The following is a 56953-nucleotide window of genomic DNA, read 5'->3' as shown; positions in this document are numbered from 1 at the left end:
AGGCCTGGCTCTCTTCGAGCTTGAGGGCGCCCGAGGGCATGTCGAGCACGGTGCGACCGAGCGCGATGGCGCCAGAGGATACGACCAGCACATCCGTGCCGCGCGCCTTCAGCGCAGCGATGTCATCGGAGATGGCATCGAGCCACTCCTTGCGAATACCGGAGCCCCGATCGACCAGCAGAGCGGAGCCGATCTTGATGACGACACGCTTGACGCGGGAGAGCGAGCGGAGCCGGGTTCCCATCAGTCGTCGCCTTCTCCGTCCAGTCCGGCCTCGAGATTGCCGTCGTCATCGCGGTTGCGGCGGTTCTTCTCGCGCTTTTCCGGCAGGGGCCGATTGCCCTGGGCGGCGACAATGACGTCACGCAGGGCGCGCAAAGCGTCGGTCATGCCCTTGCTGGTGATAGCAGAGAGCAGAAGAGGTGTCTGGCCGCAGGCTTTCTTCAGCTCCGCTGCCTTCTTCTTCAGCTCCGTCTCATCGAGCACGTCGATCTGTGACAACGCCACGATTTCCGGCTTGTCTTCGAGGCCAGCACCATAGGCGTCGAGTTCGTGGCGTACGGTCTTGTACGCCTTGCCGACTTCTTCTTCCTGGGACGAAACGAGGTGCAGGAGTACGCGGGTGCGCTCTACATGGCCGAGGAAGCGATCGCCAATGCCCACACCTTCATGCGCGCCTTCGATCAGGCCCGGAATGTCGGCCAGAATGAATTCCCGCTCGTCGATGGTCGCGACGCCGAGGTTCGGATGCAGCGTGGTGAAGGGGTAGTTGGCAATCTTCGGCCGGGCGCGCGTCACGGATGCGAGGAAGGTCGATTTGCCGGCATTCGGCAGTCCGACGAGGCCGGCATCGGCGATCAGCTTCAGCCGCAGCCAGACTGTCATGTCCTCGCCTTCGAGGCCGGGATTGGCCCAGTCGGGCGCCTGGTTGGTCGCGGTCTTGAAATGCGCGTTGCCAAAGCCGCCATTGCCGCCCTTGGCAATGCGGAAACGCTGGCCCTCGACCGTCATGTCGACGATCAGGGTTTCGTTGTCTTCTTCGAAGATCTGTGTGCCGACGGGAACCTTGAGCGTCACATCGTCGCCATTGGCGCCGGTGCGGTTGCGGCCCATGCCGTGCGTGCCGGTCTTGGCCTTGAAATGTTGCTGGAAGCGGAAGTCGATGAGCGTGTTGAGGCCGTTGACCGCCTCCACCCAGACATCGCCGCCACGACCGCCGTCGCCGCCGTCAGGACCGCCGAATTCGATGAACTTTTCGCGCCGAAACGAGACAGCACCGGCGCCACCGTCGCCCGAGCGGATATATACCTTAGCTTCGTCGAGAAATTTCATCTTGCTGCCGTCAATTCTTCTGTCAGGTTCTGCGCGGAGATTGCGGCCATCGATATAGCCGCTTGAAGCGGAGGTCAAAGTTTATCGTGAAGTTCGTGAGCTACAACATCCAGTATGGCTTCGGCCAGGACGGGCGTTTCGACCCTGCACGCATCGCCGAGAGCATGCGCGAAGCAGACGTGATCGCGCTGCAGGAGGTCACCCGGGGCTATAGTCGGAATGGCTATGCGGATTTGGTCGAGACCTTTTCCGCGCTCTTTCCCGACTACTTCGCAGCCTTCGGTCCGGCCTGTGATGTGCTGGTCGATCACCAGATCGTCGATGGTCGCCTTCGCGAAAGGCGGTTCCAGTTCGGCAACATGGTTCTGTCGCGCTATCCGATCCGCGCCAGTCGCAACCTGCTCCTGCCGCGCAACCGGACCTTCGATAAGCTGAACCTCCAGCGCGGCGCGCTGGAAACGATTATCGACGCGCCGGGTGGGGCGCTGAGGGTCTATTCCGTCCATCTCGACCATGTCTCGCCCGACGAACGACTGGCCCAGATCGCGTTTCTCAAGGACCGCGCCTGTCGCTATCTGGACGAAGGCGGCGCCTTGACCGGTGCCGTCGAATTTGCGGTTTCGGATCCGCCGCTGCCGGCGGAATTCCTGATCATGGGCGATTTCAACATGCAGCCCGAAAGCCCCGAATACGTGGCCATGGTCGGTCGAAATGATGCGTATTACGGGCGCGCGCCGAGAGCCGGCTATCCGACGGATGCCGAGGCGCATCTGAAGTCTCGCCCGACGGACGGCTACAGCTGGATCAGCGAGGATCAATCGCGTCGCATGCATCTGGATTACTGCTTCGTCAGTGGAGGCCTCGTTCATCGTCTGAAGGCCTGTCGGGTGGACAATTCCGCTCGCGGCTCCGACCACTTTCCTGTCTGGATCGAACTTGCGGAGGGTTGAGCTCCGGGCGGTGAGCGCCCGGAGCATTGTCGGCTATGCTTTGCGCCGGCGCGATGCAAAGTCTGCTTGCGAGAGCCGTGACTCCACGAGCGGTGCCATGGCATTACGCGCCTTGGAGAAGACATCCCGCACGCCTGATATGCGAAAGCCCCGTGCTTCCAGCAGGCGGAGCGAGGCCGGGTTATCGGCAAAGGCGGCACCGTGGATCTCGGCCTGCGGCAAACGCTGGAAGAAGCGCTCGAGTGCTGCTTCGACTGCTTCGGTCATCAGGCCGCGGCCCCAGTAGAAGCGATTCAGCCAGTAGCCGATGTGCCAGAGGCCGTGCCGGAGCTCCAGGGAGGCCACGCCGACATGCACGCCGTCGAACGTGATGGCGAAATGCCAGTCGGGCTTCAACCCTGATGTCACCATGTTCAGCCAGTCGCGACCGTCCTCCCGATCATAGGGGGCCGGCACCCGCGTCAACATGCGGGCGACGCTGAAATCGCTGAGCGAGGCAGCGATCGCATCCGCGTCCTGCATCCGGTGAGGACGCAGGACGAGGCGTGCCGTTTCGATGACCTGGCAGGGGCCGGGCATTGCCGGCGTGATCGCCGGCCTTTCTGCTAGCATCGCGCTCATCGCATCTCTCCCCAGCTCTTCAGCGACAGCCAGGTCTTGCGGTCGAGCCTGTACCATTCGACGGGGACGGTGCCGCCCATGGCGAGGTTGCCGACCATGCCGGTGCCCTGGAACTGGAAGCCCGACTTCTGGATGACGCGGCGCGAGGCGATGTTGGTCACCCGGCAGCGCGCATCGATGCGAGACACCCATTCACGGGTGCGGAACGCCATATCGATCAGCGCATGGGCGGCTTCGGTGGCATAACCCCTGTTCCAGTAAGGCTCACCCAGCCAATATCCCAGCTCCAGGATCGTATCATCGACGGGGTTGGGCTCCATCGCGCAGCAACCGAGGAACTCGCCATTGTCCGCTTTCGTGATGGCATAGACGCACTTGCCGATCTCGCCGATATTCGTGCGTCGCACGAAGTCGGCCGCGTCTTTCGCCGTGTAGGGATGCGGCATGCGCGCCACCATGGTGGCGATGGCGGCGTTGTTGGCGAGATGGGCAAGGGCGTCGATGTCTTCGATGTGGGGTGCGCGCAGGACGAGCCTTTGCGACAATAAGACAGGGCAATCGCTCCTCGGCCGATCAGGCCTTGGTTGTTCTTCGGGTGACCGTGATTGGTCATCCCTCAACATCAGACTTTGCATGGTTCAGTCTCCTTCGTTGGACAAGAAAAAAGGGGAGATGGCGCCCCATCTCCCCTTTTTCTAAACTGAACCTGATGCGGTCAGCCGGGTCGATGAGACGCCGGCTGTTTTAGAGCGCTACCGGCTTATTCCGCTGCTTCGGCTTTCGGCATTACAGACACGAAGACTCGACCGTTCGACTTCGTACGGTAGTCCACATTGCCGGCCGTGAGTGCAAAGATGGTATGGTCCTTGCCCATGCCGACGTTCGCGCCCGGATGCCACTGGGTGCCGCGCTGACGCACGATGATGTTGCCCGGAATGACGACTTCGCCACCGAACTTCTTCACGCCGAGGCGCTTGGAATTGGAATCGCGACCGTTGCGCGAGGAACCGCCAGCTTTTTTGTGTGCCATGGGAGTTCTCCTTTAAACCTTGTTCTTAGACGCGCTTCAGGCAGCGACGATGTCGGTGATGCGCACCACGGTGTGGTGCTGACGATGGCCGCGCGAACGCTTGGAGTTCTGACGACGACGCTTCTTGAAGGCGATGACCTTCTTGCCGCGCATCTGCTCGACAACTTCGGCCGTGACCTTGGCGCCAGCCACGAAGGGCGCGCCGATGGTCGCTGTTTCGCCTTCGCCGACGATCAGGATCTCGGTGAATTCGATGGTTGCACCAGCGTCGGCTTCCAGCTTTTCGATGGTCAGCACGTCGTTGGCGTTTACGCGGTACTGCTTACCGCCGGTTTTGATGACTGCGAACATTGTTTATCCTTTCATGTTCGTTCCGGCTCTCCCCTTGCGAGGGGCCGTCTTTTTGCCAGTCGGAGGAGCGGAACCTTCGTTCCGCCAGTTCAACTTCGCGCATCGCGAAGGACATAAGGCGCAGTTCACCCACACGTTAAGTCGAGGGTCGCATACGTGAGGTGTCCGATTGAGTCAAGATGAAAGCGGGAGAAACTGCCGCATTCATCGCAGCATTGGGGTCGAGTTGCCGCAATGAGACACACTGCGCCATCGAGCGCCGATCGATGTGGATACAGAGGGGGGCTGAGCCGCGCTGCACTTCGGGCGCCGGATCGCACGCTATTACTTGCGGAACAGTCCCTGGATCAGGTTCACAAGTTCTGTGCCGGCAAGGTCGAGTTCCCCGCTGTTGTCGATGGTGACGACATGCAGATCCGGCGGCAGAGGCTCGGACGATCGTGCGAGACGGGCTTCGATGTCAGCGGCAGTCTCGCGTCCACGTGTGGCGAGTCGTTTGGCCAGGATCTCCGGACGCGCCGTGACGTTTACCACCACCAGCTGTGGAAATGCGGCGCGGAAGGCATCGAGCGCGGAGCGGGATCCGTTGGCGATGACGACATGGCCCGAGGCGAGATCGTCGTAGACGTCTGCGGGGATGCCATAGCCGAGGCCGTGGGCCTGCCAGCTCACCGCAAAGGCCCCGGACTTCGAGAGCTCTTCGAAAGCTTCCGGAGTCACAGCGTGATGGTCTTCGCCAACGGCGTCCTCAGCGCGGGTGATGACGCGGCGAACGAAGCGCAGGTTGTCTCTTCCGGCGAAGTGGTGCCGGGCGATATCCATCAGGCTGTCCTTGCCGACGCCACTCGGGCCGACGACGGCGATCAGCGTGCCGGTTGCCGCATTCTTCTCGCTCGCTACGCCTTTCGCCACTTGCATCATCAGGCCACCCGGCGTCCTTCTCGCCAGACGGCACGAATGACAGGAACGCCCTCATCTCGGCGGACACGCACGAGGTCTGCGCGCAGGCCGGTTTCGATGCGGCCCCGATCAGACAGGCTGACTGTGCGGGCCGGCGTCGCCGTCACCATGGCAACAGCCTGGGGCAGCGAAATGCCGTCGATCTCATCGGCCAGAACGAAGCTCGCATGCAGGAGGCTGAGCGGTACGTAATCCGAGGAAAGCACATCGAGTACGCCGCGCTTTGCGAGATCGCGGGCGGCGATGTTGCCGGAATGAGACTTGCCGCGCACCACGTTGGGAGCGCCCATGAGGACGCTCATGCCCGATTTATGTGAGGCTTCGGCCGCCTCGAAACTGGTCGGAAATTCCGCAAGCTTTACGCCATGCCCCTTGGCTTCCTCGACATGGGCGAGTGTTGCGTCGTCATGGCTGGCGACCGTGATCCCGCGCTCGGCGCAGGCCTTGGCGAGCGCATCGCGATGCACAGTCGAATAGCGCTCCGAAAGCGCGAGGCGGCTGTCGACGAAGCGGGCGAACTGCTCGTCGGTCAATCCGCGCTTGGTCTTATAGTAGAGCGTGTACTGCTCCATCGTCTGGAACTGACGCTGGCCCGGCGAATGATCCATGAGCGAGACGAGGCGCACATGGGGGTCCTTTTCGAAGTCGGCGAAGTGATCGAGCACGTTGTCGGAGGCGACCTCGCAGCGCAGGTGGATCAGGTGTTCGGCCCGGAGGCGATCATCGCGCTCGGCGGCCTGAATGGCGTCTGCCATGTCGCGCATCTCACCCTTGTCGAAACCGCCGTCTTCGTCGGAGCCCATGCGCAGGCAATCGAAGACGGTGGTGATGCCCGAGGTGACGATCTGGGCGTCGTGGGCCTGGATTGCGGAGGTCATGTGCCAGCGAACACCCGGACGGGGCGAGTAATGCGATTCCAGGTGGTCGGTATGCAGTTCGACGAGACCCGGGATCAGATAGTCGCCACCAAAGTCCTCGCCGATCGCGCTCCGACCTTCATCGATCGATGCGATCTTGCCGTCGCGAACGAGGACACTGCCGTCGACGATGCGGTCTTCGAGCACGATGCGGGCGTTGGAAAAGATCTGTTCGGACATGGGATCAGCCGTTCGGTTGGGCGCCTGTCAGCGGCAGCCGTGAATGGACAAGGAAAGGTGCGCCGCGCTCGGGCTCGACGAAAAGCGCAAGCCCGTCGATCCGGAGAGGGCGGCCGATGAAACCGGCGAAGCGGTCTTTGAGGATTTTGGCCATGGCCGGCGCCTGGGCGTCGGGGATGGGTCCTGTCAGCGTCATGTGAAAACGGAATTCATCAAAGACATAGGGATAACCCCAGCGCACGAGGTTGTCGCGCTGGCGTAGGGGAAGGCTGTCGGGCTTCCGCCGCTCGATATCAATCTCCGACAGTGGCGCGCGAAAGGGCTCGAAGGTTTGGACGACGCTGGCTGCGAACTCCTGCAGCGGCGGGTGCAGCCGTTCCGGAATTAGGGCGAAGAATGGTCCGAGCTGGCCGACGATCACGGAGGGGATCTCGAGCGGTGCCGTTTTCTCCGCAAAGGCGGCAATCGCGACCAGAAGATCGTCTTCGCTCATACCTTCCGCCAGCTGAAACGGGGCCTTGAGTGTCGCGTGAAAGCCGTATCGCCGGGGATCGGCAGTCAGTGCATCCAGCTCTTCCGTCTGGAAACCCTCTTCAGCCATTCTCGACTGCGCAGAGCCGGTGAAGGCATCGCGCCCCAGCCAAACCGCTGCCGTCCGGCTCAGCGGGTCGTCGACGGTTGGACAGAAATAGATGGCGTAACGCAAGGGTATGTCTTTCGTGTCAGGCGGTGGTGGAGCATGTCCCCCACCACGCAAATCAGTGGCGGCTCTTGCCCATCAGGCGCGAGCGCAGGCTATTGGAGATGGCGTCGAATAGGAACACCACAATCAGGATCAGCAGCACCATATAGGCGACATTTTCCCAGTCGGAATTGGTGCGCATGGCTTCCCAGAGCTTGAGGCCGATGCCGCCCGCGCCGACCGCGCCGATAATGGTCGCAGATCGTGTGTTCGACTCCCAGAAATAGAGGGCTTGAGAGGCAAAGACCGGCATCACCTGCGGCAGCACGCCGAAGCGCTGGACGGCCGCTGCCGGGGCACCGACCGATTTGACGCCCTCGCGCTGCTTGTCGTCGATGTTCTCCAGCGCTTCGGAATAGAGCTTGCCCAGCGTTCCCGTGTCGGTGACGAAGATCGCGGAGATGCCGGCCAGCGGTCCCGGTCCGAAGGCGCGCGTGAAGAACAGGGCCCAGATCAACATGTCGACGGACCGGACGAAGTCGAAGAAGCGCTTGGTGATCTGGTTGATCGGGCGATTGCGGGTGATGTTGCGTGCCGCGATGAAGGAGAGCGGAAAAGCCACCAGCATGGCAAGCAGCGTGCCCATGAAGGCCATGACGATGGTCTGCAGCAGCTTCGTCCAGACGTCGAGATGCTGCCAGGAGGCGTTGTAGAGGATGTTGTTCCAGGCAAGCGCCAGATTGCTCATCTTGGGGTCGATACGCTCTCCGGAAGAGATCGATTGCCAGACTTCGCCGGAAGAGAGGCCGAAGAAGGGCGAATTGGTATCGAAGACGAAGTTCTCCCAGCCGAAGAAGCGCTTGCGGACGCGGACGCGATCAGAGGACACGTCGATCCAACCGGCCGAGCCAAAATAGGCGATGACGCGACCGCCTTCGAGGCGCTGTTCCACCCAATCGGCACTCTCGCCCTCGATGGTCACGGTGTCTCTTGTCGGGTCCAACAGTAGCGTCACCATCTGTTCGCCGCGCACCAGCGTCACGCGATCTCCGACTATGTCGATACGGGCGCTGCCGGCAAGCGCGACCCGAGCTTCCGTGATCACCTCTTCGTTCACGACTGTCGGCCGGGCGGCGGTGGTGTCGGTGCCCGTCGTCCCTGGTTGTGCCTGAGGCGTCGGGGAGGTCATGAAACTGAAGGAGGAATTGGCGGTCGGAGCAGCTGGTGACGGAGCCGTTGTCGCCGAAGGTACCGGTGCCGAACGAGCGATCGTTTCGCGAGTCGTCGCGATCCAGTCGGGGTTCGGGTTGGGTCCGATCGGGTCAAAACGAGGATAGGTGACGGTGATGGCACCATCCCGGTCGATATCGAATTCGGGGCGGATCTCATAGGAGACCCAGTCGGCAAGATAGTTGCCGGCAATCCCCCAATTGGCCTGGGTAAGCGTCTTGCCGATGGCGAAGAACCACCAGCAGAAAACGAGATAGAGTGCGAGAAGTCCGATTGAAACCGGAATCCGATAGCGTTGCCAGAAACTGCGCTCCAGCACCTGCGGATAGCGTTCAGCCAGACGGTTCAGTTCGGCGGCGTTCATCATGGACATCGTAACCTCACGTGACCGACTGGAAGGCCTGCTCGCCGACGAGCTTGCGACGCAGCCATGCTGAGAACTGGTCGACGGCAATGACGGTCGACAGAAGGAGAAGAATGATCGCGAGCGTCTTGGCTTCGTGGCCCTGGCCGATCGAGAGGCGGAGCGCTTCGCCGATCCCGCCGCCACCGACTGCGCCGATGATCGTCGAGGCGCGCACATTGATTTCGAGGCGCAGGAGGAAGTAGCTCATGAAGTTCGGCATGACCTGGGGCGTGATTGCGAACCAGACGCGCTCGAACCAGTTTGCACCGACCGCCCTCAGGCCTTCGTCCGGGCGCATGTCGGCATTTTCGATGACCTCGAAGAACATTTTTCCGAGCGCGCCGATGGTGTGGACCGTGACGGCGATGATGGCAGGGATCGGGCCAAGTGACAGGATTGCGAGGAAGAAGCCGGCGATGACCACTTCCGGAAAGGCGCGCAGGATTTCCATGAAGCGACGCACTGGCCAACGGATCCATGTATTTGCCATGGTGTTCTTGGCGGCGAGAAAGGCGAGCGCATAGCCGAAGATCATCGCGATCACGGTGGACAGCAGCGCGATGTTCACCGTTTCCAGCATCTTGTGAAAGTATTCGGGGATGTAGAGGCTTTCGGTGATGTAGAACCGCCCCTCCGGGTAATTGTACTTCAGACTGCCATCATCATAGGGTGACGGCAGGTCGAAAAGGGCGCGCCAGATCTCCCATCCGTCACGAGGGGCGAGGTCACCGATAAAATCAAAGAGATAAGGCAGTCTGTCGAAGAACTTGCCGGCATTCGACTCGTTGGCGAACCACAGCGAACCGGTGACAGCCAGGATCAGAACCACGGCGCCGAGGCCAGTATAGATGCGCCGCTTTGCTGCGAGTTCCTGCCAATGGCGCTCTACGACCGCGCCGCGTTCGCTCAGTGTGGGCTGTGTCGCCGTCATGGCCATGACCACAATTCCTCTGGGGAAGGCTTCAAGGAAAGACCGCCGGCGGTGTCCCGACCGGCGGTCCCAATTGTACCGTCAGCGATCAGCCGCCGATGGTTGCCTTGCGGGCGTCGATGATCGGCTTGTAGAAGTCGACATTGACTTCGGTGTAGCCGGAGAAGTCGCCGCCCTGAACTGCCGAGAAGCAGGCCGGGTCGGTCTTCGGCAGATCGACCATGAACTGCTTGAACTTGGTCTTCATGTCATCGTTCATCGAGGTGCGGACGACGATCGGGCCGTTCGGGATCAGCGGGGACTTCCAGACTTCGACGAGGTCGTCCATGTTCAGGACGCCCTTGTCGACCATCTTGCGCAGGTTGCCGGAGGAGTAGCCGTCCTTGAAATCGCCGACGCCCGAGCCCCAGGTCGTGCCGACGTCGAAGGTGCCCTTGACGACTTCGAGAACGAGGTTCTCATGGCCACCGCCGAAGCCAGTGGAGGCGACAACCTGATCAACCGGTGCGCCGAGCGCTTCCGGCAGGGTGACGAGGGGCACGAGGTAGCCGGAGGTGGAGTCCGGATCGGCATAACCGAGCTTCTTGCCCTTGACGTCTTCGATCTTGGTGATGCCCGAATCCTTGCGGGCGACCATGATCGAGTAATAGCCGCTGGAGCCGTCGGTCTGGACGGTGGTCAGGATCGGCTCGACGGCGTCTTCCTTGGCGAGGTAGACCTTGGCGAAGGCCGAAGCGCCGAGTTCGGCGTAGTCGAGCGTGCCGCCGAGCAGGCCCTGGACGACGCCGTCATAATCGGCGGCCGGGAAGAGCGAGACCTTTTCGACGCCGAGAACCGACGGCAGCTTTTCGGTCATGCACTGGAAGTTACGCAGGCGGTCGGCTTCGTTTTCGCCGCCGAGGATGCCGATGCGGAATTCCTTGAGGTCTTCGGCATGGACGCCGGAAGCCAGAGCAACGAGTGCCGCCGTGGCGAGCAGGGTCTTCTTCAACATGAGTGCATCTCCTGTTTCGTAGGATGAGGAATGTCTTGCGGTATTGCCCTTATCGCAGGGCCAGCGATCTTCGTGGCTCAGGCCTCGGCGACTGCGAGAGGGCGGAGGCCAGCGGAGGGGATCTTGCGCTGTTCGTTGTCTTGATGCGCAATGTTGATGCTGGTCGAGGTCATGGTCTCGTCGATGCCGGCGCCATGCTGGTCGGCGCCGTAGATCTCATGCACAGCCTCGGCCGTCAGTTCTGCCGGCGTGCCGTCGAAAACGACACGGCCCCGCGCCATGCCGATGATGCGCTCGCAGTAATTGCGCGCGGTGTCGAGCGTGTGCAGGTTGGTGATGACTGTGATGCCTTCCCGTTCGTTGATGTCGCGCAGCGCATCCATGACGATCTTGGCGTTGAGCGGGTCGAGCGAAGCGATCGGCTCGTCGGCGAGGATCATCTTTGGCGACTGCATGAGCGCACGGGCAATTGCGACGCGCTGCTGCTGACCGCCGGACAGGGTGCCGGCTGCCTGCAGGGCGGTCTGCTCGATGCCGAGACGCTCCAATGCAGCGATTGCCATAAGACGCTCTTCGCGGGTGAAGACGTTGAGGATCGAAAGCGCGGTAGAGCGATGATTGAGGCGACCAAGAAGAACGTTGGTCAGCACATCGAGGCGCGGCACCAGGTTAAACTGCTGGAAGATCATGGCGCAGTCGCGCTGCCAGTTGCGCAAGGCGGCACCATGGAGATTGGAGATCTCGAGATCGCCGAAACGAATGCTGCCAGAGGTCGGATCGACGAGGCGATTGATCATGCGCAGCAGTGTCGACTTGCCGGCACCCGAGCGGCCGATCACGCCGACCATCTGGCCGGTGGGGATCTCCAGGGCCACTGAGTCCACAGCCTTGTTGGTCCCGAATTGTCGGGTGAGGTTGTCCAGCCTGAAGAGCATCGTCTTTCCTTCGCCGTCATTGATTGCGGTGCTGAGAATGCATTAACGCTGGTCCGTGAAGCCGGAATGTCAGATTTGTGTAGGATTTGTTAAACTGTGTAAGTCTCTGAAAAATTTGCGATTAGGCGTATTTTTCGAGGAAAGCTTCAGTGTCAATGTGACGAAAATCGTCGAGTGCGGCGAACAGCCGATCGTGATCCCAGTTCCACCAGGCGAGCGCCTGCATGCGTTCGGCAACTGACTTTGGAAATCGTTCACGGATGAGCCTGGCCGGGACTCCACCGACGATTGTGTAGGGGGCTACATCGCGTGACACGACGGCGCCTGCGCCGATCACCGCACCGTCGCCAACGGTCACGCCTGGCAAGACGGTCGCACCATGGCCGATCCAGACGTCGTGGCCGATTTCCACCCGGTTTCCACGGCGCCAGGCGAAGAAATCGTGGTCGTTCTCGGCGCCATCGAAATAGTCGGCAGCGCGATAGGTGAAGTGGTGCAGCGTTGGGCGCCAGGTGGGGTGGTTGGTTGCGTTGATGCGCACGGCAGCAGCGATGTTGGCGAACTTGCCGACCGTGGCGCACCAGATGGAGCCGTCCTGCATGATGTAGGAATAGTCGCCCATTTCCACTTCTTCGAGACGGCAACGATCGGCGACTTCCGTGTAGCGGCCGAGCGTCGAATTCACGACCTGAGCGGTCTCGTGGACAAGGGGTTCAATCCCGAGCTTCTTCGTCATGCGGCGGCCTTCCGGGGCGAAAACTGCATGACGTCGAGGATCCGGTCGGCAACCGCTTCGCGGACTTCCTCGTCGTGGAAGATGCCGAGCAGTGCGACGCCCGCTTCCTTCTTGGCACGGATCATCGAGACAACTACGGCGCGGTTCGTGGCATCGAGCGAAGCGGTGGGCTCGTCCAGCAACAGCACGGCATGATCGGTAATGAAGCCGCGTGCGATGTTGACGCGCTGCTGCTCACCGCCGGAGAAGGTTGAGGGGGGCAGCTGCCAGAGATCCCGAGGTAAGTTTAGCCGGCTCAGAAGTTCACTCGCGCGTTCGCGGGCTTCTTCGGCTGCCACACCGCGTGCAACAAGTGGTTCTGCGACGACATCGAGCGTCGAGACGCGGGGTACGGTTCGCAGGAACTGGCTGACATAACCGAGTGTGCCGCGCCGGACTTCGAGCACCGTACGCGGATCGGCGCTGGCGATATCGACGATGCGGCCGCCGTGATCGACCAGGATCTGTCCCTGGTCGACGGCATAGTTGCCGTAGAGCATCTTCAGGATCGAGCTTTTGCCGATACCCGAAGGGCCGCCGAGCACAACGCATTCCCCGGCTGCCACCGAGAAAGATACGTTGGAGATGACCGGCAGGACGAGCCCGCCGCGCAGATGCATGATGAAGCTTTTCGCGACTTCCGAAACGATGAGGGGCGTGGCCATGGATATCTCCGTCAGACCTGCAGGATCGAGGATACGAGCAGCTGCGTATAGGGTTCGCGGGGGTCGTCGAGGACGCGGTCGGTCAGGCCGTGTTCGATCACGTTGCCGTCTTTCATAACCATCATGCGGTGCGACAGAAGGCGCGCCACGGCGAGGTCATGGGTGACGACGATGGCGGAAAGCCCGAGATCGTTGACGAGGCCGCGGACGAGATCGAGCAAGCGCGCCTGAACCGAGACGTCGAGGCCGCCGGTCGGCTCATCCATGAAGACGAGGCGGGGGCCGGTCACGAGATTGCGGGCGATCTGCAGGCGCTGGCGCATGCCGCCGGAGAAGTCGCGCGGCTGGTCGTCCATGCGGTCGGTGGAGATTTCGACCCGCTCCAGCCATTCGCTCGCCGTCTGGCGGATCTTTCCATAATGCCGGTCACCGATCGCCATCAGACGTTCGCCGACATTTGCGCCGGCCGAGACCGTCATGCGCAGTCCGTCGGCCGGGTTCTGGTGCACGAAGCCCCAGTCGGTACGCATCAGGAAGCGACGCTCGGCTTCACCCATGTGGTAAAGCTCGCGGTATTGGCCGTCGCGCATGTGGTAATCGACGCTGCCGGTCGTCGGCATCAGCCGGGTCGACAGGCAGCTCAGAAGCGTCGTCTTGCCCGAGCCGCTTTCGCCGACGATGGCGAGCACTTCGCCCGGCCAGAGATCGAAGGAAACGTTCGAGCAGCCGATGCGGTTGCCGTAGAACTTGGAGAGGTTACGAACTTTCAGAAGCGGCTGGTCGCTCATTCGGCGGCCTCCTTGGCGAGCTTTGGGTTCTGGGCGAGCATTTCGCCGACATGGCCCTCGGCCTCGCGCGTCTCGCAGTGGTCGGTATCGGAGCAGACGAACATCCGGCCGCCCTTGTCGTCGAGCACGACCTCGTCGAGATAGACGTTGTGGGCGCCGCAGAGCGCGCAGGGCTTGTCGAAGGTCTGGATCTCGAAGGGGTGGTCCTCGAAGTCGAGGCTGACGACTTCAGTGAACGGCGGGACCGCATAGATGCGCTTTTCGCGACCGGCACCGAAAAGCTGGAGGGCCTCCGACATGTGCATCTTCGGATTGTCGAACTTCGGCGTCGGCGAGGGGTCCATGACGTAGCGGCCCTCGACCTTGACCGGGTAGGCATAGGTCGTTGCGATACGGCCGTGCCTGGCGATGTCCTCGTAGAGCTTCACATGCATGAGGCCGTATTCTTCCAGCGCATGCATCTTGCGCGTCTCGGTCTCGCGCGGCTCGAGGAAACGCAGGGGTTCGGGGATCGGCACCTGGTAGACCAGGACTTGACCCTCTTTCAGCTTTTCTTCCGGAATGCGGTGGCGGGTCTGGATGATCGTCGCGTCGCTCGTCTTTGTCGTCACCGCGACCTCAGCGACCTTCTGGAAGAAGGCGCGGATCGAGACGGCGTTGGTCGTGTCGTCGGCGCCCTGGTCGATGACCTTCAGCGTGTCGTCGCGTCCGATGATCGAAGCAGTGACCTGAACGCCGCCAGTGCCCCAGCCGTAGGGCATCGGCATTTCACGGCTGGCAAATGGCACCTGGTATCCGGGAATGGCGATCGCCTTCAGGATCGCGCGACGGATCATGCGTTTGGTCTGTTCGTCGAGATAGGCGAAATTGTAAGTGGCGAGTTCGGTTGCCAGCGCGGTCATTCTGCGGCCTCCTTCAGGTCGGTCTGTTCGGTGCGGCTCGCCTCGTGCTTGGCCCGCATCCGACGCACGAGATCCAGTTCGGCCTGGAAGTCGACGTAGTGCGGCAGCTTGAGATGCTCGACGAAGCCGGTCGCCTGCACGTTGTCGCAATGGGAGATGACGAATTCCTCGTCCTGGGCGGGTGCCACGACGTCCTCGCCGAATTCCTGGGTCCGCAGCGCCCGGTCGACGAGCGACATGGACATGGCCTTGCGTTCACTCTGGCCGAAGACGAGGCCATAGCCGCGGGTGAACTGCGGCGGAGCCTTGGCCGAACCCTTGAACTGGTTGACCATCTGGCATTCGGTGACGCGGATCTCGCCGAGCGAGACAGCAAAGCCGAGTTCCGGCACGTCGAATTCGATCTCCACGAGGCCCATGCGGATCTCGCCGACGAAGGGATGAGAGCGGCCATAACCGCGCTGAGTCGAATAGCCGAGCGCCAGTAGGAAACCTTCGTCGCCGCGGGCCAGTGCCTGCAGGCGCAGATCCCGGGGCATGGGAAATTCCATCGGCTCGCGGGTGATGTCGCCGGCAATGTGATCTTCCGGCATCTCGCCGTCCGGCTCGATCAGGCCTTCACCGTCGAGAATGTCGGATACACGCATGACATGGTCCAGACCTTCTTCGCGTTGGTCGCCCGTTTCCACGGCGTCGTCGGCGAGCAGCGAGGGGTCGAGCAGGCGGTGTGTGTAGTCGAAGGTGGGGCCGAGCAGCTGGCCACCGGGCAGGTCCTTGTAGGTTGCCGAGACACGGCGTTCGACGTGCATCTTCCCCGTCTCGATTGGGCGTGAGGTGCCGAAGCGCGGTAGCGTGGTGCGGTAGGCACGGAGCAGAAAAATCGCCTCGATCATGTCGCCGCGCGCCTGTTTGAGCGCGAGCGCGGCCAGAGCGCAGTCGTAAAGCGAGGCCTCGGCCATGACGCGATCAACGGCCAGGCCCAGCTGAGCGACGATCTGGTCGATGGTGACCGACGGCAGCGCCCGGTCTCCACGCCGGCGATCGGCGAGCAGTTTATGTGCATTGGCGATGGCCTTTTCGCCACCCTTGACGGCAACATACATGGCTCAGGCCTCCATCTCACGGATCTTGGTGGTGCGCGGAAGAGCGACGAAGCGGCGACCGGAGGTCATGATGACATCGACCCCGCGTGGGAAGATCCCGCGATTGTCGCTCCATTGCCGAAGGAAGGTCTCCGGCAGGCCCTTGGGTGTGATGGTGGCGGTGTCGCGAATGCCTGGGCCCGCCAGTTGCAGCGGCTGGCCGCCTTCGAGCGCCGGTACCTCGACCACCAGCGTCGTGGAGCGGTCCGGATATTCCTGGGTTCCCAATGCAAACTGTGTCAGCGAAGGCACCGGCGCCCCGACTTCGACAAAGGCAAACTTGGCTTCAGACTTGTCGCCGGTCATGCTCGCGCCTGTGTGGAAACCGATCCAGCCAGGCAGAGCGGATTTTGACAGGCCCGGCGTTAACCAGATCGGGGTGTCGTGGTCGCAAAGCGTCAGGAGCAACGCACCGGCCGCAATGCCAAGCGGTGCCGGCGGAGCGACCGGTACGTCGACCAGGCCAATGGTACCGGGTCGAGCCATGGCATCCATGACACTGCGGAATACTTGCTGCGCATGCGTCACGGCGTCCGGGAAGCCGCCTTCCAGGCTTTCTGTGTGTTCAAGCATCAGTCTTCTCCGCGGACCATGGTGAAGAAATCGACCTTCGTGGCCGCCGTTTCGGCTTCGAGTCGTTCGGCTTCCTGTGCAAGGCGTGCTTCGAGCGGCGCGAAGAGGGCGGGCTCCAGAGCCGCCCGGACCGATTCGTCTTGCGCCACGGCGTCGAGCACAGCCGAGAGACTCGCTGCCTTGCGATCGGTGCCGAGACGATAGCCATAGCCGATGCGCCCGTCGGCGAGCCGAATACTGGCTCGGCTCACGGTTGCTTCGCCGAGATTGAACGGAGCGCCGCCGCCGCCGATGCGACCTTTGACCATCACGAGTCCGGTTTCCGGACCGCGGAGCGGGGTGAAGGCTGGTGTGGGCTCGATCGTCGCAAGGGCATCTTGAAGTTCGGCAAGTGTTGCCCTGCCAAGCAGATCGACGATCCGCTTTCGATCGGTTTGTGCACCGGATTGAATTTCGTTGGCTGTGTGCATTGTCAGTCCTCTAAATGTCTAGTAATATAGACAACCATACAAGTTACTTTAGGAGTAACCGCTGGTCGTGACAAGCTTGTGACAGGGAGCCCAATTCCGGTGATGCAAAGACAGAAGGGCGTTGCCCTGTGGCGCCAGATTTCCGACAGGATTCGCGCCAATATTCTGGCAGGTCTTTATGACGGAACGGGTATGGTACCGGCGGAAACCGCGCTTGCGCAGGAGTTCGGGGTCAACCGGCACACGGTACGCGCGGCGCTTGCAGCCCTTCAGCAGGAGGGCATCGTGCGCGCTGCACAGGGGCGCGGCACGATGATTACCCAGCGCGACAAGTTCGATTTCCCGATCGGTCGGCGTACGCGCTTCACGGAAGGCATCGGCGAGCAGGCGCGTGACCTCAAGGCCATCCTTCTTTCGTCCTCGCGCGAAGTAGCCACCTCGGAACTGATCGGGCGTCTGCAATTGGCGCAGGGTGACGAGGTCTTGAGACTGGACGGTGTCCGAAAGGCGGATGGGCGGGCTGTCTCGCGCTCCACCATGTGGTTTCCGGCCGAGCGTTTCGCAGGGATCGACAAAGCCTTTGCCGAGACGGGTTCGATTACCCGTGCCCTGTCGGCCTGCGGTGTCGATGACTATCTCAGAGACGTGACGGAGATTTCAGCCGTTCATGCGGAGCCTGATGATGTCGCGCATCTGGAGCTGACGCCTGGGGCGATCGTGCTCGTCACGCGGGCTTTGAACACCGATGCACAAGGGCGCCCGATCCAGTTCGCGGTCACCCGCTTTCCGGCGGACCGCGTTCAGTTCACGATTCGAAACTGAGATGAGGCCGGCCGCTGGCCGACCTCATGACTACGGCATCAGACGGCCTGATAGGCCGCCAGCACCGCCGCGATCTGTTCAGGGCTCAGATTGTTGGACTGCGTGGTGCTTATCGCCTGGAGCTGGGCCGGCGTCATGTTTGATATCTGGCTCACGGTCAGGCCGGGAAGCGCTTGCTCGCTGATGGCTGCGATGTCTTCAGCCGAGAAGGTTCTGAAGTTGGTGGCGCCGAGGGCCGTCAACTGCGCCGAATTCAGACCGGCCACCTGTGCGGGCGTCAAGGCTTCCGCCTGGTCTGCCGAGAAGGCGCTCACCTGTGACACCGTCAAGCCACCGATTGCCTTGGGATCCATGGACGCGATCTGGGTGGTCGACATCCAGTTCAGCTTGTCGGTTCCGAGCGTGGCAAGCTGGATGGCGTTCATGGAGCCGACCTGTGCCGTCGTCAGTGCCCCGACCTGATCCTGGGTCATCGCCCGAAGCTGATGATAGGTGAGACCCGCGACCTGCCCCGTGGTCAGGGCGGCGATCTGTTCAGGCTGCAGGGTTGCAAAGACTGCCGGTGCCAGGCCGCCAATGGCGCCCGGCGACAATGCCGCGATGTCTGCAGAGGACAGAGTTTCGAGCGCGGTCGGGCTGAAGGCGGCCAGCTGGGTTGCACTCAGCGCGCCGAACTGAGCCGAGGTCATCGCGTCGAGCTGACTTGCGGTCAGCGTGGCGATCTGCGCAGTGCTCAGGCCGGGAATGGCCTTCGGGGAGATTGCCGCAATCTGCGTGGCCGATAGGGCCGAGATGGTTCCGGCCGAAAGAGACGCGAGCTGGGTTGCCGTCAGGGCACCAATCTGTGTTGCGGTCATGACGCCGAGTTGGTCCGGCCTCAATGCGTTCAACTGATCGAAGGTCAAGGCGCCGACCTGTGCTGCCGTCAGGACGCCAATCTGTTCCTGGCTCAGGCCGGCAATGTTGGCGGCCGACAAGCCCGAGATCGCTGATGGTGCAATTGCGGCGAGCTCGGCATTGGAGAGCGTCGCCAGCTGTGTGGACGAGAGCGCGCCGATCTGCGACGCGGTCAGCGCGGCGATTTGCGTTTGGCTGAAGCTGTCGATCTGTGTCGTCGACATGGAAGCGATCTGTGTGGTCGTCAGGCCCGGGATCGCCTTTGCGTTCAGCGCGGCAATCTTCTCGCTCGTGAGGGTGGCCAAGCTGTCGTTGGACAATGCGGCGACTTGGTTTGCACTCAAGGCGCCGATCTGTGTCGTCGAGAGGAGGGTCACCTGTTGCGGTGTGAGGGCGCCGATCTGTGTCGGTGTCAGCGACGCGATCTGGCTGGCCGTCAATGCGCTGATCTGGTCGGCTCCCAGTGCGGCAATCTGCTGGGTTGTCATGCCGCCAATCCCGGTTGCGCTCAGAGCTGCGAGTTTCGCTGTCGGCAGGTTGGCAAGCTGCGTCGGTGTCAGGGCGGCGACCTGTGAGGCGGTCAATGCGCCCATCTGTGCAGTCGTCAACGCTTCGATCTGGTTGGTCGACAAGGCGCCGATCTGGTTCGTCGAAAGTGCTGAAATCGCGGACGCACTCAGTGCGGCGATCTGCTCCGGCGACATCGCCCCGAGGGCAGCCGTCGTCAGCGCCGCTGCCTGGGTCGCGCCAAATCCGGCCACCTGCTTTGCGCTCAACACATCGACCTGGGTCGGCGTCAGGGCAGCCACCTGTTCTGCGCTCATCGCGCCGAGCTGAGCGGGCGTCAAGGCAGCGACTTGATCGAGGTTCAGGGCGGCGATGGTTTCGGCATCGAGACTGCCGAATGCGCTGGTGTTAATCGCGGCAATCTCGGTCGGCAGGAAGGCGAGGATATCGGACTTGCGCATTGCGCCGAGTTGGGCGGCAGTCAGACCGGAGATCTGGGTCGCAGTCATGGCATCGATCTGATCGGAAGACATGGCGGCGATCTGATCAGTGCTCAGGGCTGAAATGGTGCGCGCCGAAAGACCTGCGATCTGCTCACGCGACAGAGACGCAATGTTGCTCGGAGAAAGCGAAGCGATCTGGGCAGCCGTGACGGCCTGCAGCTGGCTTGCGCTCAGGGAGGCGAGCTGGGTCGGCGTGAAGGCGACGACCTGTTCGTTCTTCATGGCGGCGATCTGCGCGGTCGTCAGTCTGGCGATCTGTTCGAGGCTCAGGCTGTCGATCTTGTCAGCGGAAATGGACGAAATGGCACTCGTCGAGATCGCCGCAATCTCGGCCGGGAGCAAAGCTGTCAGCTGCGCTTCGGACAGGGCTCCGATCTGTGGGCCATTCATTCTTGCGATCTGCGCGGCGGTGAGCCCGTCGATCTGACTGTCTTCGAGAGCCGTGATTTGATCCGTCGTCAGACCGGTGATCGAGGCTGGCGAAAGCGCTGCGATTTGAGACGGCGACCAAGCCTTGACCGCGCTCACTGAAAGCGCGGAAATCTGCGCTGCCGTCAGGGCTGCGATTTGGCCATTCGACATCGCTTCCGTCTGGAAGGCTGTCAGCCCGGAAATTTGCTCGGCCTTCAGGGCCTTGATCTGGGTGGTCGTGAGCGCGGCGATCTGTTCCGGCCCCAGCGCTGCCATGCGTTCTGCCGTCAGGCCAGTAATTGCCTTCGTGCTGATCGCAGCGATCTTCGCCGGGCTCATGGCGTCGATCAATTCGGCCGGCATGGCTTTGATCTGTGCAGCGCTCAGGGCTCCGATCTGTGAGGTGCTCAGTCCATCCAGCTGATCCATCGACATTGCGCCGATCTGGTCAGCCGTGAGGCCCGCGATGGCACGGACGCTGAGAGCTGCGATCTGCTCGCCCGAGAAGCTGGCGATCGCTTCGACCGGCATGGCGACAATCTGGTTGCCGGTCAGGCCACGGATCTGTGTCGGCGTAAACCCTGCGATCTGGTCGGGGGTGAAGGCAGCCACCTGCGTGGCCTTCAGCGCCGATATCTGCGTGGTCGACATGGCCGCGACTTGGCTGAGGCTCAGCGACGAGATCTGGGAGGAAGTCAGCCCCGTGACCGCCGGGGAACTGAAGGCACCGATCTGGGCGGGCGAAAGGCCAGCAATCTGGGTCGTCGAGAGGCTTGCCACCTGTGTTGCCGTCATGGCGGCGATCTGGGATGTGCTGAGGCTCTTCACCTGATCAACGCTCATCGCAGCGAGTTGCTCGGCATTCAGGCCAGCAACCGTCTTCGGGGTGAGTGCCGCGATTTGAGTCGTCGTGAAACCAGCGACCGTCGCCGGCGGCAGTGCCGTGATCTGGGTCGCGCTCAGGGCCCTGATCTGTGTCGCAGTCAGGGCTGACAGCTGATCTTCACTGAAGGCCGACATCTGTGTGCGCGTCAACGCCGAGATCTGTGCGCCCGTCAGGCTCGCGATCTGCGTCGACGACAAGGCCGCGACCTGGTCTGTGGAAAGGCCCGAAATGGCGCGCGGATTGATGGCCGTGAGCTGGCTGGTCGAGAAGCTTGCGACCTGTTCGATGCTCAATGCCACCAGCTGCCGCGATGTGAGCGCGGCCATTTGGGCTGTCGTCATCGCGCCGACCTTCTCGTCTCCGAGGGAGGCGATCTGGGTCGTGCTCAGCCCGACAACTGCGCGGGCGCTGATCGCGGTGAATTGCGTCGTGGAAAGTGCTCCGAGCTGATCGGTCGTCAGAGCGGCAACCTGGGTTGCGCTCAGCGCCGCAATCTGCGGGTTCGAGAAAGCTCCGACTTGCGCAGGCGTCAGTGCTGCAATCTGGGTGGGGCTTAAAGCGGCGATCTGCGTCGGCTTCAGTGCTGCAATCTGGGTAGTCGAGAGCCCGGCAAGCCTTTCCGGCGACTGGCCCCTCAGAGCGGCCGTGTTGATCGCGGCGATGTCCTCAGCGGAGAAGGTTGCGAGGTCTTCGGCACTGAAGGCGCTCAATTGGGTCGCGGTCAACCGTGCGATCTGCGCGGGCGTCAGTGCTTCCGACTGCTCAGTGTTGAGACCTCCGAGCTGGGTCGCCGACATGGCTGCGACCTGCGTGGCAACCAAACTGGAAACGTCCTCTGTCGAAAGCGCTGTGATCTGGTCCAAAGTCAGACCCGTGATGGAGCGAGGGGCGATTGCCTTGATCTGGGACGTCGACAGACCAGCCACCGCATCCGTCTGCAATGAGGAGATCTGTGACGACGTCAGCGCGTTGACCTGCGAGCTCGAAAGCTGGCTCACCTCGTCGTCCGACCAGGAACTGACCGTCGAATTGGGGAGTGCCCGGATCTGGGCAGGGCTGAGCAGGGAAATGGGCGACGTCATGTCTATCGGCCTCTTGGGTTCAAACGAATTTGCTCAAAAATGTTTCACCGGTTGCCATCCATCCGATCGAGGCGACGCGTTTCGATCTTCTCAGTGTCTTCCGGCACAAGCTCTCGCCTGGCAGGTCGAGAGAACCCGCCCGGCATGATCCGGTTTTAGCCGCCAAGGCTTGCCTGAGCCTGTGCTTCCACATCTCCCGGTTGGTTCGTGATGAAGGTTTGGGGAGGCCGGCACACGCGGCGGCGCAGAGGAAAATTGTCATAGATCAAGGCAGGGTGCCCATCGGATCGACATGGTCGCTTTGATCTGCAGCCATACGGTGTAGATTGCCGCAGGTGTTTCGGGCCTGTTCTTCCCCATTACCGGATTGAGAAATCTCGGTTGAGCGCAGAGAGTCCCAGATATGACAGACAATCCCGACGAAATGGCAGTGCATGCCTTGCCGCAGGAGGAAGCCCTTCGGCGTGTCGGTTCAAGTAGCACCGGGATCGAAACACAGGAGGCAGAGCGCAGACTTGCGACCTATGGACCGAACCGTCTGGTTGCGGCACCGAGGCGTGGCGCATTGGTTCGCTTCCTTGCGCAGTTTCACAACGTATTGATTTATGTGCTCATCGCCTCAGCCATTGTGACGGCGTTCCTGCAGCACTGGATCGACACTGGCGTTATCGTTGCGGTCGTGCTTGGCAATTCCATCGTCGGTTTCCTGCAAGAGGGGCGCGCCGAGGATGCGATGAATGCGATTCGGGGGATGCTGGCGCCGCGTGCCGCCGTGTTGCGGGACGGCCGTCGGACATCTGTCGATGCTTCGGACCTCGTGCCGGGCGATGTCGTCCTGATCGAGGCAGGTGATCGCGTGCCGGCGGATGTGAGATTGCTGGAGGCGCGTAGCCTCAAGCTCGAAGAGGCCGCCCTGACCGGCGAATCCGTTCCGGTCGACAAGTCGGCCGACCCGGTTGCAATTGACGCCGCGCTCGGTGATCGCAGTTGCATGCTCTATAGCGGAACCCTCGTTGCGGCCGGCACCGGACGGGGCGTTGTGGTCGCAACGGGCATGGTGACAGAAATCGGCAAGATCAGCGGTATGCTGGACAGGGTCGAAACGCTGTCGACGCCACTCGTGCAACAGATGGATGTTTTCGCCCGCTGGCTGACGCTCTTCATCCTCATCATTGCGGCACTGCTGCTCGCCTACGGACTGGTGGTAGAGGAACTGCCCTTTGTCGAACTCTTCATGATCATCGTCGGGCTTTCCGTTGCTGCAATTCCTGAGGGCCTGCCCGCTGTGATGACAATCACGCTCGCCGTCGGGGTGCAGGCAATGGCGCGCCGAAAAGCGATCGTGCGCCGTCTGCCGGCAATCGAAACGCTCGGCTCTGTTTCGGTGATCTGCACGGACAAGACCGGTACGCTCACCCGGAACGAAATGGTCGTGGCTGATCTGGTTGCCTCGCGCCATGTCTATTCGGTCGATGGAGAGGGATATTCACCAGAGGGCGCCATCCGGTGGAACGATGCGGATGCGGATCCGACTGAACATGCCGTGCTCGCCGAGTTCGCCCGCGCTGCCGGCTTATGCAACGATGCCGTGCTGCATTCGGCCGATGGGGCATGGCGGGTGGAAGGCGACCCGATGGAGGGTGCGTTGATGGCCCTCGCGGGCAAGATCACGGGCGATGGTGGGGATCCCTTCACTGCAGGCTGGACGCGAATCGATGCCATCCCTTTCGATGCGGCACATCGCTACATGGCCGTGCTTCATCTGGACGGCGATGGTCGGAGGCATGTGCATGTGAAAGGAGCGCCAGAGGCCGTTCTCGCGCTCTGCGCAGCCCAGCGCATGCCGGACGGAGAAACAGCCGTTCTCGACATGCCCTATTGGGAGCAAATGGTTGAAAGGCTCGCAGCCGAGGGACAACGCGTGCTCGCTGTGGCTGTCGGCGTTCCACCCAACGGCGAACAGCAACTGATGCAGGACCACCTTTCCGGCTCACTGACGCTGATCGGCCTCGTCGGGCTGATCGATCCGCCGCGACCCGAGGCGATCGCTGCCGTCGCGGATTGCCACCTGGCCGGTATCCGCGTGAAAATGATCACGGGCGACCATGCGGCGACGGCCCGCGCCATTGCCGCCATGATCGGATTGAAGAATTGCGAGCGAGTGCTCACAGGCGCCGACATCGACCGCCTGGACGACGCTACGCTTTCGCTTGCCGCAAGCGAGACCGATATCTTTGCCCGGACCTCGCCGGCACACAAGCTGCGGCTCGTCACTGCGCTTCAATCACAAGGGCTGACGGTCGCGATGACCGGTGACGGCGTCAACGATGCTCCGGCGCTCAAACGTGCCGATGCCGGGATCGCCATGGGGGTCAAAGGCAGTGAAGCGGCCAAGGAGGCTGCCGATCTCGTTCTGGCGGATGACAATTTCGCTTCGATTGCCGCTGCCGTGCGGGAGGGCAGAACCGTCTATGACAACATCAAGAAGGTTATCAGCTGGACCTTGCCGACCAATGCCGGGGAAGCCGCCACGATCATAATCGCGCTTTTCGTAGGCCTTGCTCTGCCGGTGACCGCTGTTCAGATCCTGTGGATCAATCTCGTCACGGCAATCACGCTCGGCCTCGCGCTTGCCTTCGAGCCCTCAGAGGAGGGAACGATGCGGCGGCCACCGCGCCGGCGCGACGAGCCGTTGCTGACGGCCGAGCTCATCTGGCATGTCTGCCTCGTCTCGCTTCTTTTTGCTGCTGCAGTCTTCGGCATTTTCTTCTATGCCTTGGACAAAGGGCACTCGATCGAGCTTGCCCGGACGATGGCGATGAACACGCTCGTCGTCATGGAAATTTTCCACGTCTTCTTCATCCGCAACATTTACGGCACGTCACTCACCTGGCGTGCCGTACGGGGCACGAAAGTCGTATGGATCTGCGTGATCTCGGTGACCATTGCCCAGTTTGCCGTGACCTATCTACCCTTCATGCGGTCGTTGTTCGGTACCGAGAGCGTTCCGCTGTTCGAAGGGGTCCTGATCTTCGCGATCGGCTGGGTCTTCTTTGCCTTGGTCGAAATCGAAAAGCAGATGCGCCTGACATTGCGCAAGCGTGGTTGACGCAACTTCGTTCGGTCAGTTCGCGGAAGGGGGCGGAGATGCCGCTCCATTGCCCAGGAAGTGCCGTCCGAGATGACCGACGCCATCCTGGATGTCTGCCTCGATCGCCGCGGAGAGCGCCTCAGGATCTCTCTCGCGGATCGCATCCAATGCTTCGGCATGGCGGTCGATGCGGTAGCTTTCCTCGAGTTTCGCCGTCGCAAGCCGCATGAACGGGCCGAGACGTAACCAGACGGACTCCATGAGGTCGAGCAGGACACCACTCGCACCTGGCTCGTACAGGGTGCGGTGGAAAAGGAAATTGAGCTCTGTCGAGCGCAGCAGATCGTCGGCGGCGTAGGCCTCATCAATCTGCGAATCGATCTCCTGCAGATGCTCCAACCGCGCGGTGTCGATATGGGGCAGGGCGCGGATTGCCGCGAGCGTTTCAAGTGCCGTACGGGCGGCAATGATTTCCTCGAACTTCGAGAGTGTCATTTCCGGAACGCGGACGCGGCGGTTGTCGAGATATTCCAGCGCACCATCGGCGACGAGGCGATGCAGGGCCTCGCGCACGGGCATGGCGCTGACACCCAAGTCGTCCGCGACGCCATTTATGGTGATCGGAAGTCCTGGGGCGACAGCGCCCGACATGACACGCGCGCGCAGCGTGCGGTACACTCGTTGCTTCAGCGATTCCTCCACTTTGCGTTCTTCGCTTGCCATGGGTGGACCTGATACTCCTGGCCTTGTCGTGTGCCCAAACCGTCGTCATTTTTTGGTTTGGGCGTATACCCTCTTGAAATTTGATCAAACTAACATTTGGTATAGTGTGACGGAGTGCAAGAGGCGAAACTCTCTTTGCCATGTGCAGGAACATCTCATGACCACCAAGACCATCGGCATCCTTGTGACAGGCCATTCGCCGACCGAACTGACGGATGAGTACGGCAACTATGCCGACATGTTCGCCGCACTGCTCGGCAAGTTCGACTTTGCCTTCAAGCGCTATTTTGTGGTCGATGGTGAGTTTCCTGACAGCCCGACCGAAGTCGATGGCTGGCTGCTCACAGGGTCGAAGTTCGGCGTCTATGAGGAGCATGACTGGATCCGCCGGCTCGAAGATTTCATTCGCCAGGTGCATGCGGCCAAGGTGCCCATGGTCGGCATTTGTTTCGGCCATCAGGTGATGGCAAAGGCGCTCGGTGGCGAAGTGGAGAAGTTCAAGGGTGGCTGGTCGGCCGGTCCGGTTCGTTACAAGCGGTCCGACACGGGTGAGGAACAGGTTCTGCTCGCCTGGCATCAGGACCAGGTGATCCGCGTGCCCGAGGGCGCAGAGGTTGTCGGAAAGACGGATGCCTGCGAAAATGCGGTCATCCGCTATGGTGACTGGGGCTTGTCCTACCAGCCGCATCCGGAATTCTCGCCGAGCTTCTTCGAGGGGCTGGCCGAGGCTCGCAAGGCCGCCATTCCCGAGACACTCTTCGAACAAGTGAAAAAGGTTGAAGTGCCGATTGCGACCGACAAGATCGCGCAGGAGATCGGCGAGTTTTTGGGGCGCGAGCGCTGAAGCCTGTCAGGATGGCTGTCCGCCGTCCCAGCTTTCCTTGACGAAGGCTTCGAAGAAATCCGAGAAGGTCGCGACTCTCAGTGGCAGTTGCGCGTAGGGCGGGTAGTAGAGCGTCAGCCAGATCTCTGGTGTCGTCCATCCCGGCAAGACCTCGACAAGGGTGCCTGCGCGCAACTCGTCCTCCACGATGAAGCGCGGTAGCAAGGCAATCCCCTCGCCGGCGACGGCCAATCGGCAGAGGAAATCACCATTGTTGATCGAGAAGCGGCCCCTGGCATCGACGGTTCGTGTCTGCCCGGGCCTGCTCAGCTCCCAGGTCTCCGTTTTCGACTGGTCGTGGTAGCTCAGACATTCGAGTGTCGCGAGGTCCTCGGGCAGCTTCGGTGTACCGTTCTGCGCGAGGAATGATGGCGAGGCCACCAGAAGGCGGGCCACGGGACGAATCTTGCGCCAGATCGTCGATTTGTCCGTCGGCGGCCCCGAAATCCGGATCGCAAGGTCGTAGTTTTCTTCTACAATATCGACGAAGCGGTCGGACAACTCAATTGCGACACTCGTCCTCGGGTGGATGATCGAAAACTGTGACAACACGGTCGGAAGCACCTTCATGCCGAGCGACATCGGCGCGGATACGCGGATGGATCCGGCCGTCACCTTCTGCAGGTCGCGTGTTTCCTCCGTCGCCCGGGCGAGGCCTTCGACGAGCGGCGCGACGCGCGCAGCATATGCGGCGCCGGCCGAGGTCAGCGAAACTTTTCGCGTGGTGCGCAGCAGAAGCTGGACGCCGAGTTGTTCCTCGAGTGCTGATATCGTTCGGGTGACCGAAGCGGGTGTCATGCCGAGCAGGCGCGCCGCCGCGCTGAAGCTGCTTTGGTCTGCGACTGTGAGGAACGTACGGATCGCTTCGACTTCGCCCATCTGATTGTTGCCCCGGATGAAATAATATCTACGATATTATCGCTATTCTCATGTGGAAAGCCATGGCCCATATTCCGTCCAACAGAACAAGACCGGCGCGAGTGCCGGGAAAGGATCAGAGCCATGCTTACCCAGATCAAAGGCCTGCATCACGTTACCTCGATGGCCGCGGATGCCCAGGAAAACAACGATTTCTTCACGAAGACCCTCGGCCTTCGCCGGGTCAAGAAGACCGTCAACTTCGATGCTCCCGATGTCTATCACCTCTACTACGGCGACGAAGTCGGCAATGCCGGCTCGGTCATGACCTATTTCCCCTTTGCTAATATGGGCAAGGGTGGTCGCGGTGCCGGTGAAGTGTCGGAGACCGTCTTCTCCGTGCCGAAGGGCACGCTCGGCTTCTGGCAGGAGCGTCTTTCGAAGGAAGGCGTGAAGGAGCTTGGCTCCTATTCGCTCTTCGGTGAAGATCGCCTGCGTTTTGCCGGCCCTGATGGCGACGGCTTTGCCCTCGCCGAGGTTGATGGCGACAGCCGCGTGCCCTTCGCTGGTGGCCCGGTTGGCGTTTCAGAAGGGGTTCACGGCTTCCGCGGCGTGACCATGCGACTGCGCGACGAAGGCGCGACCGGCGAACTCCTGAAGTTCATGGGCTACCAGCCGGTCGACAGCCAAGGCGATTTCGTTCGCTATGCAGTCACCGGCGGCAATGGTGCCGACTACATCGATCTCGAAGTTCTGCCGGGTGCGTCGCGTGCCCAGCAGGGAGCTGGATCGGTCCACCACGTCGCCTTTGCAGTGGAAGACCGTGCGGCCCAACTCGAAGTTCGCAAGGCGCTGCTCGACACGGGTTACCAGGTGACACCTGTCATCGACCGTGACTACTTCTGGGCGATCTATTTCCGCACGCCGGGTGGCGTGCTGTTCGAGATCGCCACGAACGAGCCGGGCTTCAACCGCGACGAAGATACGGCCCATCTCGGCGAGGCGCTGAAGCTGCCGACCCGCTACCAGCAGTATCGCTCGCAGATCGAAGCGCAACTGCCCCCGATCCAGGACTAATCGCACAGAGGGGACGATGCCTGAACCTGAAGGCGTCGTCGCTCCTGCGGAGGAAACCATCATGGCAATTAATAGCTACATCCATCACTACCAGGCGCCGCAGGGTGCCGCCCCGCTGGTCTTCACCTTTCATGGCACCGGCGGCGACGAACATCAATTTCCGGGGCTGGTAAACCGCATCCTGCCGCAGGCCGGGATCGTGTCGCCGCGCGGTGACGTATCGGAATACGGAGCGGCCCGCTTCTTCAAGCGCACCGGCGAAGGTGTCTATGACATGGCCGATCTCGCCCAGAGGACGGCCCAGATGGCGGCCTTTATCCGTGCCCACAAGGAGAAGAACCCGGATCGACCGATCTACGGGCTCGGTTACTCGAATGGTGCCAACATCATGGCTTCGGTCTTGTTCGAGGCGCCTGATCTCTTCGACCGCGTCATCCTCATGCATCCGCTGATCCCGTTCGATCCGCCGGCGCAGCCGGGGCTTTCGGATGTTGCGGTGCTCGTGACTGCCGGACAGCGGGATCCAATCTGCCCGCTGCCGCTGACCGAGCGGCTGACGGCTTATTTCGAGGGGCAAGGCGCTCAGGTCGAGACGTTTCTGCACCAAGGCGGCCACGAGGTTTCGCAAGGCGAGGTCGATGCGATCGCCGCCTTCCTGCAGAAGGCCTGACATCACGCACACGAAACACAAAAGGCCCGCAGACAAGCTGCGGGCCTTTTTTGCGTCTCGGCTATCAGCCGATCTGGATGAGTGCCTTGATCAGATCGGATTTCTCGCGCGCCCAGCGCGGCAGATCCGTGGCAAGATCTGCCAGGGTCGTGCGATGCGTGATCAGCTGGTCGATCGGCACGAGGCCATCCGCGATCGATTTGCGGACATGATCGAAGTCGACGCGGGTCGCGTTGCGGCTGCCGATCAACATCATCTCGCGCTTGTGGAATTCGGGGTCAGAGAAGGTGATGTCCTCCTTGACCACGCTGACCAGCACCAGGCTTCCACCATGAGCAACGAAGCGGAAGGCGCGTTCCATCGAGGGGCGATAGCCGGTGGCATCGAAGACGACGTCGAAGCCGTCTCCCCCGGTCAAGTCCGCGACCGCAGACTCGAGGCTGTCGTCGGCCAGCAGACCTGAAATGAAGCCGAGGCGATCCGCTGCCATTGCCAGCCGTTCCTGGCTGGTGTCGAGCAGGGTTACCGCGTGACCAGCGATGCGGGCGAAGATCGCCGTGCCAAGCCCGATCGGACCTGCGCCAATCACCAGTGCTCTCGATCCCTTCGGGGCCATGGAGCGACGAACGGCATGGGCGCCGATGGCCAGAAATTCGACGGTGGCTGCGGCTTCCGGTGAAAGGTCGTCGGCGGAATAAAGGTTGATGGCAGGGACCGTAATCTCCTCGCACATTGCGCCATCTGTGTGCACACCGAGCACGCGAATATTCGTGCAGCAGTTGGGCTTGTCCTTGCGGCAGGCGATGCAGGTGCCGCAGGCGATATAGGGATTGACGATCACCTTCGTGCCGGCGCCCAAGTCGACGCCTTCACCGGCCTCGACGACGGTCGCCGAGATCTCGTGGCCCATCACACGCGGATATTCGAGGAAGGGGTGCTTGCCTTCGAAGATATGATAGTCCGTCCCGCAGATCCCGACATGGCTGATCGCGATGCGGGCTTCGCCTGTTTTTGGACGCGGCGCCGGATCGCGATCGACGATCTCGAGACGGCCCGGTTCGACACACAATGCGGCCTTCATGCTAATTCCTTTCGGCTGCCCGGCAAGGTTTGACGAAAAAAAAGGGGATGCCATTCGCGGCACCCCCACCTTGGGAAAAATCAGCGGCTGCCGCGGCGGCGAAGCTGGTCGAAATAGACAATCAGGATGATCAGGGCGCCGGTGATGATGCGCTGCCAGAAGGAGTTGACGTTCATCAGGTTGGCGCCGTTGTTGATCGTCGCCAGAATGAAGGCGCCGAGCAGCGGGCCCTGGACCGAGCCGACGGCGCCGAAGAGGCTGGTGCCGCCGATGACCGAGGAGGCAATCGCCTGCAGTTCCCAGCCTTCGGCCTGGGTGGCATTGCCAATCCCGATGCGCGAGGCAAGCAGGATGCCGACGAAGGCCGCACAAGTCGAGGACAGGATATAGGCCATGTAGATCGTGCGGTTTACGTTAACGCCGGAGAGGCGCGCCGCTTCGCTATTCGAGCCGACCGCAAAGAGATAGCGGCCCCAGCGGCTCAGATGCAGGAAGACATAGGCCGGGACGGCGACCACGATGACCATCCAGAAGAGGCTGGGTACCCCGAGAAAATCTGCGCGGGCGAAGTTGGTGAAGGCCTCGTTGGAGATCGAAATAGTCGAACCATTGGTGATCAGGAGGCCAATGCCGCGCAGCGACGTCAGGGTTGCGAGCGTGATGATGAAGGCCGGAAGACCCATGCGGACGATGCCAAAGGCGTGGAAGCTGCCGATCGCCACGCCCATCAGGAGGGTGAGGATGATCGCAAGCCAGACCGGCAGGCCGGCCGCCAGCAGCCAGGCCAGAATAACGCTGGCAAAACCAACCACCGCGCCGACCGAGAGATCGATGCCGGCGGTGATGATGACGAAGGTCTGACCGACGGCGAGGATCGCTGTCATCGAACCCTGGCGCAGCAGATTGCTGATGTTGTTGGGCGACCAGAAACTGTTGGTGGCAAAGCCGAGAAGCAGCCAGAGGAAGAGCAGAAGCCCAAGCAGAGTGAGGCTGAAGAGGATGCTCATACCCCTCTTCGGCGCGACCTTGGTCTCGGTGGTGTCTATGCTCATCTTTGTCCTCCCAGTCGTCTTTTCATATCGTTGTTTTCAGGGATCTCGTCTCAGACGCCGATCGCCTCAGTCAGCACGTCCTCGTGCGATGCGCCCCTGTAGTCATGGCTCGCGACCAGCCTGCCCTGACGAAAAACATGCAGGCGATCCGCCAGCTCATAGACTTCCGGCAGGTAGGACGAGATCAGGATGATGCCGGCGCCCTGTTTCAGGAGTTCTGCGAAGAGGCGATAGATCTCGGCCTTGGTGCCGACATCGACGCCGACGGTCGGTTCGTCGAAGATGAAGAGGCGTGCACCATGGCTCAGCCACTTGCCGATCACGATTTTCTGCTGATTGCCGCCCGACATGGCCGAAGCGAGCACGGCGCGGGTCGGGGTCTTGATCTTCAGGTCGTTGATCTGCTTGTCGGCATTGCCGGCTTCCAGTTTGGGACTGATGGTGAGGCCCCGGCTCAGGCGTCCGAAGACCGGCAGGTTGATGTTGAGGCCGATCGGGAGGTTCAGGCAGAGGCCCTGGTCTCGACGGCTTTCGGGGGCGAGTGCGATGCCGAGGTCCATGGCCTTGCGCTCGGTATCGATGACGACCTTCTTGCCGTCCCAGAAGACTTCGCCTGCTGTCAGTTTGTGACGGCCGTAGAGGCCGAGCGCAAATTCGCTGCGCCCGGCGCCGATCAGGCCATAGAGGCCGACGATCTCGCCCGAGCGGACCGAAAGCGAAACATCCGAAAACCCCGGACCGGAAAGACCCTTCGCTTCAAGGATGGTGGCACCGATCGGCAGCTTTTCCTTGTGGTAGATCTGCTCGATCGATCGATTGATCATCAGCGAGATGAGTTCGGCGTCATTGGTCTCGCCAATCAGGCGGGTGCCGACATGGGTGCCATCGCGCAGGACCGAGACGCGGTCGGCGAGCTCGAAGACCTCTTCCATGCGGTGGCTGATATAGACGATGGTGACGCCTTCCGACTGCAGGCGGCGGATGAGGCGGAAGAGCTGGGCGGATTCCTGGCGGGTCAGGTAGGCCGTCGGTTCGTCGAAGATTATAAAACGGATACCGCGCATCGCGGCTTTGGCGGTGGCGATCAGCTGCTGTTGACCGATCGTCAGGTTGCCGAGGATTTCGCCGGCGGGAAGGTTGAAGCCGAGGTCGTCGAGGACGTTCTGCGCGGCCGTCGTCATGGCGCGCTGGCGCATGATGCCGCCCGACGACATCTCGTCGCCGAGGAACATGTTGGCGGCGACCGAGAGATGCGAGCAGAGAACGACTTCCTGGTGTACGGCATTGATGCCGCGCTGAATCGCCTCGTTCGGGGTGGCGAGCGCGACCGGCTTGCCGCACCAGCGGATCTCGCCCGATGTGCGCGGAATGACGCCGGTCAGGAGCTTGATGAGGGTGGATTTGCCAGCACCGTTTTCGCCGACGATGGCGTGGATTTCACCGGCTAGGAAACTCACGGTCGCGGGCTTCAGTGCTTCGACGGCTCCATACTTCTTCTGCAGGCCAACGAGTTCGAGGATCGGCGTTCCCGGCGGGATGCGATCGGTCTCCAGAAGTTCCGGCGCGTCGTCGTGCCGGTGGCTCACATCGTGCAGCGAAGTCATGTCATTCCTCCCATAAAGCAGGGAAACCGGCCGACGCCTCCCGCGTCTGCCATTTCCGTTTCGGCACGCGCGACGGATGCCGCGCGTGCCGAAATTTCGATCAGTTGACCTTCGGGTTCAGAAGGGCATCCATCTTCGGCTCAGCCATGTTGGCCTGGGTCACCAGGTTTGCGCCGGTGTCGACGAAGGTCTCGACCTTCTCGCCCTTGGAGACGGCAAGCGCGGTCTTCACGCCATCATAGCCCATGCGGTACGGATCCTGGACGACGAGGCCGGCGAGAACGCCTTCCTTGAGGAAGCCGACGGTCTTTTCATCCGAGTCGAAGCCGATGACCTTGATCTTGTCACCGAGCTTGTTTTCGGCAATCGCCTGGCCGACGCCCTGCGCCATGATCAGGTTCGAGGCGAAGACACCAACGATGTTCGGGTTGGCAGTGATCAGGTCGGTCATCATGTTGAGGCCGGTCGTGGCCTGACCATCGGCAAAACGGTCGACGACCACGGTGATGCCCGGATACTTCGTCTTCATCTGGTCGAGGAAACCTTCGCGGCGCTGGTCGAGCGAACCGACGCCTGGAAGGCTGGTGATGATGGCGACTTCGCCTTCTTCCTTGCCGGTCGCTGCCTTGATGGCGGCTGCCAAGCCGTCAGCTGCGATGCGGCCGCCCTGGACGTTGTCCGTGGTCAAGAACGATGTGAAGGCCTGGGAATCCGCGCCGGAGTCGATGCCGATGATCGGAACCGCCTTGGCTGCTTCATCGATCGGCTTGCCGAGGGCCTTGAACTCGGTCGGCGAGATCACGACTGCGGCCGGGCTTCCAGCGACGGCGTTTTCCAGGATGCTGATCTGGCCGTTGATGTCAGATTCCGACTGAGCGCCGAGTTCCGGCACGCTGACGCCGAGGTCCTTGCCGGCCTGACGGGCGCCGGCGAGCACGATCTGCCAGTAGAAGGACGTGGTGTCCTTGACGATGATCGGAATGGTCACGTCCTGGGCAAAGGACGCGGCCGGCATCATCGACGTCATCATTGCAGCGCCAGCGATCCCCATCAGGGCGCGGCGCGTCATGCTCTTCAGAATTGTCATTGTGGTTCTCCTCTCAACGCGTCCTGTTCCTCCGGTGAGATCGACCTGCAGAACGCAACCGGGTCGATCTTTATCGATAAAAAACATTTTATCGAGGCACGCTACTCCAGCATTCTGGAGAATGCAAGCGGGCAAAATGAGCGCCTCCGAACTCGTTTTTGCCTTGAAATCCAGGGCTTCCCGGGGCTCCTCAGACCCGGTGAACCTCTTCCGGATAGACGACGCCCTTCTTCAGGATGACGTTGCCGTAGATCCGCAATTCCGTGGTGGCTACGATGTAGGCCGCCGTCTGGGCGCGTTCGTAAAAGGCGAAGCGCTCGAGGCTTTCGAGCTGGAAGTCGCCGGCCAGTTTGGTGATCACCGCCTGGAATTCGGCGCAGATTTCCGGGACCGCATGCGGGTCACCGACGACCTGCATGCGCCAGGCCGCATCCTCGACAAACTGGTCGAGCGGCATGTGGGCGAGGATGGCCTCGAGGATCTCGACGGCACCAACGCCGTCTGCCCGGATGACCGGGGGACCCATGGTCGAGGCCGGGAAATTGCCGTCGGCAATGACGATCTCGTCGCCGTGTCCCATCGTGGCGATGGCGTGCAGCAGGTCAGGTCCGAGCAGAGGATGGATGCCTTTCAGCATGTTCAGCTCCTATTCCCGGACAGCCGCATCGCCGAGCGGCGGTGCAACGAGTGTGTGCGCCTCGAAGGGTGCGAAGGCGGAGGCCGGCAGTTCTTCTGTCGTCAGCGCCATGTTGCGATGAAGGCTTTCCGGCTTTGCCGTACCGATGATGACGGAGGCGACTGCCGGATGGTGCAACGGGAACTGCATTGCGAACTGGGCGAGCGGCTTGCCGGCCTGCTTCGCCAAGTCTTCCATCGCGCGCACCTTTCCGAGCACTTCGTCGGTTGCGGGGGTGTAGTCGAAATGCCCGCCCGGAACGGCGCCCGTCGCCAGGATGCCGGAGTTGAAGACGCCGCCAGCGGTGATCGAGGTGCCGCGCTTCTCGCAGAGCGGCAGCAATTCCTCGACGGCGGAGCGATCGAGCAGCGAATAGCGGCCGGCCATCAGGATGACGTCGATGTCGATATCGGCCATCATCTCCAGGCATGCCGGGACTTCATTGACGCCGAGACCGAAGGCCTTGATGGCGCCAGAGGATTTCAGCTGATCGAGCGCCTTGTAGCCGCCATCGCGCAGCTGCTTCACATAGCGATCGTTGACCTCGCGGCCGTGTGTGTAGACGCCGATGTCGTGGACATAGAGGATGTCGATGCGATTGAGGCCGAGGCGCGCGTAGCTAAAATCGACCGAACGCATGATGCCGTCATAGCTGTAGTCGTAGACCAGCTTGAAGGGCAGAGGATCGACGAAGCCGACATTCGGGATCTGGTCTTTCGGTACGGGTGCGAGCAGACGGCCGACCTTGGTCGAGAGCACATAGCTGCCTTCCGGCTTGTCGCGCAGGAAGTCGCCGACATAACGCTCGGCCTGGCCAAAGCCGTAATGCGGGGCCGTATCGAAATAGCGGATGCCGTGATCCCAGGCGGCCTGCAGAGTTGCAACGCCGACATCACGCGGGCAGGGGCGGTAGAGGCCGCCAAGCGGGGCGGTGCCGAAGGAGTATTCGGTCACTTCGAGGGCGGTCTTGCCGATGCGTCTCGTCTTCATGCTGATATCCGGATCCCAGTTGTCGAGGTCAGAGCGTGGCACCGAGGTGCCACGGCACGAATTCGTTGTCGCCGTAGCCGAAGACCTCGCTCTTGGTCTTCTGGCCCGAGGCGGTCTCGATGATCAGGTCGAAAATGTCGCGGCCGAGGCCCGAGACGCTGGCGTCTCCCGTGGCAATCACGCCGCAGTCGATATCCATGTCCTCTTCCATCGACTTGTAGAGCGCGGTGTTGCTAGTCAGCTTGATCGAGGGCACGGGGCGAGAGCCGAAGCAGGAGCCACGGCCGGTGGTGAAGGCAATCACATTTGCGCCGCCTGCCACCTGGCCGGTCGCCGAGACCGGGTCGTAGCCGGGCGTGTCCATGAAGACGAGGCCGTGTTCGGTGACGCGTTCCGCGTAATTGTAGACGGCGGTCAGCGGCGAGCGCCCGCCCTTCGCGACGGCGCCGAGCGACTTTTCGAGAATGGTGGTCAGGCCACCCTTTTTGTTGCCGGGCGAGGGATTGTTATCGAGCGAGGCGCCGTGCTGGGCGACATAGGCCTCCCACCAGGAGATCAGGCCGTCGAGCTTGACCGCGACCTCTTCGTTGACGGCGCGGCTGCGTAGGAGGTGTTCGGCGCCGTAGATCTCCGAGGTTTCGGAGAGTATCGCCGTACCGCCGGCTCCTGCAAGAATATCGACAGCGACGCCGAGCGCCGGATTGGCGGTGATGCCGGACAGGCCATCCGAGCCGCCGCATTGCAGGCCAACGATGATCTCGCTAACGGAGATTGGCTCGCGGCGCATCGTCCCGACTTCGGCTGCGATCTCCTTCAGAATCGAAAGGGCGTTCTCGACCGCGCGGCGCGAGCCGCCGGCGTCCTGGATGTTGAAGTGACGCTTGGAGGCGCCGGCGCCGCTCTGGCCGTAAAGCGTCAGCTGGTTGACTTCGCAGCCGAGGCCGACCATCAGCACGCCGCCGAAATTCACATGTCTTGTGTAGCCGGCTATTGTTCTGTGCAGCGTGCGCATGCCGTCGCCGGTCGAGCTCATGCCGCAGCCCTGGTCGTGGACGATCGGGACAAAGCCGTCGATGCCCTCGTAATGCGGAAGGATGGTGCGGTTGGCTGCCTCCGCGATCGCCCGACAGACGGTGGTGGAACAGTTCACGCTGGCTATGATGCCGATATAGTTGCGGGTCGCAGCACGCCCATCGGCGCGGCGATAGCCCATGAAGGTGCGGCCCTTGTCGGCTGCTGTCGCCGTTTCGGGCTGGGCGAGGCCGCTCACCGAGAGGCGGTCTTCATCGAAGGCGAGATTGTGGGAATGGACGTGGTCGCCTGCGGCAATGTCCGTCGTGGCCCGGCCGATCGCCTGGGCATATTTGACGACAGGCTCGCCCTGGCGGATGGCGCGGACCGCCACCTTGTGGCCGGGATCAATCTTCGCCGCTGCCGGCGCGCCGCCCGGCAAGACATGCCCGGCTTCGATCGCAACAGTGGTCACGGCAACATTGTCGTCCTGCGACAGCAGGATGCAGGCTGGTTTCGACACCCGATGTTTCTCCCATGCGTCCGGCGAGACCGGATCCTGTGTTTTGTCTTTTATCGGCAATAGACAGTTGCTCGTCAATGGGTATGATATCGATAAAGAACAATTTGCTCCAGCGCCGAGCAGGAGGAATAGAAACCCGAGAGAAGGAGAGGAAGGCCGCCGCAATCGGTGGTTTTCATTGCGCGAGTTTGCGTCTTGCGCCAAGAGGCAAAAGACCTAAGCGCCACACAACACCAATCCAGGCAGATTCATGGCCAAGCAGAACACCGTCTTCAAAGATGCTTACAACCGCACGCTGAAGCTGATCGAGGAGACGGATACGCTTCCCTCGGAGCCGGAGCTTTGCGGTCTGTTGAGCGTCAGCCGCACGACGGTGCGCGCCGTGCTGACGAGGCTCGGCGAGGCAGGGCTCGTCGCCTGGGACAAGCGGTCTAAGACGGTGTTGCGTCGACCTGTTCAGAGCGACTATTTCCCCGACGAGGAGACCAACTCTCTTTCCGAGATTATCGAGCGCAGCTTCATGCGGCGCATCCTCGCCGGTGGTGCCCAGCCGGGCATGCAGATCAACGAGCTGGAGCTTGCCCGCGAGATCGGCATCGGCACGACGAGTGTCCGCGAATTCCTCATCCGCTTCAGCCGCTTCGGGCTGATCGAGAAGCGGCCGAACAGCCATTGGGTGCTGAAGGGCTTTACCCGCGAATTCGCGCTCGAGCTGACCGAGGTACGCGAAATGTTCGAGCTCCGCTCGGCGGCAAGCTTTGTCCATCTGGCCGAGGACCATCCTGCCTGGGACGAGCTCCGGCTGGTTGAGGCGCAACACCATGCGCTGCTCGCCGATATCGACAATCGCTACATGGATTTCTCAGAGCTCGATGAGCGCTTTCACCTGCTCGTCCAGAAGGCGTCCAGCAATCGCTTCATTATCGATTTCTACGACATCATCACGATCGTCTTTCACTACCACTACCAGTGGAACAAGACGAATGCGCGGGCCCGGAACCAGCGGGCGCTGGAAGAGCATCTCGACTATATCCGGGCCCTCTTTTCCCGCGATGCTGGAAAGATCGAAAAGGCCTGCCGCCAGCATCTGAAATCGGCACGCGAAACACTGCTGCAATCCATCCAGGAGCCTGCCTGAGCCATGACCACGCCCATCCTGCAATTCGGCACGAGCCGGTTTCTCCAGGCGCATGCCGACCTCTTCGTCAGCGAGGCCATGGAGGCAGGGAAGGCACTAGGGCCGATTACTGTGGTGCAGACGAGCGGTGATGCCTCCCGGGCCGGGCGGATCGGGGCCTTGTCGGCGCCCGAAGGGTTTCCGGTCATTATCAGGGGTTTGGAAGACGGAAAGCCCGTGGAGCGGGAGTTGCGTGTGCGGTCGGTCAGCCGCTCGCTGTCAACCCAGGCCAACTGGGAGGAGGTCACCCGGATCTTCGTTGAAGAAGCGCGCGTCGTTCTCAGCAATACCGGAGACAAGGGCTATTCCCTGGTTGACGGCGACACGGTCGACGGTGTTCCGCGTTCCTTTCCGATGAAGCTCCTGGCATTGCTGCATGCGCGTTTCCGTGGTGGTGGCATGCCGCTCACCATCTTGCCCTGTGAGCTGATCTCGCGAAACGGCGAGGTGCTTCAGCGGCTGATCGTTGATCTCGCAAGCCGGCATATCCCCGACGCGCTGTTCGTTTCCTGGCTGACGGACCGTGTCATCTGGGGGAACACGCTTGTCGACCGCATCGTCTCCGAGCCGATCGAGCCTGCGGGGGCGATCGCGGAACCCTATGCGATCTGGGCGATCGAGCGGCAGCCTGGACTGACCCTTCCCTGCGAGCATCCTTGCATCAAGCTCGTCGACGACCTGACGCTGTATGAGAGGCTAAAGCTGCATATTCTCAATCTCGGCCATACGGTTCTTGCCGATCGCTGGCAGAGGCAAGGCCGGCCGCAGACCGAATGCGTCAAGGACATTCTGGCCGATGCCGCGATCCGTGCTGAACTGGAGGAGATTTACCGCGAGAAAGTCGTGCCCGGTTTTCGGATGCATGGTCTTGGTGGCGAGGCCGAGGCTTACGTGGCGACCACGCTGGAGCGTTTTCTCAATCCCTATCTGGAGCACCGCCTAGCTGACATTGCCGGCAATCATGCGGAGAAGGTCGTCCGCCGCATCATCGGTTTCCAGGAATGGTGCCCGGGCGTGGCCATGCCCATACTGTCAGCGATCGCGCGACGTTGATCCGGGGCGCTCAGGCTTGTGGCATGCCCTTGGAGCGCATGCGGCGACGGAAAGCCGTCGGCTTCTCGACAAAACGCTGGCTGAAGGCCTCGTAGAAGCGGGAGACCGACCCAAATCCGCTTTCAAAGGCGACGTCGGTGATCGACAGGTCGGTTGAGATCAGCAGGGACTGTGCGGTGTCCAGGCGGTGGCGCACGATCGCTTGGTTGATCGTGTGGCCGACGGCCCGCTTGAAGATCGACATGGCATAGTTCGGATGCAGACCGACGGCATTTCCGACATCATCGGCTGAAATGTTTTCCAGGGCATGTTCGGCGATGAAGCGCAGCATGCGCTCGATGTGCTCGACGCGCTCGCTGTCATTGGCGCTGAAACTGGCGATCGCCGAGCCTTCCTCGCGGAGATCCCGCCATCCATCGCGCTCGATCCGGAGAACACGGGCTGTCAGTTCGTTGCGCACGATCTCGGTCAGGTTCTCGTCGCCCGCCAGGAGTTCCTCGCGCCAGCGCTGGAAAATGTCCCGATCCCAGGAGCGGATTTCCAACGCCTCGATCATGGCGCCGCGGAAGACGGCATCGCGGAAGCGGCTGAGATTGGCCAGTCCAAGGAAAACGGACATCGGCACGTAGAGGCACACGAAACGGGTGCCTTCCCTGCGGTCGGTCACCTGGTGCGGGATCATGCCCCAGAAGAGGCAGAGGCGCCCCTCATCGACCGTCAGCTCCCGTCCGTCGAACCAGTAGGTCATCTGGCCCGTCAGCACGAAGTTGAGCTCGATCTGGCTGTGCATGTGTGGCCCCGCCATGCGATGCACCGTTAGGCTTTCCCCCGCACAAAAGCGATGATCGCCGAAGATGACCAGCGGGTGTCGCGGGTCATGGTCTGGATGCACGGGGACCGATTCGTCCACCAACAGGGGCTTCACATGTTCCAAATCTTAGGATCCCGGAAAAGATCGGCAAAAACTCGGTAGATTATTACGGGTTTGAATCGGATGATCAAGATGAGCTGAGAATGCCGCTCCGGTGGGATCCGGGGCCTAAGCTCCGCATATGGACTGCATAACGGTCATAGGGAGGAAAACATGACCTTTTTCAAAAGCCTGAGCAGCCTTGCTCTGGGTGCTGCCCTTCTGTCATCTGCCGCATTTGCCGGTGAAATCACTCTCAATTCCGACCACTCCGATCCGGCGCCGAAGAAGGCGATGGAAGAGCTGATCACCGATTTCCAGAAGGCCAACCCCGATATTACGGTCAAGTGGAACAACTTCGACCACGAAGGTTACAAGTCCGCCATCCGTAACTTCCTGACCGCTGACGCGCCCGATGTCGCCGCTTGGTATGCCGGCAACCGCATGGAGCCCTTCGTCAAGGCCGGTCTGTTCGAAGACGTATCGGATGTCTGGGAAGCCAATGGCCTGAACGACCAGTTGAAGTCCGCTTCCGCCTCGATGACCATCGACGGCAAGAAGTGGGGCGTGCCCTACACCTATTACCAGTGGGGCATCTATTATCGTAAGGACATCTTCGCCGAACAGGGCATCGAGCCGCCGAAGAACTGGGCCGAATTCCTGGCCGCTTGCGAAAAGCTGAAGTCGGCCGGTGTCACCCCGATCACCATCGGCACCAAGGCGCTGTGGCCGACGGGTGGCTGGTTCGACTACCTGAACCTGCGCGTCAACGGCTATGAGTTCCACATGGAACTGACTTCGGGCAAGGTTCCCTACACCGATCCGCGCGTGAAGGCCGTGTTCGAGAAGTGGGGCGAGCTGGTCAACGCCGGTTACTTCAACGAGAACCATGCCGCCATCGACTGGCAGGACGCCATTCCCCAGATGGTTCAGGGCCAGGCTGCCATGTATCTGATGGGCAACTTCGCTGTTGCGACCATGAAGGATGGCGGGTTGAAGGAAGACCAGATCGGCTTCATGCAGTTCCCGGAAATCACGGCCGGCATTCCGATGTCGGAAGAAGCTCCGACCGACACGTTCCACATTCCGTCGGGCGCGAAGAACAAGGAAGATGCGAAGAAGTTCCTCGCCTATCTCGCTTCGCCGGAAGCGCAGACCAAGATGAATGCGACGCTCGGCCAGCTGCCGGTCAACAATCAGGCCGAAAAGCCGGCGGATCCGTTCCTCAGTGCCGGTTTCGAGATGCTGTCGAACGCCTATGCGCTCGCGCAATTCTATGACCGCGACGCCAATGCCGAAATGGCGAAGGCCGGTATGGAGGGCTTCCAGGAGTTCATGGTCAAGCCGGACCGGCTGGACGCCATCCTGGAGCGGCTCGAAAAGGTTCGTGCCCGCGTCCACAAATAAACAAAAGAGCTCCCTGCGCCGGGTGCTGTGGGTCTCCCTGGGCCCATGGCATCCGGTTGCCGTTTTCCTTTCCCTCAGAGGTGCCGCCATGAGCAACACCGTTCCTTCGTCGTCCAGCGCGTGGAAGCGAAATCAGCAAAGGTTCGCGCCTTTCCTGTTTCTGGCGCCCGGCATGCTGATGTTTTTGATCTACGTGCTCGTCCCGATCTTTCAATCGATCTGGATCAGCTTCCACGATTGGGACGGCCTCGGCGCGATGACGTGGATCGGCGTCGGCAATTATGTCGAGCTCCTCGACGACGACACCTTCTACACCTCGCTTTACAACAACCTGATCTGGCTGGTGCTTTACCTGCTGGCAATTCCTGCGGGTCTTGCGGTTGCGCTCTTCCTCAACCAGACCGTCACAGGCATCCGGCTCTACAAGTCGATGTTCTTCTTTCCCTTCGTGATCAGCCAGGTCGTCGTCGGCCTGATGTTTACCTGGTTCTACGCCCCGGATTTCGGCCTGTTTTCGAAGCTCACGGAAATGCTGTTCGGTGAACAGATGGCTGTGCTCGCCGACGAGCGCTATGTGACCTACGGCATCATTGTTGCCGGGCTCTGGCCGCAGACGGCCTATTGCATGATCCTGTACTTGACGGGTCTCAACAACATCAATCCGGAGCAGGTGGAAGCCGCCCGCATGGACGGTGCCAAGGGGCTGAAGCTGCTCTGGTACGTGATCCTGCCGCAGCTGGCACCGGCAACCTTCATCGCCATGGTCGTGACGGTCATCGGTTCGCTGCGCTCCTTCGACCTCGTGTCGATCATGACGGCCGGCGGCCCCTACGGGTCGAGCTCCGTCCTTTCCTACTTCATGTATGAGCAGGCGCTCTCCGAATATGGCTTCCGCATGGGCTACGGCGCATCGATCGCGGTCGTGCTGTTCCTGATCATGATGGTCTTCATCTCGCTCTTCATCGTCCGCATGCTCGCCCAGGAAAGGAACGCCTGATGTTCCCCACTCCGATCCAGAAGGCCTCGCCCTTTGCGCAGACGGCCTACAAGATCCTGCTGCCGGTTGCCCTCTTCCTCTGGCTTCTCCCGCTGATCGGCGTCGCGATCACGTCGGTGCGCCCGGCGGGCGACCTCGCGGCCGGCAATTATTTCGGCATCCCTTCCGGCTTTGCCGGTTTCGAGAACTATTCGGCGGTCTTCAACAACTCGCCGATCGGCTATTACATCCTGAACTCGTTCAAGGTGACGATCCCGACGGTCATTGGAGCGGTGGCGCTGTCCTGCCTCACGGGCTTTGCCCTTGCTGTCTACAAGTTCAAGGGCAATCTGGTTCTGTTCTTCTTCTTTGTGGCCGGCAACTTCATCCCGTTCCAGATCCTGATGGTGCCGGTGCGTGACATGACGCTGAGGGCCGGTCTCTACGACACGACGATGGGCCTCGTGCTCTTCCATGTCGCCTTCCAGACCGGTTTCTGCACGCTCTTCATGCGCAATTTCATCAAGGGCCTGCCCTTTGCGCTGATCGAGTCGGCACGCGTCGAGGGCGTCTCGGAATGGCGGATCTTCCGCTACATCGTGTTGCCGCTGATGCGTCCCGCAATTGCAGCCCTCTCGGTGCTCGTCTTCACCTTTGTCTGGAACGACTACTTCTGGGCGACGGTTCTCGTGCAGGGTCAGCATGCCATGCCGGTGACCGCCGGCCTTTATTCGCTGAACGGCCAGTGGGTCGCTGCCTGGCATCTCGTCTCGGCCGGCTCGATCGTCGCGGCTCTGCCGCCGGTCGCCATGTTTTTCCTGATGCAACGGCATTTCATTGCCGGCCTGACGCTTGGAGCGACCAAGGGATGAGCGAGATTGTCACCATCGATTCCGGTCAGCTGGCGCTGAGCCTGCGCCTGCCGGAACTCGGCATGCCGGAAATCCTGTCCTTCGGCGCCGAGCCTGTCTCCGCTGATCCGCTGTTCGAGATCGAACGTTCAAGCCGCGTCAATGGCATGGATGTGGCTGTGCCCTCGTCCGTTCTCCTGCCGACAGGCGGCATGGGCTTCTTTGGCTGGCCGGCAATCGCCGGGCATCGTGGCGGGCGTGATTTTGTCGCTCAGTTCGGCAAGTGGGAGTTTTTCCGTGACGGGCATCGCACCGTGCTTGCCGGTCTCGATCCGGTGGCCAAGCTGGCCATTTCGATCACGCTTACGGCCTATCCCTCCGGTCCCATTTCCATGGCGACAAAGCTCACGAACCGGGGCGAAACGGACTACCAGCTCGACCGCTGCATGGCCGGCACGTTCCTCGCGCCTGCTGGCGACCTACAGGTGATGAGCTTCACCGGCATCTGGGGTCGCGAATTCCAGACGCGGCGCGAGCTTCTCGGCAATGGTACCTGGATCCAGGAAAATCGTCGTGGCCGCACCTCGCATGATCGTTTCCCGATGCTGTTCATCGAGAGCGAGACCCAGATCTTCGGCGTGACGCTCGGCTTCAGCGGCAACCACCAGATGGTGATCGACCGGACCGATGACGGACGGCGTCTCGTGCATCTCGGTGAGCTGTTCGAACCCGGCGAGATCATCCTTGGACCGGGCGAAAGCTATGAAAGCCCGATTGCTTATGCCGGCGCGGATACCGAAGACTTCCATGCCTTCGTGCGCGAGGAGCTGACCACCTGGCCGGGTGGCCGGATGGCACCACGGCCTGTCACGCTCAATACCTGGGAAGGCAATTATTTCGACCACCAGATGGATTCGCTGAAAGCCCAGGCGACGGCAGCTGCCGAGCTCGGCATCGAGCGATTCGTCTTGGATGATGGCTGGTTCGGCAAGCGTGACGACGACACGACGAGCCTTGGCGACTGGGATATCGATCCGCGGAAATATCCTGAAGGTCTGAAGCCGCTCGTCGATCACGTGACCGGGCTCGGCATGCAGTTCGGCATCTGGTTCGAGCCTGAAATGGTGAACCCCGTCTCTGAACTCTACAAGGCGCATCCGGATTGGGCGCTGACGATCGAGGGACGTCCGATCCTGGAATCGCGCACCCAGCTGGTGCTGGACCTGACGCGTCCCGAGGTCTCCGACTATCTCTTCGGCAAGATCGACGCCGTGCTCTCCAACCACGCTGTTTCCTACATCAAGTGGGACATGAATCGCGATCTCACCCATGCGGCCGGTCGCGATGGCAAGGCGAAGATCGCGTCCCAGACGCGTGCCGTCTATGCGCTGATGGACCGCGTTCGCGCTGCCCATCCCGATGTCGAGATCGAAAGCTGCGCATCCGGCGGCGGTCGTATCGATTACGGCGCGCTCGCCCGCACGCATCGTGTGTGGACCTCGGATTGCACCGACGCTCTGGAGCGGCTCGAAATTCAGCGCGGCGCAACGGTCTTCGTGCCGCCGGAGATCCTGGGATCCCATATCTCTGCATCGCCGAACCATCAGACGGGCCGGCGTCACAGCCTGTCCTTCCGGGCGCTGGTCGCGCTTGCCTATCATCTCGGTGTCGAGCTCAATCCGCTGGAGCTTTCGGATGAAGAGCGCGATGAACTGAAGGTCTATATCGAGGCCTACAAGCGTCTTCGCGGTCTCTTCCATGCACCGGGCGCTTCGTTCCGGCTGGAGCCGCTCGACGGACGGTATGTCTGGGGTGCGGCAGGCGACGAGCGTATCGCGGTGATCGTGGCGCAGGGGCCTCAGATGGTGGGCGAACAGCCGGCACCGCTCAAGCTGCCCGAGAGTGTGACGCAGATCGGCGGGCGGTGGAGCATCTCGCAGATCCTTCCGGTCGAACCGGAATTCATCCGCATTTCCGAGGGGCAGAAGAGGCTTCTGTCAGGCGCGATCAGTTTCGATCTCGCCAATGCCGGCCTGTCCGGGCTGCCGCTGCCGATGTTGCGGCCCGAAAGCGCTTTGCTCCTCGAACTCATTCCTTCAAAGGGAGGCAATACCCATGGCTGACGTGAGCCTGCGCGGCGTTAAGAAACAATTCGGCGCCTTGAGCGTCATCAAGGGCGTCGATCTCGACGTGAAGGACGGCGAGTTCTGCGTGTTCGTCGGTCCGTCCGGCTGTGGCAAGTCCACGCTTCTGCGGATGATCGCCGGTCTCGAGGACATCACCGAGGGCTCGCTTGCGATCGGCGGCAATGACATGACCAGCATCGGCCCCTCCGAGCGGGGTGTGGCCATGGTCTTCCAGTCCTATGCCCTCTACCCGCACATGACTGTCTCGGAAAACATCGGCTTTGGCCTGAAGATGACCGGTCATTCGAAGGCCATGATTGCGGAGCGTACGGCTGTTGCCGCCAAGCTCTTGCAACTCGAGCCGCTTCTCGATCGCAAGCCCGGCCAGCTCTCCGGCGGTCAGCGCCAGCGCGTGGCCATCGGTCGCGCCATCGTCCGCAATCCGGAAGTCTTCCTGTTCGATGAGCCGCTCTCCAACCTTGATGCGGCACTCCGCGTCCAGATGCGCACGGAGCTCTCCAAGCTGCATCAGGACCTCAAGGCAACGATGATCTACGTCACGCATGACCAGGTCGAAGCCATGACCATGGCCGACAAGATCGTCGTGTTGTCCGCCGGAAAGATCGAGCAGGTCGGTTCGCCGCTGGAGCTCTATCATCGCCCGAACAATCTCTTCGTTGCCGGCTTCATCGGCTCGCCGAAGATGAACTTCCTGAAGGTGCAGGTGTCTTCTGCCGAGGGTGCTGCCGTCGTCCGCCTGCCAGGGGCCGATATTTCGATCCCGACGCATGGGGCGAGCGTTCCAGCCGGCGAGATGACCTTCGGTCTCCGCCCCGAACATATCGATGCGACCGGCAAGGGCGATGTCGTGATCGAAGCGACCGTCAAGCTCGCCGAATATCTGGGTTCAGAGACGCTGTTCTTCGTCACGCTCGCCGATGGTTCGGAGCTTTCGGTGAAGGCCGATGGCCTGGCCAGCGAGAAGCCTGGCCAGACGCTGCGCCTCGGCATCAATGCCAAGGCCTGCCACCTGTTCGACAAGGACGGCAAGGCCGTCATCAATGGGGATCTGACACGATAATGCTGGGCGTTTGCTACTATCCGGAACACTGGGACGAAAGCCGGTGGCGAACCGACGCGCGCCGGATGCGCGAACTCGGCATTTCCTTCGTGCGTGTCGGTGAGTTTGCCTGGTCTCGCCTGGAGCCCTCGCGCGGTACCTTCACGTTCGAATGGCTCGACCGGGCGATCGATGTGCTGCACGAAGCGGGCCTGAAAGTCGTGATTGGTACGCCCACCGCAACCCCGCCCAAGTGGCTGGTCGACGAATGCCCTGATATCGTTCCCTATGACGAACAGGGCCGCCCGCGCGGTTTCGGTTCGCGTCGTCACTACACCTTTTCCTCCGAGACCTGGTGGAAGGAGAGCGCGCGGATCGTCGAGATCGTCGCCAAGCGCTACGGGACCCATCCCGGCATCGTCGGCTGGCAGACGGACAATGAATATGGCTGCCATGACACGACGCTCTCCTGGGGCCCTGAAGATCTGAAGAGCTTCAAGCGCTGGCTGCGCCTGCGCTACCAGTCGACCGACCAGCTGAACGAAGCCTGGGGTTCGGTCTTCTGGTCGATGGAGATGAATAGCTTCGATGACGTGGCCTTGCCGAACCTGACGGTGACCGAGCCGAACCCGTCGACGCGTCTCGACTTCTGGCGCTTCCATTCGGACCAGGTCGCGGCCTATGACAAGATGCAGTGCGAGATCATCCGCAAGCATTCGCCGGGCCGTTGGGTCACCCATAACTTCATGGGCTTCGTCTCCGATTTCGACCACTTCAAGGTCGGCGACAATCTCGATCTCGCCTCCTGGGACAGCTATCCGATCGGCTTTGTCGAGAAGTTCCCCTTCACGGAAGATGAGCGCAATCGCTGGGCCGAGACCTCGCATCCCGATATCGCGCCCTATCACCACGATCTCTATCGCGCCGTCGGCAAGGGTCGTTTCTGGGTGATGGAGCAGCAGCCGGGTCCGGTGAACTGGGCGCCGTGGAACCCCGTGCCGAAGCCTGGCATGGTGCGGCTCTGGACCTGGGAAGCGCTGGCGCATGGCGCTGATGTCGTCAGCTATTTCCGCTGGCGCCAGGCGCCCTTCGCGCAGGAACAGATGCATGCGGGTCTGAACCTGCCTGGCCTCGACGAATGGTCGCCGGGCGGCCGCGAGGCCATGCAGGTTTCGGAAGAGTTGGCAGCCCTCGGCACGCTTCCCGAAACGAGCCAGGCACCTGTGGCGCTGGTCTTCGACTATCAGAGCTACTGGTCGACGATGGTCCAGCCGCAGGGCAAGGATTTCCGCTACGAGGAACTCTGCTTCCGCTGGTACGAGGCCCTGCGCCATCTTGGCCTGAACGTCGATTTCGTCCGTCCTGGTGCCTCGCTCGAAGGCTATCCGCTGGTTGTCGTGCCCTGCATGACGGAAGTGACCGAAGCGGCGCTGGCCGCGCTCGAAAAGGCCAATGGTGTCGTCGTGATCGGCGCACGCACGGGTTCGCGAGACCGCAATTTCCGCATCCCGGAAAACCTGCCGCCGGGTCCGCTTGGTGGTCTGACGGGCAATCGCGTCATTCAGGTTTCCTCCATGCGGCCAGGGCTCTCGGATGGCGTTTCCGGTGCGGTTTCGGGTCATGCGATCCGTTGGCGGGAATATGTCGAGACATCGGCTTCGGTGCTCGCGACGTTCGAAAACGGCGATCCGGCTCTGACCGAGAAGGACAATGTACTCTACCTCGCCTGCTGGGCCGATGCCGGTCTCCTGGCCGAAGTGCTCGAGCTTGCAACGAAGAAGGCAGATGTTCCGACGCTGCGGGTCCCAGATACGATCCGCATCCGTCGCCGCGGCGATATCGTTTTCGCCTTCAACTACGGCACGGAAGACTGGACGCTCCCTGAAGGCGCCGATCCGATGCTTGGCGAGAGCGTGCTGAAACCGCAGGCCGTCGCGGCCTGGCGCGGGTGATTGCAAATGTTTGAAAGGGCCGGCGTCATGCCGGCCCTTTCCGTTTGTCGTGCAAATCGCACGGAACTCATCCATCGCTCACCGGTTTGCCCTTGCACATCGCTGCAAGGAGCAAGCCCATGGCCGACTATCCGACACCCCCATTTTCGCAGAAAAAAGTCCCGATGCCGGGGCAGACCTCGGATATGACGCCGAGGCCCGATCATGGCGAGGAGAGTTACAAGGGGTCGGGCAAGCTCGAAGGGCTGAAGGCGATCATTACCGGTGGCGACAGCGGGATCGGGCGCGCCGTGGCGATCGCCTACGCCCGTGAAGGCGCCGACGTTCTGATTTCCTATCTTGATGAAGACGAGGACGCGAAGGAGACGGCTCGGTGGGTCGAGAAGGCGGGGCGCAAGGCTGTGCTCGTGCGAGGGGACATCCAGAGCGCCGAGCATTGCAGGCAGATGGTCGAGACGGCGGCTCGTGAACTGGGCGGCATCGACATTCTGGTCAACAACGCTGCGCATCAGGCCACGTTCGATGACATTACCGAAATCCCGGACGAGGAGTGGGAACTGACGTTTCGGGTCAACATCCACGCGATGTTCTATCTGACCAAGGCCGCTGTGCCGCACATGACCACTGGCGGATCGATCATCAACACCGCTTCGATCAATTCCGACAGTCCCAATCCGTCACTCCTCGCCTATGCCACGACCAAGGGCGCGATCCAGAATTTCACGGCCGGTCTGGCGCAGATGCTGGCGGAGAAGAAGATCCGTGCCAATACGGTCGCACCCGGGCCAATCTGGACACCCCTCATCCCATCAACCATGCCGGAGGAGTCGGTGAAGAATTTCGGCAAGCAGGTGCCGATGGGACGCCCCGGACAGCCCGCGGAATTGCAGACAGCCTATGTGATGCTGGCGGATCCGCTTTCGAGTTACGTCTCCGGTGCGACGATCGCCGTCACTGGTGGCAAGCCGATCCTCTGAGGGTTGTCGATCCAAACGACTGTCGCTTGCCTTTCACAGAAGGCGTGGCATGGTTCCGGCTATGCGCAAAGTGATTTTGATCGTTCTCGACGGGCTGCGTTACGACGTGGCCCGTACCTGTCTCGGCTATATGGAAGGCCTCGTTGCGGCCGGTCGGGCTGATGTCCGCAAGCTGACTTGCGAGTTGCCGGCCATGTCCCGGCCGCTTTACGAAACCTTGCTGACGGGACGTCGGCCTGTGGATCACGGCGTGGTCAGCAATGGGGTAGTGCGCCGGTCGATCGGTGACAATCTCTTCGGCCGGGTCCGGGCCCAGGGTAAGACCACCGCTGCGGCCGCCTATCATTGGGTCTCGGAACTCTATGTCGCCTGCCCGTTCGACCGCCATCGCGACCGGATCCTGATCGACGGTGCCGGCGACATAACCCATGGCCTGTTCTACTGGGACGACGCCTATCCGGACAGCCATCTCTTCGCCGATGCCGAATGGCTGATCCAAGCCAAGGCGCCGGACTTTCTCCTGCTCCATCCGATGAATGTGGACGACGCCGGCCACAAGCATGGCGGCGACAGCATCGGGTACCGAAATGCAGCGCGCCTGCAGGGTGACCTTCTTGCGCGACATCTGCCTGATTGGGTTGAGGCTGGTTACACGGTAATCGTCACCGCCGATCATGGCATGGGTTACGATGGCAATCATGCGGGGCCGACGCCAGAGGAGACTGAAGTGCCGTTTTACACGGTCGGTTTCCGGCTCGGTCTGGATGTTGCGCTCAAGCAAACTGAAATTGCGGGGATCATCTGCCGGCTGATGGAGATCGATCCCGGCGAGATGCCGGCCTTCTCGGGCGATGTTGATCCCATCTGAGACAATCTGTGCCTGATCCGGTCCGACTGCCTGCCGTAGTGGGTAGCAATGACCTGCAGGAGTTTGCGATGTCCGACTTTTCTGGAATGACCTCCCTCAACCCCGGCTACCGTGCACTTATGCTCGGTGCGAGTGGAGGGATCGGTAGCGCTTTCGTCGCGGCGATCAAGGCTGACCCCGCATGTGGCTCCGTCGTTGAACTGTCGCGCAGCCGCGATGGCTTTGACATCACCGATGAAGCCAGCGTCAGCGCCGCCGCGACCCGGCTTTCCGAGGCGGAGTTGAAGTTTGATCTCGTGATCTGCGCAACGGGTGCGCTCGTGATCGACGGCAATGGTCCGGAAAAGACGATCAAGGCGATCCAGGCGGATGTGATGGCGGCGCAGTTTGCGCTGAACGCGATCGGACCGGCGCTGGCGCTGAAGTATTTCGGGCCTCTGTTGTCCAATGAAGGGAAGAGCATCTTTGCGACGCTTTCGGCGCGGGTCGGCTCAATCGGCGACAACAAGCTCGGTGGCTGGATTTCTTATCGCTCGGCCAAGGCGGCGCTCAACCAGATCACCCGCACGTCTGCCATCGAAATCGCCCGGTTGCGACCGAAGGGCGTGGTCGTCACCCTGCATCCGGGTTCTGTGGATACCGGCTTCTCGGGTGGCTTTTCCAAGGGGCATGACCGGATCCAGCCGTCCGAGAGCGTGGCCATGATGCTCTCCGTGCTGGATCGTCTCGAGCCGGCGCAGACGGGTGGCTTTTTTGCCTATGACGGCCAGCCGATCGAATGGTGAAGCCTTCCCGCATCCATCTCGTCCTCGGCGATCAGCTCAGCCATTCGTTGTCTGCTCTTGCCGATGCCGATCCGCAGACCTCGCTCGTTCTCATGGCGGAAGTCATGAGCGAGGCGACCTACGTAAAGCACCACAAGAAGAAGATCGCCTTTCTCTTCTCCGCAATGCGGCACTTCGCCGAGGAGCTGAGAGAGAAGGGTTTTGCCGTTCGTTATGTCACTCTGGACGATCCTGAAAATACGCAGAGCCTGAAGGGGGAACTGGCCCGCGCGCTCGCAGACACCGCTGCAGCCCGCGTCATTGCGACGGAATGTGGAGAGTGGCGTCTGGCTGAGGACATGCGAGGCTGGGAAGCGTCCCTCAGTATGCCGGTCGAAATCCGGGACGATGACCGCTTTCTCTGTTCGATCGAAGACTTCCGGGACTGGCGCAAGGGCCGCAAGCAACTGCGCATGGAGTATTTCTATCGCGACATGCGCCGGCGTCACCGGGTGCTTCTTGAAGGCGAGGATCCTGTCGGCGGCAAATGGAATTTCGATGCCGAGAACCGCAAGCCACCGGCTGACGGGCTGAAGGGGCCGAAGCGGATCAGCCACGCCAAGGATGCGATCACGACATCCGTTCTGGCGATGGTCGAACAACGCTTTGGCACGCATATGGGCTCGCTCGAAAGTTTCCATTTTGCAGTGACTGCGGCCCAGGCCGAAAAAGAACTCCAGCAGTTCATCGACGAGATCCTGCCCACTTTCGGCGACTATCAGGACGCGATGGTGAAGGGCGAGCCTTATCTCTACCACTCGCTGATCTCATCCTACGTCAATGCCGGTCTGCTGCTTCCGATCGACGTCATCCGCCGCGCGGAGGCGGCGTGGTTCGAGGGACGGGCGCCGCTCAATGCCGTCGAGGGCTTTATCCGACAGATCCTCGGCTGGCGTGAATATGTGCGCGGCATCTACTGGACCGAGATGCCCGACTATGCCGGCCTCAACCATTTCTCTGCCTCGCGGCCGCTGCCGCAGATGTACTGGACGGCGAAGACCGACATGGCCTGCATGCGTGGCGCCATCGGAGACACGATCGAGCATGCCTATTCGCACCACATCCAGCGGCTGATGGTGACCGGCAACTTCGCCATGCTCGCCGGGATCGATCCGGCTGAAGTCTGCGATTGGTATCTTGCCGTCTATTCCGATGCCTATGAGTGGGTTGAACTGCCGAATACGCTCGGCATGGCGCTCTATGGCGATGGCGGTATCATGGCGAGCAAGCCCTATGCAGCGAGCGGCAAATACATCGACCGGATGAGCAATTTCTGTGGAGGCTGTCGCTACGACCCGAAGCTGACGACCGGGCCGAAGGCGTGTCCATTCAATGCGCTCTACTGGGATTTTCTCGACCGCAATTCAGAGAAACTCGCGCGCAATCCGCGGCTTTCCAACATGTATGCGACATGGCGGCGGATGGATCCGTTCAAGCAAGACGCCATCCGCAAGCATGCGATCCAGGTACTCGGGAGCCTGAACAGCCTCTGATCCCGATGCCCTCAGATCACCGGGCTCGGTTCTTCCTTGAGCAGGCCACTGGTGCGCAGCAGGGAGGTGAAGCGGCCACCGAGCGCGCTCAGCTGGTCGTAATTGCCCATCTCGATGACCCGGCCATGGTCGAGGAAGACGACCAGGTCGGCTTCGCGAATGGTCGATAGGCGGTGGGCGATGATGAAGGTCGTGCGGTTCTTGCGCAGCCGATCAATCGCCTGTTTGACCCGGGCTTCGGTTTCCACGTCGAGCGCGCTGGTCGCTTCATCGAGCACGAGGATCGGCGCGTTCTTCAGGATCGCGCGGGCGATCGCGATCCGCTGGCGCTCGCCGCCGGACAGGCGGTTCCCGCGTTCGCCGACATGGGTATCGTAGCCGATCATGCGGCTTTCGATGAAGTCAGTCGCCGCGGCCGCCTCTGCCGCCTGGATGATGTCTTCCTCGGTCGCGTCTTCGCGTCCCAGGCGAATGTTTTCCTTGATCGAGCGGTTCAGCAGGCCTGCGTCCTGGAAAACGGTCGCAATCGCATGACGCAGCGACTTGCGGGTCACCTTGGCGATGTCTTGTCCATCGATCAGGATCTGGCCCGACTGGGGATCGTAGACGCGCTGCAGGAGATTGATGAGCGTGGTCTTGCCGGCACCGGTCGGGCCGACGATGGCGACCGTTTGTCCTGCACGGGCATGGAAGGAAATGTCGCGTACGCCTTGCGTGGTGGAGGCGAAATCGAAGGAGACGCCCCGGAACTCCACATCGCCGCGCACCTGCTCGAGGTCTGCGGCACCGGCGCGTTCTTCGCGTTCCTGAACGGCGTCCTCCAGCTTGTAGAAGTCTTCGAGCTTCGAGCGTGCCTCGAAGATCTGGTTGACGAAGGTGATCATCTGATCGAGGCGCCCGATCAGAAGGGTGGCGAAGCCGGTGAAGGCAATGATGTCGCCGACCTTCAATTCACCCCGCTGGACCAGCAGCGTGCCGATCACGAGGATGACAAGCATCGAAAGGGTCGAGGCGATCCGGTTCAGGGCGCCGGCCAGTGCCCACCAGTCGAGGACCGGATACTGGGCCGAGAGCAGTTTGGTCGTATATTCCTTCAGCGCGCGGGTTTCTGCCTCGATGCGGTTGTAGCTGTGCAGGACGGAGACGTTGCTGATCGAGTCGCTCACATGGGAAAAGACCGTGTGATAATGCCCCTCCACCGAGGCCTGCCCCTCCTTGGTCTTCACCATTACCGTTCGTCCGATGATGACATAGAGGATGGCCAGCACGACCAAGACGGTGGTCAGGCGCACGTCCATCGAGAAGGCCGTCGGCAGCAGCAGGGTGAGGGCAACCGCAGTCGCCAGATGAGTCCGCATGAATTCCAGCCAAAGGCCGAACAGCGTCTCGCCGGCGCGCAACAGCGTATGCAGGGCGTTGGAGGTGCCACGCTGGTGGTGCCAGCTGAGTGGCATGGAAATGATCTTGGCAAAGGATTCCGTCAGAAGATCTGCCCGACGACCATGCGCCAAACGGTCTGCCTGGCGGGCGACGAGCACATAGGCAACCGTGTTGAACACGCCGAAGCAACCCCAGGCGATCAGAATGCCGGTTGCATCCCGCTTTTCCGAGATGGCATCGACGATCCGGCCGAAAAGGATCGGCTCGAGGATCGTGATCACCGCCAGAACGATGTTCGCGGCGACCACGAGCGATACCCGTAGCTTGTAGCTGGCAAGATATTTCAGGGCCTTGAAATAGACTTGTAGCAGGGTCAACTGCATTCACCTTTGCCTGGGACAGCGATTTCCGCGTCGATTGCTTGGGCTCGCACTTTTGGCAGCCCGCTAGGATGCCTAATGCGAGAGCCAATCCTCCGCAAGATCCGGTCCGCTCTACGGTCGCTTTGGTTTTCCCATAGCGAGCTGTTGATCTGCCGTATCCGGTTTCCAAAAACGACAATTGACGTTAAAAGTTCAAATTGCTTCGAGTTGACGACAAAACCGTGGCTCGTGGCTTTTTAATGATATTTCAGCTGCGTATTTCGGAGAGATTTTGTGAATATCAACCAATTATTGCATTTCCTGGTGGTCGTCGACGAGTTCCGCTCCGCGGCCGAGGTCATCTCCGAACTCGAAAAATTGGTCCGGAGTTATGGCTTCCAGTATTATGGGGTCGTTCGCCAGCCGAAGCCCGACGAGAATCCGATGAACCTGGTGCTGACAGGAGAGTGGCCCGAGGGATGGCCGCAGCTCTACATCGCCAAGAAATACGTCTTGACCGATCCCACTATCCGCTATCTCGGCCAGGCGCAGGCGGGTTTTCGCTGGCGCGACGCGCTGCACGCCTTCCGGGCTGATCCGCACCGCAAGCGCATGGAGCGAATGCTGGGTGACAGCATGCGTTTCGGGCTGCTGGACGGCTATATCTTCCCAGTCCATGGCCGAACCGGTCTGCTCGGCAACATGACGGTCGGCGGTCGTCCGATCGACCTCTCGCCCACCGAGATTACTTTGTTCGATGCTGTGGCGAAGAAGGCCTACTGGCGGCTCGTCGAATTCAAGTTCGCGAATGAGACGGATGCGGTCAAACCGATGGATACGCGGATGACCCGGCGGGAAATGGAAGTGCTGAATTATCTGGCAGATGGACTGACCTCCAATGAGATCAGCAAGATCCTGAAGATCTCCAATCACACCGTCGACTGGTACATGAATGGTATTCAGGACAAACTGAACGCGAAGAACAGGCAGCATGTGGTGGCTCTTTCGTTCCGGCTCGGCCTGGTAACCTAAACTCGGCGCGGGCGGAATCTTCACGTCGGCAGCCAAGGCAAATTGAACTTCCTAAAACAACGCGCTATGACTTTTGTTCGCAGGTGCACAATGCCCTGGCATATCGTTTTGGGGAGATCGAATTGCCAATATCCAAGATCCTTGTCGCCAACCGTTCGGAAATCGCGATCCGCGTCTTTCGCGCCGCCAACGAGCTCGGTCTGAAGACGGTCGCCATCTGGGCCGAGGAAGACAAACTCGCGCTGCACCGCTTCAAGGCGGATGAAAGCTACCAGGTCGGTCGGGGTCCGCACCTGGCGAGAGATCTCGGACCGATCGAAAGCTATCTCTCGATCGAGGAAATCATTCGTGTCGCCAAGCTTTCTGGTGCAGATGCCATCCATCCGGGTTACGGCCTTCTGTCGGAAAGTCCCGAATTCGTAGACGCCTGCAACGATGCAGGTCTGATTTTCATCGGTCCGAGAAGCGATACGATGCGGCAGCTCGGCAACAAGGTTGCCGCCCGCAATCTCGCGATCAGCGTCGGGGTTCCGGTCGTACCGGCTACCAATCCGCTGCCGGATGACGAGACCGAAATCCATCGCTTGGCGGAAGAGATTGGCTATCCGGTCATGCTCAAGGCCTCCTGGGGTGGGGGCGGGCGTGGCATGCGCGCCATCCGCGACCCCAAGGACTTGCTACGCGAGGTCGTGGAAGGCAAGCGCGAGGCGATGGCAGCGTTTGGCAAAGACGAGGTCTACCTCGAGAAGCTTGTGGAGCGCGCCCGTCACGTCGAGAGCCAGGTCCTCGGCGACACGCATGGCAATGTGGTTCATCTTTTCGAGCGTGACTGCTCGATCCAGCGCCGCAACCAGAAGGTCGTCGAACGGGCGCCGGCGCCTTATCTCAATGAAGCGCAGCGCCAGGAACTGGCCGATTATTCGCTCCGGATCGCTCAGGCGACGAACTACGTCGGTGCCGGCACTGTCGAATATCTGATGGATGCTGATACCGGCAAATTCTACTTCATCGAGGTCAATCCGCGTATCCAGGTCGAGCACACCGTGACCGAAGTCGTGACCGGCATCGATATCGTTAAGGCGCAGATCCACATCCTCGACGGCCACGCGATCGGCACGCCGGAATCGGGCGTTCCGAAGCAGTCGGATATCCGCCTCAATGGTCATGCGCTTCAGTGCCGCATCACCACCGAAGACCCGGAACAGAACTTCATCCCGGATTATGGCCGTATCACCGC

52 protein-coding genes (2 of these 52 running past the window's edge) are annotated in these 56953 nt (G+C 61.4%); 20 read left to right on the top strand and 32 right to left on the bottom strand.

Annotated features, from left to right (window positions below; genetic code table 11):
• Both proB and obgE read right to left on the bottom strand, forming a co-directional pair.
• Positions 1-244, bottom strand: the 5' end (the start) of a protein-coding gene (proB, locus tag E9677_RS20355) for a glutamate 5-kinase (RefSeq protein WP_136559885.1). 932 nt of this gene lie to the left of the window's left edge; only the first 244 of its 1176 coding nucleotides appear in the window; its start codon is at positions 242-244; its stop codon lies off the left edge, out of view.
• Positions 244-1332, bottom strand: a complete 1089-nt coding sequence (obgE, locus tag E9677_RS20350; RefSeq protein WP_136559884.1) for a GTPase ObgE — start codon at positions 1330-1332, stop codon at positions 244-246. Before obgE ends, proB begins: the two co-directional genes overlap by 1 nt.
• 86 nt (positions 1333-1418) lie before the next feature.
• On the opposite strand from obgE, the gene E9677_RS20345 reads away from it, so the two are divergent.
• The gene (locus E9677_RS20345; protein ID WP_136559883.1) at positions 1419-2282 is read left to right on the top strand and encodes an endonuclease/exonuclease/phosphatase family protein; all 864 of its coding nucleotides are present in this window, start codon (positions 1419-1421) and stop codon (positions 2280-2282) included.
• Positions 2283-2315: 33 nt separating this feature from the next.
• Here the strand turns inward: E9677_RS20345 and E9677_RS20340 are convergent, their stop codons facing one another.
• The 18 genes from E9677_RS20340 to phnG all read right to left on the bottom strand — a co-directional run bounded on the left by E9677_RS20340 (position 2316) and on the right by phnG (position 16834).
• Positions 2316-2903: a GNAT family N-acetyltransferase gene (locus E9677_RS20340; RefSeq protein WP_136559882.1), complete on the bottom strand. Its 588-nt coding sequence runs from the start codon at positions 2901-2903 to the stop codon at positions 2316-2318.
• On the bottom strand, positions 2900-3538 hold the full coding sequence (locus E9677_RS20335) for a GNAT family N-acetyltransferase (protein WP_136559881.1): 639 nt from the start codon (positions 3536-3538) through the stop codon (positions 2900-2902). The genes E9677_RS20340 and E9677_RS20335 overlap by 4 nt, the downstream gene beginning before the upstream one ends.
• Before the next feature lie 125 nt (positions 3539-3663).
• Positions 3664-3933 carry a 50S ribosomal protein L27 gene (gene rpmA / locus E9677_RS20330; RefSeq protein ID WP_112239648.1) on the bottom strand — a complete coding sequence of 90 codons (270 nt, stop codon included), beginning with the start codon at positions 3931-3933 and terminating at the stop codon, positions 3664-3666.
• Between the two features lie 36 nt (positions 3934-3969).
• Positions 3970-4284: a 50S ribosomal protein L21 gene (rplU, locus tag E9677_RS20325; RefSeq protein ID WP_136559880.1), complete on the bottom strand. Its 315-nt coding sequence runs from the start codon at positions 4282-4284 to the stop codon at positions 3970-3972.
• A gap of 324 nt (positions 4285-4608) precedes the next feature.
• The gene (phnN, locus tag E9677_RS20320) at positions 4609-5202 is read right to left on the bottom strand and encodes a phosphonate metabolism protein/1,5-bisphosphokinase (PRPP-forming) PhnN (protein ID WP_136560048.1); all 594 of its coding nucleotides are present in this window, start codon (positions 5200-5202) and stop codon (positions 4609-4611) included.
• Between the two features lie 2 nt (positions 5203-5204).
• Positions 5205-6341: an alpha-D-ribose 1-methylphosphonate 5-triphosphate diphosphatase gene (locus tag E9677_RS20315; protein ID WP_136559879.1), complete on the bottom strand. Its 1137-nt coding sequence runs from the start codon at positions 6339-6341 to the stop codon at positions 5205-5207.
• A gap of 4 nt (positions 6342-6345) precedes the next feature.
• Positions 6346-7047 carry a DUF1045 domain-containing protein gene (locus E9677_RS20310; RefSeq protein ID WP_136559878.1) on the bottom strand — a complete coding sequence of 234 codons (702 nt, stop codon included), beginning with the start codon at positions 7045-7047 and terminating at the stop codon, positions 6346-6348.
• A gap of 52 nt (positions 7048-7099) precedes the next feature.
• A complete protein-coding gene (gene phnE, locus E9677_RS20305) occupies positions 7100-8626 on the bottom strand; it encodes a phosphonate ABC transporter, permease protein PhnE (protein WP_136559877.1) in 1527 nt (508 codons plus the stop codon).
• Between the two features lie 7 nt (positions 8627-8633).
• Entirely contained in the window at positions 8634-9596 is a 963-nt protein-coding gene (phnE, locus tag E9677_RS20300) for a phosphonate ABC transporter, permease protein PhnE (RefSeq protein WP_136559876.1), read from the bottom strand.
• A gap of 82 nt (positions 9597-9678) precedes the next feature.
• Positions 9679-10584 carry a phosphonate ABC transporter substrate-binding protein gene (phnD, locus tag E9677_RS20295; protein WP_136559875.1) on the bottom strand — a complete coding sequence of 302 codons (906 nt, stop codon included), beginning with the start codon at positions 10582-10584 and terminating at the stop codon, positions 9679-9681.
• A 77-nt stretch (positions 10585-10661) separates the two neighbouring features.
• Entirely contained in the window at positions 10662-11519 is an 858-nt protein-coding gene (phnC, locus tag E9677_RS20290) for a phosphonate ABC transporter ATP-binding protein (RefSeq protein WP_136559874.1), read from the bottom strand.
• A gap of 121 nt (positions 11520-11640) precedes the next feature.
• Positions 11641-12255, bottom strand: coding sequence for a DapH/DapD/GlmU-related protein (locus tag E9677_RS20285; RefSeq protein WP_136559873.1), 615 nt, complete (start codon positions 12253-12255; stop codon positions 11641-11643).
• Positions 12252-12959, bottom strand: a complete 708-nt coding sequence (phnL, locus tag E9677_RS20280) for a phosphonate C-P lyase system protein PhnL (protein WP_136559872.1) — start codon at positions 12957-12959, stop codon at positions 12252-12254. Before phnL ends, E9677_RS20285 begins: the two co-directional genes overlap by 4 nt.
• 11 nt (positions 12960-12970) lie before the next feature.
• Positions 12971-13747, bottom strand: coding sequence for a phosphonate C-P lyase system protein PhnK (phnK, locus tag E9677_RS20275; protein ID WP_136559871.1), 777 nt, complete (start codon positions 13745-13747; stop codon positions 12971-12973).
• Entirely contained in the window at positions 13744-14649 is a 906-nt protein-coding gene (locus E9677_RS20270; RefSeq protein WP_136559870.1) for an alpha-D-ribose 1-methylphosphonate 5-phosphate C-P-lyase PhnJ, read from the bottom strand. The genes phnK and E9677_RS20270 overlap by 4 nt, the downstream gene beginning before the upstream one ends.
• The gene (locus E9677_RS20265) at positions 14646-15752 is read right to left on the bottom strand and encodes a carbon-phosphorus lyase complex subunit PhnI (RefSeq protein WP_136559869.1); all 1107 of its coding nucleotides are present in this window, start codon (positions 15750-15752) and stop codon (positions 14646-14648) included. Before E9677_RS20265 ends, E9677_RS20270 begins: the two co-directional genes overlap by 4 nt.
• Positions 15753-15755: 3 nt before the next feature.
• On the bottom strand, positions 15756-16364 hold the full coding sequence (phnH, locus tag E9677_RS20260; protein WP_136559868.1) for a phosphonate C-P lyase system protein PhnH: 609 nt from the start codon (positions 16362-16364) through the stop codon (positions 15756-15758).
• Positions 16364-16834, bottom strand: coding sequence for a phosphonate C-P lyase system protein PhnG (gene phnG / locus E9677_RS20255; protein ID WP_136559867.1), 471 nt, complete (start codon positions 16832-16834; stop codon positions 16364-16366). The genes phnH and phnG overlap by 1 nt, the downstream gene beginning before the upstream one ends.
• A 102-nt stretch (positions 16835-16936) precedes the next feature.
• Between phnG and phnF the strand changes: the two genes are divergently transcribed.
• Entirely contained in the window at positions 16937-17656 is a 720-nt protein-coding gene (gene phnF / locus E9677_RS20250; RefSeq protein WP_136559866.1) for a phosphonate metabolism transcriptional regulator PhnF, read from the top strand.
• A gap of 38 nt (positions 17657-17694) precedes the next feature.
• Here phnF and E9677_RS20245 read toward each other — a convergent pair whose 3' ends face one another.
• Positions 17695-21942, bottom strand: coding sequence for a hypothetical protein (locus E9677_RS20245; RefSeq protein ID WP_136559865.1), 4248 nt, complete (start codon positions 21940-21942; stop codon positions 17695-17697).
• A gap of 403 nt (positions 21943-22345) precedes the next feature.
• Between E9677_RS20245 and E9677_RS20240 the strand changes: the two genes are divergently transcribed.
• On the top strand, positions 22346-25051 hold the full coding sequence (locus tag E9677_RS20240; protein ID WP_136559864.1) for an HAD-IC family P-type ATPase: 2706 nt from the start codon (positions 22346-22348) through the stop codon (positions 25049-25051).
• A gap of 15 nt (positions 25052-25066) precedes the next feature.
• Here the strand turns inward: E9677_RS20240 and E9677_RS20235 are convergent, their stop codons facing one another.
• Positions 25067-25756 carry a GntR family transcriptional regulator gene (locus tag E9677_RS20235; protein WP_136559863.1) on the bottom strand — a complete coding sequence of 230 codons (690 nt, stop codon included), beginning with the start codon at positions 25754-25756 and terminating at the stop codon, positions 25067-25069.
• Positions 25757-25913: 157 nt separating this feature from the next.
• On the opposite strand from E9677_RS20235, the gene E9677_RS20230 reads away from it, so the two are divergent.
• Complete coding sequence (locus E9677_RS20230) at positions 25914-26600, top strand: type 1 glutamine amidotransferase (protein WP_136559862.1); 687 nt, start codon at positions 25914-25916, stop codon at positions 26598-26600.
• 6 nt (positions 26601-26606) lie between these two features.
• Here the strand turns inward: E9677_RS20230 and E9677_RS20225 are convergent, their stop codons facing one another.
• Positions 26607-27518, bottom strand: coding sequence for a LysR family transcriptional regulator (locus tag E9677_RS20225; protein WP_136559861.1), 912 nt, complete (start codon positions 27516-27518; stop codon positions 26607-26609).
• Between the two features lie 123 nt (positions 27519-27641).
• Here E9677_RS20225 and E9677_RS20220 point away from each other — a divergent pair, with 123 nt between their 5' ends.
• Positions 27642-28574 (top strand): ring-cleaving dioxygenase, encoded by a 933-nt coding sequence (locus E9677_RS20220; RefSeq protein ID WP_136559860.1) that lies wholly within the window; start codon positions 27642-27644, stop codon positions 28572-28574.
• A 61-nt stretch (positions 28575-28635) separates the two neighbouring features.
• A complete protein-coding gene (locus E9677_RS20215) occupies positions 28636-29244 on the top strand; it encodes an alpha/beta hydrolase (protein ID WP_136559859.1) in 609 nt (202 codons plus the stop codon).
• 64 nt (positions 29245-29308) lie between these two features.
• Here the strand turns inward: E9677_RS20215 and E9677_RS20210 are convergent, their stop codons facing one another.
• From E9677_RS20210 to E9677_RS20180, 7 genes are all read right to left on the bottom strand, one after another.
• A complete protein-coding gene (locus E9677_RS20210; RefSeq protein WP_136559858.1) occupies positions 29309-30325 on the bottom strand; it encodes a zinc-binding alcohol dehydrogenase family protein in 1017 nt (338 codons plus the stop codon).
• Positions 30326-30405: 80 nt separating this feature from the next.
• Positions 30406-31377, bottom strand: a complete 972-nt coding sequence (locus tag E9677_RS20205) for an ABC transporter permease (protein ID WP_136559857.1) — start codon at positions 31375-31377, stop codon at positions 30406-30408.
• Positions 31378-31427: 50 nt separating this feature from the next.
• The gene (locus E9677_RS20200; RefSeq protein WP_136559856.1) at positions 31428-32981 is read right to left on the bottom strand and encodes a sugar ABC transporter ATP-binding protein; all 1554 of its coding nucleotides are present in this window, start codon (positions 32979-32981) and stop codon (positions 31428-31430) included.
• A gap of 100 nt (positions 32982-33081) precedes the next feature.
• A complete protein-coding gene (locus tag E9677_RS20195; RefSeq protein WP_136559855.1) occupies positions 33082-34068 on the bottom strand; it encodes an ABC transporter substrate-binding protein in 987 nt (328 codons plus the stop codon).
• A gap of 190 nt (positions 34069-34258) precedes the next feature.
• Entirely contained in the window at positions 34259-34705 is a 447-nt protein-coding gene (locus tag E9677_RS20190) for an RbsD/FucU family protein (protein WP_136559854.1), read from the bottom strand.
• 9 nt (positions 34706-34714) lie between these two features.
• Positions 34715-35734 carry an aldo/keto reductase gene (locus E9677_RS20185; RefSeq protein WP_136559853.1) on the bottom strand — a complete coding sequence of 340 codons (1020 nt, stop codon included), beginning with the start codon at positions 35732-35734 and terminating at the stop codon, positions 34715-34717.
• 28 nt (positions 35735-35762) lie between these two features.
• Entirely contained in the window at positions 35763-37268 is a 1506-nt protein-coding gene (locus E9677_RS20180) for a UxaA family hydrolase (RefSeq protein WP_136559852.1), read from the bottom strand.
• A gap of 250 nt (positions 37269-37518) precedes the next feature.
• Here E9677_RS20180 and E9677_RS20175 point away from each other — a divergent pair, with 250 nt between their 5' ends.
• Positions 37519-38406 carry a GntR family transcriptional regulator gene (locus E9677_RS20175; RefSeq protein ID WP_136559851.1) on the top strand — a complete coding sequence of 296 codons (888 nt, stop codon included), beginning with the start codon at positions 37519-37521 and terminating at the stop codon, positions 38404-38406.
• A gap of 3 nt (positions 38407-38409) precedes the next feature.
• Positions 38410-39498, top strand: a complete 1089-nt coding sequence (locus E9677_RS20170; protein WP_136559850.1) for a mannitol dehydrogenase family protein — start codon at positions 38410-38412, stop codon at positions 39496-39498.
• 10 nt (positions 39499-39508) lie between these two features.
• Here E9677_RS20170 and E9677_RS20165 read toward each other — a convergent pair whose 3' ends face one another.
• Complete coding sequence (locus tag E9677_RS20165; RefSeq protein WP_408014761.1) at positions 39509-40303, bottom strand: helix-turn-helix domain-containing protein; 795 nt, start codon at positions 40301-40303, stop codon at positions 39509-39511.
• 279 nt (positions 40304-40582) lie between these two features.
• Here E9677_RS20165 and E9677_RS20160 point away from each other — a divergent pair, with 279 nt between their 5' ends.
• The 10 genes from E9677_RS20160 (at position 40583) to E9677_RS20115 (ending at position 52942) form a co-directional block, all read left to right on the top strand.
• The gene (locus E9677_RS20160) at positions 40583-41815 is read left to right on the top strand and encodes an ABC transporter substrate-binding protein (protein ID WP_136559849.1); all 1233 of its coding nucleotides are present in this window, start codon (positions 40583-40585) and stop codon (positions 41813-41815) included.
• Between the two features lie 88 nt (positions 41816-41903).
• Complete coding sequence (locus E9677_RS20155) at positions 41904-42812, top strand: carbohydrate ABC transporter permease (RefSeq protein ID WP_205910177.1); 909 nt, start codon at positions 41904-41906, stop codon at positions 42810-42812.
• Positions 42812-43663 (top strand): carbohydrate ABC transporter permease, encoded by an 852-nt coding sequence (locus E9677_RS20150; RefSeq protein ID WP_102021058.1) that lies wholly within the window; start codon positions 42812-42814, stop codon positions 43661-43663. The genes E9677_RS20155 and E9677_RS20150 overlap by 1 nt, the downstream gene beginning before the upstream one ends.
• Positions 43660-45765: an alpha-galactosidase gene (locus E9677_RS20145; RefSeq protein ID WP_136559848.1), complete on the top strand. Its 2106-nt coding sequence runs from the start codon at positions 43660-43662 to the stop codon at positions 45763-45765. The genes E9677_RS20150 and E9677_RS20145 overlap by 4 nt, the downstream gene beginning before the upstream one ends.
• A complete protein-coding gene (locus E9677_RS20140; protein WP_136559847.1) occupies positions 45758-46849 on the top strand; it encodes an ABC transporter ATP-binding protein in 1092 nt (363 codons plus the stop codon). Before E9677_RS20145 ends, E9677_RS20140 begins: the two co-directional genes overlap by 8 nt.
• Positions 46849-48780 carry a beta-galactosidase gene (locus E9677_RS20135; protein WP_136559846.1) on the top strand — a complete coding sequence of 644 codons (1932 nt, stop codon included), beginning with the start codon at positions 46849-46851 and terminating at the stop codon, positions 48778-48780. The genes E9677_RS20140 and E9677_RS20135 overlap by 1 nt, the downstream gene beginning before the upstream one ends.
• 119 nt (positions 48781-48899) lie before the next feature.
• Positions 48900-49757 (top strand): SDR family oxidoreductase, encoded by an 858-nt coding sequence (locus tag E9677_RS20130; protein WP_136559845.1) that lies wholly within the window; start codon positions 48900-48902, stop codon positions 49755-49757.
• Positions 49758-49818: 61 nt separating this feature from the next.
• Positions 49819-50625 (top strand): alkaline phosphatase family protein, encoded by an 807-nt coding sequence (locus E9677_RS20125; protein WP_136559844.1) that lies wholly within the window; start codon positions 49819-49821, stop codon positions 50623-50625.
• A 68-nt stretch (positions 50626-50693) separates the two neighbouring features.
• Positions 50694-51410: an SDR family oxidoreductase gene (locus tag E9677_RS20120; protein WP_136559843.1), complete on the top strand. Its 717-nt coding sequence runs from the start codon at positions 50694-50696 to the stop codon at positions 51408-51410.
• Positions 51404-52942 carry a cryptochrome/photolyase family protein gene (locus tag E9677_RS20115; protein WP_136559842.1) on the top strand — a complete coding sequence of 513 codons (1539 nt, stop codon included), beginning with the start codon at positions 51404-51406 and terminating at the stop codon, positions 52940-52942. The genes E9677_RS20120 and E9677_RS20115 overlap by 7 nt, the downstream gene beginning before the upstream one ends.
• Positions 52943-52953: 11 nt before the next feature.
• Here the strand turns inward: E9677_RS20115 and E9677_RS20110 are convergent, their stop codons facing one another.
• The gene (locus tag E9677_RS20110; RefSeq protein ID WP_136560046.1) at positions 52954-54699 is read right to left on the bottom strand and encodes a glucan ABC transporter ATP-binding protein/ permease; all 1746 of its coding nucleotides are present in this window, start codon (positions 54697-54699) and stop codon (positions 52954-52956) included.
• Between the two features lie 279 nt (positions 54700-54978).
• Between E9677_RS20110 and E9677_RS20105 the strand changes: the two genes are divergently transcribed.
• Positions 54979-55716 (top strand): LuxR family transcriptional regulator, encoded by a 738-nt coding sequence (locus tag E9677_RS20105; protein ID WP_136559841.1) that lies wholly within the window; start codon positions 54979-54981, stop codon positions 55714-55716.
• Between the two features lie 122 nt (positions 55717-55838).
• On the top strand, positions 55839-56953 hold the start of the coding sequence (gene pyc / locus E9677_RS20100) for a pyruvate carboxylase (RefSeq protein WP_136559840.1). The gene runs 2347 nt beyond the window's last position; 1115 of the gene's 3462 nt are visible here — the first part of the coding sequence; it begins with the start codon at positions 55839-55841; its stop codon lies beyond the right edge, outside the window.

Origin of the sequence: Peteryoungia rhizophila, from assembly GCF_004912145.1 — a bacterium.
GTDB lineage: Bacteria > Pseudomonadota > Alphaproteobacteria > Rhizobiales > Rhizobiaceae > Allorhizobium > Allorhizobium rhizophilum.
Note: the sequence above shows the minus strand (reverse complement) of the source record. Positions and strands in the feature narration are given on the sequence as shown.

What these genes read in the sequence shown, in the direction of transcription:
- obgE (WP_136559884.1), bottom strand. Translation starts at nt 1,332, where the DNA reads ATGAAATTTCTCGACGAAGCTAAGGTATATATCCGCTCGGGCGACGGT.
- E9677_RS20340 (WP_136559882.1), bottom strand. Translation starts at nt 2,903, where the DNA reads ATGAGCGCGATGCTAGCAGAAAGGCCGGCGATCACGCCGGCAATGCCC.
- E9677_RS20335 (WP_136559881.1), bottom strand. Translation starts at nt 3,538, where the DNA reads ATGCAAAGTCTGATGTTGAGGGATGACCAATCACGGTCACCCGAAGAA.
- rpmA (WP_112239648.1), bottom strand. Translation starts at nt 3,933, where the DNA reads ATGGCACACAAAAAAGCTGGCGGTTCCTCGCGCAACGGTCGCGATTCC.
- rplU (WP_136559880.1), bottom strand. Translation starts at nt 4,284, where the DNA reads ATGTTCGCAGTCATCAAAACCGGCGGTAAGCAGTACCGCGTAAACGCC.
- phnN (WP_136560048.1), bottom strand. Translation starts at nt 5,202, where the DNA reads ATGCAAGTGGCGAAAGGCGTAGCGAGCGAGAAGAATGCGGCAACCGGC.
- E9677_RS20315 (WP_136559879.1), bottom strand. Translation starts at nt 6,341, where the DNA reads ATGTCCGAACAGATCTTTTCCAACGCCCGCATCGTGCTCGAAGACCGC.
- phnE (WP_136559877.1), bottom strand. Translation starts at nt 8,626, where the DNA reads ATGTCCATGATGAACGCCGCCGAACTGAACCGTCTGGCTGAACGCTAT.
- phnE (WP_136559876.1), bottom strand. Translation starts at nt 9,596, where the DNA reads ATGGCCATGACGGCGACACAGCCCACACTGAGCGAACGCGGCGCGGTC.
- phnD (WP_136559875.1), bottom strand. Translation starts at nt 10,584, where the DNA reads ATGTTGAAGAAGACCCTGCTCGCCACGGCGGCACTCGTTGCTCTGGCT.
- phnC (WP_136559874.1), bottom strand. Translation starts at nt 11,519, where the DNA reads ATGCTCTTCAGGCTGGACAACCTCACCCGACAATTCGGGACCAACAAG.
- E9677_RS20285 (WP_136559873.1), bottom strand. Translation starts at nt 12,255, where the DNA reads ATGACGAAGAAGCTCGGGATTGAACCCCTTGTCCACGAGACCGCTCAG.
- phnL (WP_136559872.1), bottom strand. Translation starts at nt 12,959, where the DNA reads ATGGCCACGCCCCTCATCGTTTCGGAAGTCGCGAAAAGCTTCATCATG.
- phnK (WP_136559871.1), bottom strand. Translation starts at nt 13,747, where the DNA reads ATGAGCGACCAGCCGCTTCTGAAAGTTCGTAACCTCTCCAAGTTCTAC.
- E9677_RS20270 (WP_136559870.1), bottom strand. Translation starts at nt 14,649, where the DNA reads ATGACCGCGCTGGCAACCGAACTCGCCACTTACAATTTCGCCTATCTC.
- E9677_RS20265 (WP_136559869.1), bottom strand. Translation starts at nt 15,752, where the DNA reads ATGTATGTTGCCGTCAAGGGTGGCGAAAAGGCCATCGCCAATGCACAT.
- phnH (WP_136559868.1), bottom strand. Translation starts at nt 16,364, where the DNA reads ATGCTTGAACACACAGAAAGCCTGGAAGGCGGCTTCCCGGACGCCGTG.
- phnG (WP_136559867.1), bottom strand. Translation starts at nt 16,834, where the DNA reads ATGCACACAGCCAACGAAATTCAATCCGGTGCACAAACCGATCGAAAG.
- phnF (WP_136559866.1), top strand. Translation starts at nt 16,937, where the DNA reads ATGCAAAGACAGAAGGGCGTTGCCCTGTGGCGCCAGATTTCCGACAGG.
- E9677_RS20245 (WP_136559865.1), bottom strand. Translation starts at nt 21,942, where the DNA reads ATGACGTCGCCCATTTCCCTGCTCAGCCCTGCCCAGATCCGGGCACTC.
- E9677_RS20240 (WP_136559864.1), top strand. Translation starts at nt 22,346, where the DNA reads ATGACAGACAATCCCGACGAAATGGCAGTGCATGCCTTGCCGCAGGAG.
- E9677_RS20235 (WP_136559863.1), bottom strand. Translation starts at nt 25,756, where the DNA reads ATGGCAAGCGAAGAACGCAAAGTGGAGGAATCGCTGAAGCAACGAGTG.
- E9677_RS20230 (WP_136559862.1), top strand. Translation starts at nt 25,914, where the DNA reads ATGACCACCAAGACCATCGGCATCCTTGTGACAGGCCATTCGCCGACC.
- E9677_RS20225 (WP_136559861.1), bottom strand. Translation starts at nt 27,518, where the DNA reads ATGGGCGAAGTCGAAGCGATCCGTACGTTCCTCACAGTCGCAGACCAA.
- E9677_RS20220 (WP_136559860.1), top strand. Translation starts at nt 27,642, where the DNA reads ATGCTTACCCAGATCAAAGGCCTGCATCACGTTACCTCGATGGCCGCG.
- E9677_RS20215 (WP_136559859.1), top strand. Translation starts at nt 28,636, where the DNA reads ATGGCAATTAATAGCTACATCCATCACTACCAGGCGCCGCAGGGTGCC.
- E9677_RS20210 (WP_136559858.1), bottom strand. Translation starts at nt 30,325, where the DNA reads ATGAAGGCCGCATTGTGTGTCGAACCGGGCCGTCTCGAGATCGTCGAT.
- E9677_RS20205 (WP_136559857.1), bottom strand. Translation starts at nt 31,377, where the DNA reads ATGAGCATAGACACCACCGAGACCAAGGTCGCGCCGAAGAGGGGTATG.
- E9677_RS20200 (WP_136559856.1), bottom strand. Translation starts at nt 32,981, where the DNA reads ATGACTTCGCTGCACGATGTGAGCCACCGGCACGACGACGCGCCGGAA.
- E9677_RS20195 (WP_136559855.1), bottom strand. Translation starts at nt 34,068, where the DNA reads ATGACAATTCTGAAGAGCATGACGCGCCGCGCCCTGATGGGGATCGCT.
- E9677_RS20190 (WP_136559854.1), bottom strand. Translation starts at nt 34,705, where the DNA reads ATGCTGAAAGGCATCCATCCTCTGCTCGGACCTGACCTGCTGCACGCC.
- E9677_RS20185 (WP_136559853.1), bottom strand. Translation starts at nt 35,734, where the DNA reads ATGAAGACGAGACGCATCGGCAAGACCGCCCTCGAAGTGACCGAATAC.
- E9677_RS20175 (WP_136559851.1), top strand. Translation starts at nt 37,519, where the DNA reads ATGGCCAAGCAGAACACCGTCTTCAAAGATGCTTACAACCGCACGCTG.
- E9677_RS20170 (WP_136559850.1), top strand. Translation starts at nt 38,410, where the DNA reads ATGACCACGCCCATCCTGCAATTCGGCACGAGCCGGTTTCTCCAGGCG.
- E9677_RS20165 (WP_408014761.1), bottom strand. Translation starts at nt 40,303, where the DNA reads ATGGCGGGGCCACACATGCACAGCCAGATCGAGCTCAACTTCGTGCTG.
- E9677_RS20160 (WP_136559849.1), top strand. Translation starts at nt 40,583, where the DNA reads ATGACCTTTTTCAAAAGCCTGAGCAGCCTTGCTCTGGGTGCTGCCCTT.
- E9677_RS20155 (WP_205910177.1), top strand. Translation starts at nt 41,904, where the DNA reads ATGAGCAACACCGTTCCTTCGTCGTCCAGCGCGTGGAAGCGAAATCAG.
- E9677_RS20150 (WP_102021058.1), top strand. Translation starts at nt 42,812, where the DNA reads ATGTTCCCCACTCCGATCCAGAAGGCCTCGCCCTTTGCGCAGACGGCC.
- E9677_RS20145 (WP_136559848.1), top strand. Translation starts at nt 43,660, where the DNA reads ATGAGCGAGATTGTCACCATCGATTCCGGTCAGCTGGCGCTGAGCCTG.
- E9677_RS20140 (WP_136559847.1), top strand. Translation starts at nt 45,758, where the DNA reads ATGGCTGACGTGAGCCTGCGCGGCGTTAAGAAACAATTCGGCGCCTTG.
- E9677_RS20135 (WP_136559846.1), top strand. Translation starts at nt 46,849, where the DNA reads ATGCTGGGCGTTTGCTACTATCCGGAACACTGGGACGAAAGCCGGTGG.
- E9677_RS20130 (WP_136559845.1), top strand. Translation starts at nt 48,900, where the DNA reads ATGGCCGACTATCCGACACCCCCATTTTCGCAGAAAAAAGTCCCGATG.
- E9677_RS20125 (WP_136559844.1), top strand. Translation starts at nt 49,819, where the DNA reads ATGCGCAAAGTGATTTTGATCGTTCTCGACGGGCTGCGTTACGACGTG.
- E9677_RS20120 (WP_136559843.1), top strand. Translation starts at nt 50,694, where the DNA reads ATGTCCGACTTTTCTGGAATGACCTCCCTCAACCCCGGCTACCGTGCA.
- E9677_RS20115 (WP_136559842.1), top strand. Translation starts at nt 51,404, where the DNA reads ATGGTGAAGCCTTCCCGCATCCATCTCGTCCTCGGCGATCAGCTCAGC.